This is a genomic window from Patescibacteria group bacterium (assembly GCA_028707065.1).
GTDB lineage: Bacteria > Patescibacteriota > Patescibacteriia > Patescibacteriales > WJLG01 > JAQTUZ01.
Genome location: JAQTUZ010000007.1, coordinates 27,626 through 69,943, shown reverse-complemented (window position 1 = coordinate 69,943; position 42,318 = coordinate 27,626). Strand labels below are relative to the sequence as shown.

Sequence of the window (42,318 nt, the reverse complement as noted above, 5' to 3'; positions counted from 1 at the left end):
CGCTTTGGATTCGCCGATCAGCACAACCCGCTGGCGGGGCTTTTCCGAATCTGATTGATTGATTGGTTCCATTCTTTTCTCTTTCTATCGCCTTGTTAACAGCCGCCTCGTTAACAGCGCGTTTTTCAATTCGGTAAAACGGGAAATGATTTCCTTTAAGGCCGTGTCCATGACCTCCAAATCTTCCAGCGGCCTCTTGAGGAGATTTTCCCTCAACGCCGATTCGGCAAACATGCCGAGCTGGTCGAAAGTTTTGCGCACGAACGATGAGAATAATCGGTAATCATCGTGCGGACCGCGGTGTTTGGCCGTTCCGGCCGATACGCCCTTTTTATGGGCCAGCTTGCGGGCGAATGATCGCGCCTGATTGAGCGTCATCTTTTTTTCCACCGCTTTCTTGGCGACCGCGAGCTGAAAACCGGGATCATTCTCGGAAATGAAGTCAGCCAGCGCCAGACTCAGCTGTTTTTCAGCGGGCAATCGGGGATCAAGCATCGCCCGGACTTCGGGATGCAGGCGGAGCAAGGCCAGACGTTTGTAGATTGTAACTGTCGTACAGCCGAAAATTTTGCTGAACATGACGACCTGTTGTCCGGCCGGCAGGTCCCTCATCCTTTTCATTTTCATCGCCCTTTCAATCGCCAGGGCTTCTTCGAACGGCGTCAGTCCGGCCCGGCAAGCATTGGCGGTCAAGGATTTGAAGAATTGTTCTTCCAGGTCTTTGACTTTTTTCACCACCGCCTGGATTTTTTTCTTTCCGGCTTTTTTGCAGGCGAGGTAGCGGCGCTCGCCATCGATCAGTTCGTATTTGTGCCGCGGGTCTTTTTTGTCTCTGAGCCGGCGGACCTTAACAACATCTTCCTGATCGAATTCCTCGATGCTCCCGGTGAGCGAGTTCATCTGGTCGGGATTGAAATATATTCTCGGCTGTCCTTTGAAAGGGCGGATCAGATCAATCAGGATCCAGATCGGCTTGCCCGTCTCTTCTTCACGTTCGGCCTTTGATTTTTTTTGTACCATTGGTACGCCTCCTCCGGTTAAGGGTATGTTTCGATAAAACGATTTTCAAATTTTCTAAAGAGCCGGCAAAAACCATTTTTGGTTTCATCAAAACTTACCAAGAAACATCGATAAAGTCAAATAAGCGGATTGATCCGCGGCTTGTTTGACAGTTAGTTAAATAAGTAGCAAGATTTAGCTATCGTTTTTGGTACCTTAACAAACAGGAGGCGGATATGAAATTATCCAAAGTTTTCAGCCTTTTACCGGTAATTTTTGTTCTGGCGGCGGCGACGAATGCCGCGGTTATCATTGATTATTCGGCCTTGGCTTGGTATTCGGCGGCAAGCAATGACAGCGGCCAAACCGGCGTGGTTTTTGTGGCAAAGGATGATACGGCTGGCGATACGCTTTGGCCCTTGCGTTTTCAGGCATATCAGGGAAGCGTCCTGATCGCCGATGATACGGTGGTAAAGAAGTGGGACAGAAATACTTCATTTGGCTATGGCCGATTTTCCTTGGCGCTGGATCGCAGCGGCTGGGCTCACTTGGTTTATGCCGGTGATAGCGGCAGCTGCGTTTACGCGTCAAATCGCGGCGACGGCAAATGGAAAACGCGGTATAAGGATGGACACGCGGCCGGGGTTTTAGGCAGGCTCAATTGCATCGACCTCTATGGTGATCAGTTGGATATTGTCTATACCTTTGACTATCGCGTCGGCGGCGGATACCCTTTTTCTAATCTACATCGGCTTAGTACGGTAATAACCAGCGATTCGATTGCCGCCACTTTTATCACCGCCAAAAGTCAGGCTATTTATGCTGAAGTTATCTGCGATATTGCGATTTCCAATCAATGCGGCCGCTTGGTAGTATTTTACGGGTTGCGCCAATCCGGCGGCTGGCAGGCGGATATGATAATCGTCTCCAAAGATTATCCCAAAATCACTGATTATTATTATCTCGAATTGAGAAGCGCCTGGTATCTTTCGGTGTCGCCGGTAAGCATCATTGACGATCAGCCCAAGCGAATCATCGTCGGCTTTGATGGAATTTATTATCCGGGAATTGATACGGTTTATGTTTCGGATAGCGGTTTGACAGGCATAAAAAATCCTTATCGCCTGCCGCGAGGCATTCCGGCTCGCGACCTTCGCCAAATGGGCCAAAAGGTTTTTGATCCGCTCGGCCGCGTTCTTCCCGGCGCTTCGATCGGAATGTCCAAGGCTGCGGGATTGTACCTTTCAAAAACAATCGATCACTCGCATTCACTCAAGCGTTTGCAGATCGGGCGATAAAAATTCTTAGCAGCTCTTTTTTCTTAAAGAGGAGACCATGACGGCCGCCTCTTTTTTATTTTGGGTCTTGACATCTTTTAATAATATCGTTTATATTCTAATATATGGGCAGTTCTTTTTTAACTAATAAAACAAGGAGCGAACAATGAAAATTCTCATGAAGATTCTCGTGATCTTTTCAGTATTCCTGAAAGTGAATTTCCGGGGCAAACTATCGTCCCGGCGGTCGGCTGGCAAGCCGGCGGTTAAGGTTAAGGTTTTGATGATCTATCCGCTCTTTCCGAAGGCGAATTTTTGGAGCGGACATTGGGCTTTGTGGTTCGTCGGCAAGAAGTCGGCGATTTTGTCGCTGGCTTTGCCGATGATCGCCGCTCTGCTGCCGGCAACTTGGCAAGTGACGTTCTGGGACATGAACGTCGAGCCTTGGTGGAAAAGATGGATGTTGAAAAGACAGATCAAAAAAGCCGATCTGGTCTTTCTTTCAGCGATGGAAGAACAGAAGGAGAGCGCGCTGGAAGTTATTGGACTCTGTAACGATACGAGAGTCGTGGCCGGCGGTCCGCTGTTTTTCCAAGCCGAGCCGAATGAATTTCCCGGGGTTGACCATATTTTTTCCGGCGAAGCCGAGCTGACACTGCCGGAATTTATCAGCGCCTGGGAAAAATACCAGGCCTTGCCGGAAAAGGATCGGAAAGAAGACGTGTTCAAATCCGTTTATTCTTCCGCGAAATTTTGCGATTTGGCGCTGTTGCCGCCGCCAAGATTGGAGCTGGCGAAAATTCATCGCTACACGATCGTCCCGATCGAATTGGGGCGCGGCTGTCCGCACCAATGCACGTTTTGCAGCATCCACGCCATTGCCGGCACGAAGCTGCGCTTCAAGCCTTGGGAAAAAGTCAAAGTCGAGCTGGATAATCTGCGCCGGGTTTTCAAACATGGAACCGTGTTTATCGTCAATGACAATTTGCTCGCGTCGCCGCGATATTTGGAAGAATTCCTCGATCATTTATTGCCGTGGCAGATTGAAAATCATTTTCCTTTCGACTTCATTTTCCAGTCCGATATCAGGATGGCAGATCATGAAAGGTTGATGAAAAAAATGGCCGCTTGCCGGTTTAAAAAAGTCTTTATCGGCATTGAATCGATCAATGACGCGAGCCTGGAATCCTGCCATAAAACGCAGAATGTCGGGCGCGATCTGGTGGCCGACGTCAAAAAAATAATGAAACACGGCCTGGAGGTGATGGCCGGGATCATTGTCGGACTTGACGGGGATACCCCGGCTATTTTCAAAGTGCTTTATGAGTTTTTGCAGAAATCGGGAATTATCGTCGCCATGGTTAATGTGGTCTTGATCCTGCGCCACACGGAGGATTGGATCAGGATGAAAGCGGAAGGAAGGCTGGTGGATAAACCCTTGGAAGGAATCCTAAACTATAAACCGATCTGCATGGATCCGAAAGAGCTGGTTGACGGGTTTCTCTGGTTGCAGAAGCAATTATTCTTACCCCGCAATTATTTTGCCCGGGTAAGGAACGCGATCAAAAACTTGGAGCCGACACCGGCGAGAAGACCTTCGTTAAGCGAGCTTAAAGCATTCGCGCATAGCTTGTGGCGCATCGGGATTTTCTCTCGGTATAATTGGCGGTATATCAGACTGTTGCTGACAACTTTTTTCGCCAAGTTCGGATTGTTTGCCTCGGGCGTGACGTGGACAATTATGCTGACTCACTATCGCAAGGTGGTTGCCTTGCAAAGAAAGGCGGTAACCATCGCCCGGCGGAGGTACGCTTAAAAAGCTCCTCGGCCAGATCGTTTTTTCACCCGGAGCTTCCTTCAGCCGAAGCTCCGTTTTTTATCCCCCCTCTTTTTTAAACCGCGTCCGCCTTCTTGTCCGCCTTGGGCGGAGGGCGGAGCGGACGGCTTGCCCCGCGAAGTTCTGCGGAGCAGAACGAAGTGGGGTGTGTAATAGGTGAATTTTGTGATGATGCATTTTTTTGTCATGCGGCAGTCTCCCGTCAGGGGACTGCCGCTTTTTAAAAGTCCCCTCTCGAGAGGGGTGGACCGCCGCCTCGGCGGGACGGGGTGTGTTACGTTTGGATTTTTCGACAACACCCTTTTGATTTACTGATAAAAAAGAGGTAAAATTATATTTCATTAATAAAATAATAAGGGGTCTGTCGCCGAATGCTCTTTGAGCATAGATTTTTCAGATTTTGAGGAAATTTTTTAAAAAATATTGAAGGTGATATGGTTATATCAGCTGAAATATTTTTTAAAAAATTTACCATACTTTATTCTAATTCGTATGGGCGCCATTCGTAGTGGCGCGGTCAAATCCTGAAGATTTAGGCCAAAATGGCATTCGGCGACAGGCCCTAAGGGGAGGGGTATGAAAAAAAGTCCCCTCTCGAGAGGGGTGGACCGCCGCCTCGGCGGGACGGGGTGTGTGATGGTTGAATTTTGTGATGATGCATTTTTTTGATTTGCTGGTAGAAAAGAGGTGAAATTATATTCTATTAATAAATAATAAAATAACCAGGAGGGTATGACAAAAATTAAAGATCTGCCGCGTCATGAACGGCCGCGGGAAAAATTGATCGCCAAAGGGGCGATGAATTTGAAAGACAAAGAATTACTGGCCATTTTGTTGGGCACGGGTCGCGTTGGAAAGAATGTTTTGGATATGGCCCAAGAAATTTTGGCCAAGCATCCGATGAAAAAATTGCTCGCTTCAGATTATGTCAAGTTATCATCAATTAAAGGCATCGGTCCGAGCAAGGCTTGCTCGTTACTCGCTGCTTTTGAATTAACCAAACGCGCTCTGGAAGTTGAAGATAATAATTTGCCCTTGATAAATTCCGCCAAGGATGCCGTCGCCCAATTGCAAGAACTGCGCATTGCCAAGAAAGAGCACTTTGTCGTTTTGTATCTCAACGCCCGCAATCAATTAATTCATCGTGAGACGATCTCGGTCGGTACGGTCAATGCCAGCCTAATTCATCCCCGGGAAATTTTCGAACCAGCCATCAAAAATCTGGCCAGCCAAATTATCGTCGCTCATAATCATCCTTCCGGAGATTTGTCAGCAAGCGAGGAAGATCTTAAAATTACCAAGCGCCTGGCCGCGGCCGGGGAGCTCTTGGGCATCGAAGTTTTGGACCATCTGATCATTGTGGCAAATAATTTTTCCTCGCTCAAAGAATCCGGTGTTTTATAAATAATAAGCTTGATTTTCAGCCATAAAAAAGGTAAGATTAAATCAATAAAGTCCCCTCTCGAGAGGGGTGGCCGCGCCGCGCGGACGGGGTGTGTAAAAAATTCCCCTCCTCGGGAGGGGTGGACGGTCCCTGACCGGACGGGGTGGGTATATTCCCGACATTAAATTAAATTAATCTCTTGACGCTATTCCTCAGTGTACGTTATAATGTACATTAGGAGGCAGTTAAATATATGGACATAAAAAAAGTGCTGCCTTTGACCGAAGCCCGGAAGAATATTTTTAAAATTGTCGCCGACGTGGAGAAAGAGGGCGCTTGCTACGGTTTGACCGAACGAGGCAGGATCAAAGCCGTGCTTATGCCGGCCGACGAATTCGAATCCTGGCGCGAAACCTTGGCCGTGATGAAAGAATTTCCCGATCTGGACAAAAGCATCGCCGACGCCAAAAAAGATTGGCAGAATAAAAATTATATCAGCTTGGATCATATTTTGGCTCGGGAGGGCTACGTGTTGGCCGACAAGCCAAAGGCTAAGTATGCACCAAATACTCTTAAGCCGAAAGGCGGAAAAGTTTCTGGGCGCGCTAAGCGCCGAAGATAAGGCGAAAGTCATCGCCGGAATTTTGGAGTTGAGCAAAAATCCTGTTTCCGGAAAAAGTTTGAGCGGCCGCTTTGACGGTTATCGCTCTTTTTTTATTTACCCCTTCAAAATAATTTTCGAACTCCAGAAATCCGGCGGTCCCGTCCTCTATATCATCGCCATCGCCCGCCCGGTTTCCCCTTCTTTTTAAAGAGGGGCCAGGGGTGTGTAAAATTCCCCTCTTGCCTGCCCCGCAAAGCGAAGCGATGCATGGGGGAGGCCCGTCTCGCCGAAGGCTTGCCTGCCTCGCCGCGGGCTCATCAAGGCAGGCCGAGGCGGAGGTGCCCAAAGGGCGGGGTGTGTAACCCCTTCTTCCAAGGAGGGGCCAGGGGTGGTTAAAATATTCCCCTCTCGAGAGGGGTGGCAGGACGCCTCGGCCTGACGGGGTGTGTTACAGCGCAATTATTATAAGCCGTATTCATTCAAATTTGCTTTTCAATCCCAAATTTTCTACAATATAATTAATAACCTAACAATTTAAAATCTATGGAGGGCAAAAATTCAACAACGGGGGGTGCGAATTTTCTATCTAAATCGCTTTTAATGTTCGGCATTGTTTTCGCCGACCTTTTTATTTTTTTAGGATTAATGCTCTTCCCGTTTTCCGTTGATTTTAAAAATATCCATACTACCAATGCCGCGACACAAATTAATTATGAAACAATAAACACCAACACGGTTTGGACATTGGCGGGCAGCCCTTACACGATTTCTGCCGATTATCTTTTAATAGCAAATAATGCCACACTGACTATCGAGCCTGGAGTAATAATTAAACTTCGGGGAAATAATATTATTGTATACGGGACGTTGATTGCTCAAGGAGAAACGGACAAGCCGATTATTTTCACTTCAACTAATGACGATAGCGCGGGAGGGAAAACAGTTCCTTGGTCGACTGGCAATCCTTTGGCTGGTGATTGGGGCTCAATCGAAGTTCGGGACGGAATTGCTCATTTGGATAATGTGAAAATGAGTTATGGCGGATCAGTTTGCGTATATCTTATTAAGGCAAGACCTATAAAATTGCAGGTCGCTTATGCCGATTTTTGCTATGACGCTGGGGCTATTTCTGGTTCTGGAGCGATAACCATGAGTAATTCCGAAATTTATAATAATAATATCGGGTTGGAATTGAGTGGCGAAGGAATTACAATCAGCAATTCAAAAATTTATAATAACAAAAATGGTGGATTAATTAGTTGGGGGACCAATCAAATTAGCGCGATTAATAATTGGTGGGGAGATGATAGCGGACCTTACCACAGTTCCCTGAATCCGCAAGGCAAGGGCGATAAAATAACTGGTAATGTTCTCTTTGATCCCTGGACCGGCAAGGCAGCCGCGCGCAATCCGGTGATCATCGTACCGGGGATAATGGGAAGTTATTTAGTAGAAGCTTCCACTGGCAATCAAGTTTGGTTGAATTTGGTTGGATACACCTTGTCAGGTGAAGATGGTGATTTGAGAAAGTTGGAGATGTTTCCGCTCGGAGGTTCAGTTGAAAGTTTAGTGGTTGATAATGCAATCGAGAAAGTGCTTACTGAAGATTTCTATAGCGGTTTAATACAAGAGCTAAAGAACAACGGATATAAAGAAGGAACGGATTTATTTGTTTTCCCGTATGATTGGCGCTACAGCATTGATTGTTTGGCCGGGGCCGCTGAATGCCCTGATCAGGGAGTTGGGAATTTAGATACAGCGATTGGCAGAGTTTTAACTTCTACCGGTTCTAAAAAAGTTGATATCATTGCTCACAGCATGGGTGGGTTGATTGCCAAAGCGTATATTAAAAAATTCGGTTCTAGCACAATAGATAAATTAATAACTATTGCAACGCCGAACTTGGGATCACCCAGAGCTTCCAAGGGGTTATTATATGGAGACAATATGGATATTGGTGCGTTTGGGGTATATATATTGAATGAGGCGACGATGAAGGAAATTTCCCAAAACATTCCATCCATCTATCAGCTTTTGCCAAGCCAGGAATATCTTAATCTGTCCGGAAGTTATATTGCTGATATTTATGACGCGGATAATAATGGTGTCAAGGGTAACTTAAATTATACTGATACCAGCAATTTTTTGATAAATACTGGAAGAAATGGGTATTTACTAGCTAATGCTACTGCTTTACACAATAAGATAGATAACCTGCAAGTAAAAGACTCTTTCAGCATTTCCGGATGCAGAAAACCGACAATTGATAAAATATTTATTTTAAATAAAGAAAGGAGCGGTGGTTATGAATATGCGTTAAGATATACTAGCGGCGACGGAACAGTACCGTTGATAAGCGCTGATAATTTTGGATCACAAAAATATTATGCCTATCAAGCCGATCATGGAAAAATTTCTAGTTCCAACGGAGTAAGACAGCTTGTCGGAGCTATTTTGGATAATAAGCAAGCTAACTTCAATTTTTCGCAATATCAGAATGTTAGCTCAAGTCCCGCAGATTGTGCTTTGTCAGGTACTCAAATAAGCTATCACAGCCCCGTAACGCTTTCGGCTTACGACCAATATGGCAATTATGTAGGCAAAAACGGTAACGGGGATACAGAAATAAATATCCCAGGGGCTCAATATGACGAAATAGACGGAAATAAATTCATTTTTCTTCCTTCGGGTGAAAATTATACAATTATAGGTCGGGCAACGGCCAGTGGCAGTTTCAATGCGAGAGTTGAAACAGTGGAAGACGGCCAATATACAAACGAATCATATTTTAATGAAGTGCCTTTGGCTGGAATTTCGACAAAAGTTGAAATGGCGATAAGCGACAATCAATCGTCGTATGCCATAAATATTGATCAAAATGGAGACGGTTCTGTTGTTGAAGAAAAAAATCCGGATTCAGTTTTGACAGACGAGCAGATAAACGATTTAACTGCGCCGCAAACAATAGTAAGCATTTCCGGCCAGGCGGGAAATAACGGCTATTATATTTCTGCTGTAAAAATTAATTTTACGGCCACTGATGATAATTCTGGAGTTTTGAAAACCGAATATAGCCTGGACAATGGGACCACTTGGATTAAGTGCGGCGGAGAATTTACGATTTCCCAAGACGGAACCGTCACGATTTTATATTCCTCCACCGATCGGGCTGGAAACCGGGAAGAAAATAAGCAGGCATCTTTTGCCATAGACCAAACCAAGCCAATCATCAGCATTCTATTGCCGCAGGAAGGCCAAGAAATATTGAACAATGATAAATTAGATGTTGAATATTTTGCTAATGATAATTTTTCCGACATTGCCCCGGACCCCGCCAAAATTTATTTAGACGGCCAGCTTATCAATTCAAATATAGTTGATTTGTTCGGAAAAAATCTCGGCCCGCATCAAATCAAGATAACAATTCAAGATTTGGCTGGTAACCAGGCCGAACAAATAATCAATTTTTTCATAGTTACTGACGTTGACGGCACAATCGCCGATATAAATCGCGCCTACGACGAGAAAATGATCACGAAAATTGAGGCCAAGAAAGATTTGATTAACGATTTGACTCAAATTAAAACATTCCAGAAGAAATATGGTCAAAGAATTGATAAAGAGAAAACAATGCGGGACAAAGTAATGATTCAGTGTTTGAAACATAAAAATCAGGCCTGGTGCGAAACCAAAATTGGCAAGATTCTTGATAAGATCGAATATCAGTTGAGCAAGATTAATCAAGCCATAATCAAACTGAAATACAATCTCGTCTTGGAAAAACTAGATAGATTTTTGAAGAAAAATTGGATTAATCAAGCCGGATATAATATAATAAAAGATGATATTAAATATTTAATTAGTAAATCATAGTATTATGAAAAAAGAAAATTTTAAATTGACTTTGTATTACGTACTGCTAGTGTTGGCTTTCTATATCTTTCCAATTTTTTTGCCATACATGGTTTCTCAGAACACCGTGATCAAAATCTCCCCCTGGTATATTCAGTACTTTATTTACGTTCTCCCAATCATCTTTTTGGCCAGTCTTTTTTTAGAAAAACTGATTTTGAATAAAAAAAAATCTTGGTCAGGCATGGTAATGAAATATATTTCTTTTTTTGTCGGTGCATATTTGATCTTGGTGGTGTACGGTTATTTTAGTTTTAGAATGGGGCCGGGATTATAAAAACTAAACTAAATGATAAAGAAATTTAACATCAAAAATTTTTTAGTCATCTCGATTTCTTGGTTAATTTTTTTTCTCGTTCCGATTTTAATATTTATGTCTCCCTCTGGACCAAGAGATATTGGTTGGTATGTGGTTTATTTTGTTTTTCTTCTTCCTGTAATTTGGACAATAATATTGTTGTTGGAAGTTTTTTGGTTTAACAAAAAAGTTTTAGGGAAGATCATATTATTAAAGTATTTGATTGTTTTTCTTTTGAGTTACGGAGCCATGATTACTTGGTTATATTTTAACATTAAGATTGACCCGTTTTTATTTGGTTAATTAGTAAATTATAATCCTGTGAAAAAGTATTTAAATTTTTCCAGCTTCTTTCTAGTAGGATTTATTTTGGCAGCTATTTTAATTTTTGTTTCTGAATCTTTCGGTTTTTCCCACCTTAACTTTATTCCTTTAGGCGGAGAATCTTGGGCTTTATGGGCTTATCCGACCGCTTTCTTTTTTGGACTCCTTATCTCGTCTTTTTTATTTGGAATAAAAGATAAGTTTAAAATTTTGTCGATATCATTAATCATTATTTTCTTGTTGTTCCTTTTTATATTTAGTGGGAGTTTGTTTGTAAATTCTGTTCCGTTTGGAAAATGAAGATACGAAATCGTATTAAAATTTAAGCTAAAAATACCGAAAATAAATATTTAAATTGCAAATATGATCGACGAAAAACAAATTGAGGTTTGGGTTAAAAACAGGACGATCACGAAAGAGCAGGCAGAAAAGATGTTGTCCGATGTTACGGGAAAAAGCCAGGAGGACAAGGCCAATAAGATTGTTACGGCCATTTTAACAATAGGTTCTTTATTTTTTGGTATCGGCGCCATTCTGTTTATTGCTTCAAATTGGGCAGTTTTGGGGAGCACTTTAAAGACGATCATTCTTTTGGGTTCTACTTTTGGGATATCTTATCTTGGCTTTTATCTCAAATATCAAAGTGAAAAGTTGCCGAGGGTCGGCGAGTCTTTGATTTTTTTAAGCTCTTTGCTTATTGGCGCTACGATTTTTTTAGAAGCCCAGATTTACAACATAGATATTTCGTCTCACCTCTTGGCTTTAATTTGGCTGGCGGCGATTTTGCCAGTAGCTTTTCTTTTTAGATCGGTTGCAGGCGCTTATCTGGCCAGCGCGGTTATTATCACTTGGTCTTTGTTGTATTGTTTTTTTACTAATAATCAAAACGAATTTTTTAGCGATGGCTGGGCTTGGTTACCGATAATTTTGGCCATCGACGGAATTTTTCTTTTTTCCGCCGGCGGTTTGAGCTATTTATTATCTAAACTTGAGGGAGCGGCGCGAGCTTTTCGACTATCTGGCTTAAGTGTTTTTTTGGTAGGTTTTTTTCTCCTGACGTTTAAAGCTTTTTTCGAGACAGTTCCGGAAAGCACTGTTCACGTTTTGGCTTTATTGGTGATTTTTTCTTCTTTGTCGATAATTTTCAGCGTAGTAGCGTTGATTAAAAAAGTGCCTAAGAGGGCAACTGCCGTTATTGAACATGGCCTTGCTTTGTTTTTTTCAGCTTTGATATCGGTGGCATCTTTCTTCCCCGTCGAAGGCGACCTTTACCCCATAATATTCAATTGCTTATTTGCGGCGCTGATATTGGCCATAATTTATATCGGCTATACTAATGAAGATATGAAAATAATCAATTCCAGTTTTTTCTGGCTGATAGTGTTTGTCGTCGCCAGATATTTTGATTTTTTTTGGGAACTGTTGCCCAGATCACTCTTCTTTATGGCTGGCGGCTTGGTTTTGGTCGGTGGGGGAGCGGCCTTGGAATATTACCGCCGTCAAATTAAAAAATCATTTAAACTAAAAATATGAAAAAAGAAACGAAGATATTTTTAGGCATTGCCATTTTTTGGCTTTTGCTGGTCGGGGGAATTATGCTGCCTAATCAAATAACAGTTTGGAGCGGGCAAGAGGTTTTGATTAAGGCCGTTCCCTATGATCCAGCGGATATTTTTCGCGGCAACTATATGGATTTGCGTTACGATATAAACAGAATAAAAACTGACAGGAAAATAAGTGACATTTACGATGCCTCTATGGCCGCTAAGGGGACGGTTTATGTTTCGTTGGAGAAAGGAGCCGACGGCAAGGTTTCGGCCGGCGCGATGTCGGACGAAAAACCGAACGGGTTATTCATTAAAGGCAAATTGACCCAAATATCGGTGGGTTATGATCAAGTTGAATACGGCATAGAAAGATATTATTTTGCTCAAGCCGATCGCGCCAAAATTTCCGCCTTATTAAGGAACGGTGCTTGCGCCCGAGTTTTTATTTCCTTTACCGGCAAGGCGGTATTAAAGGATTTAGTTCCTTGTCCGGTTAAGTAAAGAGCTATTTTAAATTAGAAAAAATAAGCTAAAAATATAAGAAATCAAGCTGGGGAGGCTTGATTTTTTTGTTGGTTGGGGGTATTTTATTTTGATAGGTTATTGTTTGTTATTTACAAGGAGGAAAAAATGGAAATTGAAAAAAAGATTGCGTATGAAAAACGGTGCAAAGTTGGTGATCCGCGAGGGCTCAAGTGCCATAATGCTTATATGATATCGCACATGGCACACAAGCTCACCGGCAAGATTGCCGAATTACACTTGTTTATCAGGCGCGCGGATAATAACCAATCGTCTAGCGCTTATGTCATATTGCAGACAATGTTGCTCCATGCCGACTACGGAACCGAACTTATCGTGTACACCGGCAATGAGAATTTTAAAAGCCAGGTCGATGAGCTGGCCGCGTTCATTGAAAGTGTAAGAGATAATACCCCGGAATTCGTCCCAAAACCTAAGTCCGCATGGTCATTCCTTGGGTCGCTCTTTCGAAAATTGTTCCATCGTAACCGGTTTCGCCACAAACGGTTCCGCCGATAATTCTTCAGCCCAATCTCCAAACCGCCCCGCGCTTTGGAGATTTTTTTATCTTTTGCCTGTTATATTTTTACTAAAATTTCGTTATAATAGTAATAAGGGATAATTTGAGGGTCTGCCGCTAAATGCCATTTTGGCCTAAATCTTCATCTTTTGGTAAATTTTTTTAAAAATTTTTCAGCTGATATAACCATATCACCCTCAATATTTTTAAAAAAATTTCCTACCTTATATCTAATTCGTATGGGCGCCATTCGTAGCGGCGCGGTCAAATCCGGAAAAATTTATGCTCAAAGAGCATTTAGCGGCAAACCCTTTGCATAAAAATCTATGAAAAAAATCGTTTTTGTCATGGTTTCAATCGCTTTTTTGGCCGCCGGGTGCGCTAATCCCGCGGTAAAGCCCGCCCCGCAAGACGAGGCGCAAAAAGAACAGCCGCTCTTGGGCGGCGATCGCGATGAGCACGGCTGTATCGGTTCAGCCGGCTATTCCTGGTGCGAAGTAAAACAAAAATGTTTGCGCCCCTGGGAAGAAGCTTGCGAAGCGCAGGCAACTTCAACTCCCGCCGGCAAACTTTCTGAAGCCGAGGCCAAAGTGATTGCCGAAAAAACCTGTATCAAGGGCGGCGAAGCCTTGAGCGCCGGAACGTACAACGATAATTCCAAAACCTGGTGGTTTGACGCCAACCTGAATGCGACGCGCCCGGGCTGCAATCCGGCCTGCGTCGTCAGCGAAGAAACGCTTCAGGCAGAGATCAATTGGCGCTGTACCGGGGCGATAATCCCGGAATAAATAAGCTGAAAATATAAAAAATCAAGTCAAGAACCGGCTTGATTTTTTAATTTCAGGGTTTTCGTGTTAAAATTAGTTTATCAATATGAAAAGAATAATTTATCTCATTTCCTGGGTCGTTTTGGGACTTTTGCTGAGTTTTCTCGCCCATGCGGCAATCGAGATCGTTTATATCAACTATGCCCTCGCGCATAGCCTGGCTTTAGTTAATCACGGAGCATTCGGCCATATTTTTTGCGTTCTGCCGTTCTGGCTGCAAGTGTCATTGCCGGTCCTCGGCATCGCCGGCGGGTTTTGCGCCGGCGTATTCTTTTGGCGGGTGATCTATATTGAAAAACGTTACAAAAAAACGCCGTTCAAAAGATGAGCGGCGTTGTTTGATAGGCTTTGAATGATCACTTCTTGCGCAATTCTTCCCCAAAACCGGATTCAATGAGTTCGGCTAAAGCGTCGACTGCTTTGCGCATGTTCTCTTTTTTTGTGAAGACGATTATCTTGGCTCCTACCGCAGCTGATATTTCCATGACGCCCATAATGCTTTTTGGGTCAATTTTCTGATCAGGATTTTTCGCGTCTCTGATAAAAACATCTTCCGCATTCAAAGCGTTGGCCAGACTGGCGATTTTGGATGAGGGACGAGCATGGATGCCGAGGACATTCACGACTTCAACTTCTTTTGAATAGGTGGCGGACATCTTTTTTCTCCTTGCGTTGGTGTTATTGATTTTGCGGAGGAACTCCAATCCGATAATATCGTTTAATCTTACATCTTAATTATTTTTAAAGTCAAGGCGTATTCGTCTTGAAGCCCCACGGATTCGGGCGTTCTCCGGGATATTCTTTTGGAGGATGATTTACATTGAAAAGCGTTACGGAAGGTTAAAAAAGTAAAATAATTTTGCTAAAAATACGAAAAATCAGGCTGAAACCCAGCTTGATTTTTTGAGTAAAAGGGAGTAAAATAAAATTCATTGGTAATAAAATTAAATAATTAGGAGGGCATGACAAAAATTAAAGATTTATTAAAAGTTGATCGGCCGCGTGAAAAGCTGGAAGCGTACGGACCCGAACGCCTTTCGAATTCAGAACTTTTAGCGATTCTCTTGCGTACGGGCGGTAACGGTATTAATGCCGTCGAGCTAGCTGAAAAAATTTTAAGAAAATTCAGCGGCGCGGGATTGACGAAAGCTACGTTCGAAGAACTTAAAAATACTTTCGGTCTCGGCAGTGCGAAGGCGTGCGAGATCGTGGCCTGCTTTGAGTTAGGCCGCCGACTTTTGCAAAATAAGCAATCGGCTTTATTACTCGCGCCGAATGATGTTTGGGATGAATTAAAGGATATTCGAGATAATAAAAAAGAACATTTTGTCATTTTTTTTCTGGACGCTCGTAATCAGGAAATCAAACGCGAAATTATTTCCGTCGGCTCGCTCGATGCCAATCTGGTTCACCCGCGCGAAGTTTTTGAGCCAGCAGTCCGGCATTTGGCTGCACAAATAATTATCGCCCATAATCATCCGTCCGGAGATCCGTCGCCGTCGCCGGAAGATGTTAATATCACTAAGCAGTTAGTCGATGCTGGAAAAATTCTCGGAATTGAAATAAGCGATCACGTGATTGTCTGCAAGACGATTTTTTTCAGTTTTAAAGAGCACAAATTGATTTAAAGACTATGGCTACTCAAGATACAGCGGGGAAAAAGTTTATGCGCGAAACCGACGCGAGGATTCTTATCGACCGCAAACTTCGCGAAGCCGATTGGAATATTGAAGATAAAAATCAGGTCTCTACAGAGGAAACTGCGGAAACCGGTCGTGCCGATTATATTCTTAAAGATTCAAGGGGCCGCGCTATAGCCGTGATTGAAGCAAAACGTTTTTCGGTTGATCCGGCCTCCGCTAAACAGCAGGCGCTTGCTTATGCGGAATCTATCAACGCTGGCTTTATTTTCTTATCCAACGGCGAAGAAATTTATTTTTGGGATTATAAATATCGGTCGGAACAAAAAGTCGCCACATTTTTTTCTCAGCGTGATCTGGAAAAAATCCAGACTCTTCGGCTCGAGCAAAAGCCTTTATCGGTTATTCCGATTCCAGGGAAGTATTTTAAGGGCGGCGAATGGCGTTCGCCGCGGCCATATCAAAAAGAGGCAATGCGAGTTATGGATAAGGCTCTGGAAGGCGGCAAACGCAAAATGCTTTTGGTTATGGCAACGGGAACCGGCAAAACCGACGCAATCGCCCTTTATCTCAAGCGACTTTTTGAAGCAGGTATTGCTACCCGAGTTTTATTTTTAGTTGATCGAGTTCAATTGGGAGTTCAGGCTCAAGAAGTATTCAATGAAATATTGCCAGATCATTCATCCACCCTGCTTTATGGCGGTAAACCAAAAGACGAATCAGAAATAGTTATTTCTACGCTGCAAACTTTGTATTCTCAGCTTCCATCACTGACTAGCGGTTATTTCGATATCGTAATTTCTGATGAAGCTCATCGGGCTATTTTTGGTATTTATAACAGCGTTCTCTCGCATTTTGATGCTATTCGCATCGGTATGACCGCGACTCCCAGCGGTTATGTTGATCGCAATACCTATAAACTTTTCGGCTGTTGGGATGAGACGGAACAAAAAGGCAAACCGACTTTTGTTTACAGCATACGCAGCGGGGTTAAAGACGGTTTTCTTGCCGGCTATGATATTGTTCAGATTGACACGAAAGTTTCGCTTGAAGGCGTTAATTTTGAAGGAGAAGATTATAGCGCCGAAGATTTGGAGCGAAAAATAAACGTGCCGGCCAGAAATGAACGGGTTGTCGAGGCCTATTTTGCCGAAGAAGAAAAGCGCGAGCCGAATAAAACGCGCAAGGCCATTGTCTATGCGGTTACCAAACGGCACGCCGCCCAGCTCGCCTATTATTTTAATCAAGCCAAGCCGGAACAAAAAGGCAGGTTTGCAGAAGTGATCACTTCCGACACCGAAGATCCGCGCGGCGCCATTCGTCGTTTTAAGTTAGAAGAGATGCCGATGATCGCAGTTTCCGTCGGGATGATGGATACCGGAATTGACGCGCCAATGGTGGAAAATTTGATAATGGTCCGGCCGACCCGTTCGCCGATTTTATATCAGCAAATGCGCGGTCGCGGCAGTCGTCTTGATTCCCGCATCAATAAAAAATCATTCAGGATTTATGATTTTGCCGGCGTTACCCAATATTTTAACGACGAAAGTTATAATCCTTATTCCGAAATCACCAAAGCCAAAGCCGGTATTCCCTGGGGAACCGAAGTCAAAGATTTTGTCGAAGAAAATTTGGAAGTGCCAGCCGGCTTTATTCAGGTTGCCGAAACCGCGCAGGAGAATGTTGATGTGGTTATCAAACGCGCCTATATCGAAGTCGGCGCGGCAGGAGAGAAAATAGATTCCGATGATTATCAAATTGCCTGGGAACGGCAGATACAGGAGCTTGCTCAAGCCGAACCTCTCGTAAAAAAAGTAAAAGACGGTCAGGAACTTTCCAGCGATGAGTCGCAAGTTTTGGCTGACCGCCTTAATTCACCCAAATATTATTTTAACGAAGCCAATTTACGCGAAGCCTATCATTATTCGCCGGGAACCTTGAATGACTTTGTAAAAACCGCTCTTGGTATTCAAAATCTTCCTACCGAAGAGCAATTGTATGAAGATCGGATTAATGAATTATTTGAAGCGTGGTTGATTGATAAGCAATTCGCGCCAGAGCAGACTAAAATTCTGCGGTTGGTTAAAAGCCAATATATCGCTCGCCGCGCGCCGATTGAAGTCTCAATTTTTAATGAGCCGATTTTTCAGCATCTTGGCGGACTTAATTACGTGCTCAAAGTTTTTGACTCTGATGCTTTAAAGAATACCATCGCCGAACTTAATCAAAATATTTTTATAAATGGTCATGCCAAATAATATTCAACAACTGCGGGAAGAATTCAAAAGCAAAGTCGCGCGGCTTAACGATTATCTTTGGGGCGCGGGATTGAAAGATCCGGTTACCCGGATTCAGCAGATTAGTTTTTTCTTTTTTCTTAAGATGCTCGAGGAGCAGGATATTGCCATGGAAAAAGAAGAAAAGCTTACCGGCCGCGAGCATGAATCGATTTTCGCGGGAAAAGCGGAAAAATTTCGCTGGTCGCGTTGGCGCGAAAAAACCGGTGAAAATTTATATAAATTCATTCGTGATGAAGTTTTTCCTTTTATCGACGAGCTTCACAATGGCCATACTAACATCCGCCAAATTTTTCACGGCGCCAAGCTGCTTATTCCCGATGAAGTAACTCTCAAAAGAACCGTAGAAATTATCGATACCATTGAATTTTCCAATTTAGACACGGATATTAAGGGCGATCTTTATGAGTCGTTGCTCTCTAGCATCGAATCGGCCGGCGAGCTGGGACAGTTTCTAACCCCCCGTCATATTGTCCGGGCGATTGTGGAAATGGTAAATCCTAAAATTGGCGAAACAATTTTTGATCCGGCGTGCGGTTCGGCCGGTTTTTTGATTACGGCTTACGAACGGCTTAAATTCAAAAACAGCGACGCAAAAAATTTGGAGGATCGCGACGGCCGGAAAATCGGTTATGGCGACAAATTAAATAAAGAGCAGTGGCAATTTTTAACCACTAAAACATTTCACGGCTATGACGTTGATCCGGAAATGGTGCGCCTCGCCTTGATGAATCTTATTCTGCACGGCATCGAAGGCGCGCATATTCGCCGTAAAGATACCGTCGCCGGTGCCGAAGAGGAAGAAGATTTGCGCCGGTTTGATGTTATACTCACCAATCCGCCGTTTGCCGGTAAGGTTGATCGGGAGCGGATTAAGCCGACTCTGCCAGTAAAATCCAACAAGACGCAGGTGCTTTTCTTAGGATATGTTATTAATTCTCTTAAGCCGGGCGGTCGGGCCGGCATAATTTTGCCCGAGGGTTCGCTTTTTGGAACCAACAAAGACGATAAAGATATTCGCCGCTATTTGCTGGAGAATACCAAACTGGAAGCGGTTGTCTCAATGCCAGCCGGTGCGTTTCAGCCGTATGCCGGAGTAAAAACTAGCTTCTTGATATTCAAAAAGCGCGTAAAGCCAATCACAACTGGTCAAGCGGTCCCTCGACAAGCTCGGGACAAATTTTCTCCTGCGGAAAAAATTTGGTTTTTTGATATGCAGGGCGACGGCTCATCGCTTACTGCTGCTAAAAAATCCGGCCCGCAATATAAAAATGATATTCCGAAACTGCTTGAGTTATGGCATGGCGGAGAACAAAAAACAGAAAAACCTTACTCCTGGTTAACGCCAGTTGCTGAAATTATTGAGAATGATTATATTCTTTCGGCTAATACTTATAATCCATACAATAGTGAGGAAGAAATAAATTATCGAGATCCAAAGGATATTTTAGGGGAGATTAACAATGTAACCGGCGCATTAAATAAATGTCTGGAAACTCTAAAAAAAGATTATTTATAAGTTTTTTTTCGTTAAAGGTATAAGAAGATTATTAAAAAAATACCTAAAATTAGGTATTTTTTAATTATTTTATTTTTAACCACTTGACACTGAAATTTTTTTGAGGTATATTTAAAGAAACAACATGGTATCCCCCCTTTATTAATAGGTTATTATTTATTTGACAAAATTTCCTTGTTGATTATAATATGATTAGGCATTAAATTATAAATTTTTATGAAAAAAACAATAATCCAAGAGCAGATTATTAGACAGATCGAAGCGCTTTTAATTCAATTAAAAGCTTCATTAAGCGTATCGGATAAAATTTCACCTCGCCCTTTTATAAATCAGGGGAAAGGACTTTCTGGTCTCACGGGTAAAATTCACGAACTTATTGATGAAGGATACTTTGGTGAGCCGAAAACAATTTCTGATTTGCAGAAAAAATTAAAAGATCGCGGTACAAATAAAGCAACAACGGATATTATGCCCTCATTGAAGCGTCTTATAGATAAAAAAATACTTGATAGGAATAAGCCTGGCAAGGGTTTATATAAATATTTTAAACGATAAAAATTATGAAAAAAGATCCAAAAGAATTAGCAGAAAATATTATTGCGCTAGTTATGGAATTGGCCGAGCTTGCAGCAGGAGGTAATGGTAAAGTAATAGCCATAAAAACTAAACATAGTTTAAAGGGTAACGGGAAGGAAACGTCCGGTGCAACTGGAGGCTTAAGAGTTTTAATTGACGAAGGATATTTTGATACTCCTAAACAGCTGCCAGAAATTATTGAGCGTCTCAAACAGGAAGGACGGCATTATTCAAATGCAACAATTTCAATGGGATTGTTAAATTTAGTTAGAGAAAGGGTTTTAACACGTTTCCGCGATAAAGGAGATAAAAAATGGAAATATGTAATTAGAAAATAACCAAAAATTTTATGAATCAAGAACAAATTAATGAACAAATTTTTAAAAGATTAGTAAAACTTGAAGAAGCTGTTTTTGGTCACGAAGAAACAAAGGAAAGACCAATTAAAGTTACGAAAAAGAAAAGTAAGGCCGAAGATTTAAAAGTTCCAATAAAAAAACTTTTTGATTTAGATTTTTTTAAAGAAGCAAAAATTGATATGGACGTATTTTCTGAATTGCAGAAGCGATTATTAACAAAGCAAAAGCCGTTGCGCTCAAGTATTGTAAACGTATTAAGAGATATGGTTAGAAAAGATTTACTTGAACGAGTAGACGTCAAACATGACAAAAAGAAACTGATAGGATATATAAATAAATCTTAACTTCGCGATTCATATGGAAAATGAACAAACTAAAAAAATATTAGAACAACTCGAGAACCACGAAAAAAGAATTCGCGAACTTGAGGATAATATTCGACTCACAAACCAAAAACCAGTTGATAAAAAGATGAGTGCAGAAAACGGGGAGGACTTAATTCTGTCTATTGTTAACAGGGTAGGAGATTGCGATGAAAGCGAAGAAGTACAAATCAAAGTTCTTGATCAGAAAGGCGTTGAAGCAAAAATTTTACTTTGTTTTTATGTCTCATATAAATATTTTAAAAACGTTTGGCTAACAACCGGAGATATAGAAAAGATTACATCTGGCCTGGGTACCAAAATAGACGTAGGCAATGTTTCGAATAAGATAAAAAAAGGAATTAGGCAGTACCTTGAAAGTGGAACTGTTATAAAGAAAGGCCAGCCAACTCCCTATAGGTTAAATCGTAAGGGCGTAAAGCGCTTCGAAGAAATTATTTATGAAAAAGAGAAATAAAAAGATTGCCGATTCTGCTCCCATGGCCTTAAAAATACTTTGGGAAGAGGGATATTTTAAAAATTGGATTGATCGAAGTAAGGTTGAAGTGTGTCTTAGTAAACGGGGAAATAATTTTCCAGAACACAATTTAAGGATGGCATTAGCACGTGCAAACTTTCTCACTCCTCGTAAAAACGGAAACATTGTTGAATATATTCAAAAAAAGCCTCTTGTAAGCAAGGATATTGATGATATTGAATCAGATTTATTTGATACTACATTGATTCAAAAACTCGGAAAGAGTTTCGAGCAAGAAATCGCTGATTTGCATCTTAATTTTGGGAGAAGCGGTAACTGTACCGCCTTTTTGCTTCGTAAAATTCTTGAAAAGTTGATTTATATTGCTTTCGCAAAGAACGGATTGGAATCAAAGCTAGAAGACGGGGTTGGATCGGGTAGATTAGTTGGTTTGGGTGCAATGGTTGATACCGCTGCTCGCGAGAAATTGGGAGGTATTCCATTCCTTTTACCTAAGACAGCGCGGGAGATTCGTGGCATCAAATTTCTTGGCGACACATCAGCGCACAATCTTTTAACTGATGTGGACATGAAGACTATTTTGCCTCAAATGCCATTTATTATTACGGCCTACAAAGAATTGGCACAACGAATATGACTTTGTCAATAAAATATAAATTTTTTTATGGATATTACTGAGGATATAATATTTACTTATATGACAATGGTTGGTTATCGTCCCAGTAACCTTATGATCGTAGTGACCGCGCATTTTTTAGTAGAGCATTTTATAAATAAAATAATTTTTGCTAAATGTAAAAATGCTAAAAAGATTATTGATTACTCATTTTCAACAAAATTAGAACTCGTAAATGCAATAAATTTGTTATCCGATGACTTGTATAAAAATATTAAAAATCTAAATCAAATCCGCAATAAAATTGTTCATACTCTTGAAATTAATATACAAAATAAAATTTTTTTTAAATCATCTGGGCAGAAGATTATCGTTAAAGTAGCAAAATCTAAAAATCCCGAGAGAGATTATTCAAAACTTTTATCGCTTGGGATTTTGAATAGTTTAAGAAATCATATGCTTCTAATATTGAAGGTTTCCCCGGAATATAAAAATTAATTATGGCCCGACTAACAAAAATCAGTTAAACTAACGTATCAATATTATGAGAGAAACTTGTCCAAAATCTGAGTATTTGGAAATAGATCCAGGGGTATCAAAATTAGCTGCCGATGTGTTGGCCGAGAAAGAGATTGCTGAAGCAGATAAATTATCCGAGGACATTACTTCGTCTAGAAAAAAGAAAAGGCTTGCTATAGAGGTTCTTCAGGAAAAAGTCGGAACCAAGCCAAAGCGACCCATGTTCTATCTTAACGATGAGTTGGGGTATCTCCCGTATCATACGAGAGATGCTATGAGAGATTTTGGAGATTATATTGATCACCTCATTAAATTTTGTTCTGCAGATAACTTGAGGAATAAAAAATACGAAGAAAAATCTTTAGGTTCCAATTTAATTAATCTCAAAGGTGCTATATCAGAAAAACTTAGATTGCGGCTTATCCAATTTAATAAGTTAGTTTATGTTCCCGCGAAACATGATTTTGATGTTAAAATCAGAAGACATCGGTTTACAAGCAAAGAAGTCGTTTTTGTATGTTTCATCACTATGGCTTTAGCCAAACAAATAGTTAAGATATCTGCACGCGCGAGAGATTATGCTGAGGATAGAATTTACGTGTAAGTTTGCCTTTATGAAAACTTGGCCAATAAAAAAATTAGTAGAAATAACCGAAAGATTAAATTTAGAAAAAGCTGTCGTTGGTTCATGGCCATATATTGAAATTGGTGATATTGACCTAGAAAACAAATCAATTAGCTTTAAGGATAAAAAATCTATAAAAGGTGCGGTTGTTGCACCAGAAAATACTGTATTAATATCACGCGTCCGTCCAACAAGGGGAGCGATTGTTTTAATTGATAAAAGTTATCCTGTCTCCTCTGCCTTTACGATTCTTAAAGCAAGGCAGTCGGAAACTTCATCAAGATTTTTATTTTATTGGCTTAGCAATTTCAAGAGTTTATCTATTTATTTACAAAGTAGACAAAAGGGAAGTAATTATCCGTCTGTTCGTGAAAAAGATATTTTAAATTTTGAAATTACTCTTCCGCCTCTCGAAATTCAGAAACAAATTGTTGAGCGGCTGGATAAAATCGCCGAGGCGAGGAAATTGAACGACGAGCTTATTCAAAAAACTGATGAGCTTTTTCAATCATTTTTGCATAAGGAATTAAATTCTTCTGGTAGGGAATGGGCGATAAAGAGACTTCCTGAAGTTTCAAAATTGGAAAGAGGAAAATTTACACCGAGACCAAGAAATGATCCTATATATTTTGGTGGCTCTATCCCATGGATTCAAACGGGTGAAATTGTTAATTCTGATGGGTTTATTAGAACATATCATCAAACTCTTAATGAAGAAGGACTGAAAGTTAGTAAAATTTTTTTCAAGGGCACAATAGTAATAACTATAGCAGCCAATATAGGTGATTTGGCTATTTTGGAAATTGATGCCGCATTTCCGGATAGCATTGTAGGCATACGTGCCGATAAGGATTTAATTGATAATAAATTTCTATATTTTCAACTTTTGTTATCAAAAAATTATTTAAATTCGGTAGCAACTCAAGCTGCGCAAAAAAATATAAATTTAGCTATATTGTCGAAAGTAAAGATTGTTTTGCCTACCCTTAAAATCCAAAAACAAATCGTTGCCAAACTTTCCGCGGTACAGGACTATAAAAAACAGCTACTCGAACAAAAATTAAAACTCAAAGAGCTTTTTGATTCAGTTTTGACCAAATCAATGAAGGGCTGAAATTTTTTAATAAAACAATGGCAGGGGGGGGATTAAAATTTTTTTGTTTTGGGCCCAGGTCTTCCTGTCTGCCGGCGGGCAGGAAATCGTTAATTTTTAAAACGCTAAACGTAAAGACCTGACACTCAATACAGTGCTTTGCTATAATTCAATGTTTAGCCAATATTAAATAAACTATAAGGGTGGGTTGACACGGCGTTTCTTATATGATACACTATTGTCATAATTATGAAAAGCAAAAAAAACCTTTTAGAACAGCTTAAATCATTGCCCCATTTCAGTAAAAGCACTATTTATCAGCTTGGCAAGCAGTTGGGGCTTGAAGATTCTACGGTTGATACTTATATCAGCCGGTTTTTGAAATATAAAGAAATTTACCGGCTAAAAAACGGATTATATATATCTGCCGATTTTTTTGATAAAAATAAAAACGATATTTCCTATTCTTTCTATCTCGCTAATATCATCCGCACCCCATCTTATGTAAGTTCTTGGGCTGCCTTGCAGTATTATAATCTCGCTACCGAGGCAATCCATTCTGTTACTTCAATCACGCCGAAGGTCACCAAGGATTATCAGACCAAAGCGGGAAATTTTTCCTATCAGTCGATTAAAAAAGAATTGTTTTCCGGCTTTTCCCTGGCTAAAGGGAAATTTGATTTTTATATCGCCTCGCCTTCCAAGGCTCTATTTGATCTGCTTTATTTCCGAACTCGCCAGTTTCGCGGTGTCAAGCTGGAAGAAATTAAAAGACTGATAGAAGAATTGCGGATAGATATGGATGAAATGGATAAAGCGGAACGGGATAAATTTTATTTAATGATTAAAAATATATGAGTGAGCAGATATTGAAAAATTTAAAAATAAAACTCGAAGAAGAATTGAGCGGTTATGGCGGCGCCGGTCCGGATGTAAAAGTGAATAAAGTTAAAGAAATATTGCAGTATTACGTTCTTAATTTTATCTATCATCATCCGGAGTACAATGAATGGATTATGTATGGCGGTTCCGCGCTTCGCATAATCCACGACCTTGACCGTATGTCGGTTGATTTGGATTTTGAAATCTCCCAGGCAGTTACGGAAAAATTATTGGAAGAATTAAAAAAGGAAGTTGAAGATTATTTTACCGATACTTATGGCGCCAGCGCTGATTTTTTAACGATAAAAATAACCTCCGGCCGAGGATTGATTTTGAAATTTAATGTCGGCAGAGAATTGAATCTTGGCCATCCCTCAAATTTTGCGCATGTAAAAATTGATCTTAATAATTTTGTCGCGCCGAAAACCGTCACCGAACGCCGGCCGATAAATCGCGGCCAGTTTTCTTTTGTTGTTTTGACATATAACATGGGAGCGCTTATGGCAAGCAAGCTGGCCGCTATTTTCTTGCGCGGCAGCCGCGGCGTAGGAGAAATTATTTATGAAGAAAAAGGCCGTGATATTTATGATCTTCTTTGGTATATGAATAAAAAAGTTGTGCCGGATTTTGATTATTTGATAGCCAAGGGTATTGATGTAAAAGATCCGAAAGCATTGTTTGATAAAATTACCATAAAAATATTGAATAACCCTAAAACTGATGAAAATCTTAAAAATGATTTATCTCCTCTTTTTGTCGACCAGGCGTTTATTGCGAATTGGCTTAGAAATTGGCGAGAAAGCTATTTACAGCTTCTGAAAGAATACAAGATTAATACAGTGACAGAATTGGAAAGCATTAAATTGCGTCAGGATTTTATGACCGACATTTTTTCTTTCGTCTTTTGGTATAGGACGGAAGATGGCGGCAAAGTCCGGATTAGTTATACTATTAGCGATAACTGGCTAAATTATGACGAAGGCAATTTGCCAACCAAGATAAACGACAAGGCGATTGAGTTTGTCTATGGCGAGGAAAAAAATCAGCTAAGCGATAAGTTTAAGCAGTACATAACTTTATTTTACGAGAAAATCGAAGCTTATTTTAAAAAAACTAATCGTATAATGCTTGGAGACGCCATTATTACTAAAACTATTCGGATGACGGCCGGCAATTTAAACCAGAAAGAGGAGATTTTGCTTAATAAATCGGCGCTGCTTTCTTGCGAGCTTGATGATCTGTTGAAATAATTTTATAGGATAAATTTATAATGGGGCTGGGTCTTCCTGTCTGCCGGCAGGCAGGTAATCGTGAATTTTAAAATCTTCAGCAGGTTGCGCCTTCGGGCGCGATTTTTTGTTTGTAGAAAACTTGTCAACAGTTAAATCTTGTCAAGTATTATTGACAAGATTTTTTAGTTGGTTATAATTAAAGTGCAATTGTTATGAATCTTCATTTAATTCAACAAAAACTGCTTGTTTTAGCTAGGGAACAAAACTTGGCCGGTTTGACTTTGCGCAAAATCGGGGAGCTGATCGGTGAGCCGAATAGTCCGCAGAAGATCAAACATCATTTGGAAAAATTGATTGAGAAGGGTTTGTTGCTGGTTGGCGCGGACGGCAAAACTTTAAAACCGGCCAGCGGCGGTATTGATGAAAAATCCAAATTGATTTCTTTGCCGATCATCGGTTCGGCTAATTGCGGCGAGGCGGCGGTTTGCGCCGAGCAAAAAGTCGAGGGGTATTTGAAAATTTCTTTAAAAATTTTGGGCGATGATTTGAAAACTAAATTGGCTGACTTGTTTGTTTTGCGCGCGGTTGGCAATTCCATGAATCACGCCAATGTTAAAGGCAAGAATATCGAGGAGGGGGATTTTGTTATTGTTGAAAAAAAACAAGACATTCCGGATAACGGCGATTATGTGGTTTCCACCATCGATGGCTTGGCCAATATAAAAAAATTTATTTTTGACAAGCAAAACAAACAGATTGCCCTGGTCTCGGAATCCAGCCTTGATTTGCCGCCGATCTATATCCATGAAGACGATTATTCCGCTTATCTTGTCTGCGGCAAGGTGGTCGATGTCATAAAAAAACCGGATGAGCTGGCGGCGCTTAGGAATTTGGCCGCCAAGGATGTTTTGCGAGAAATCGGGCCAATCTCCAAAGAGGATTATGATTATTACGAAAAAATATGATTAAAAAAAGCGGAATAGTTATCTATCGGTCTTCAAAGAACGAAGTGGAATTAAAAGTTAAACTTGAAAGAGATACTGTTTGGCTTACCCAAAATCAGATAGCTGATCTTTTTGGCACTCAAAGGCCGGCTATCACCAAGCATCTTGATAATATTTTTAAAGCCGGAGAGTTGCGTAAAAATTCAGTTAGTTCCATTTTGGAACATACTGCCAAGGACGGAAAAGTTTATAAAACTCAATTTTATAATTTAGACGCGATTATCTCTGTCGGTTACAGGGTCAATTCGCAAAGAGCGACAAGGTTTCGTGTTTGGGCAACTAAAGTTTTAAAACGATTTTTGATTTCCGGCTACGCAATCAACGAAAAACGGTTGCGGGAAGCTAAAAATAAATTTAAGGAATTGCAGGAGGCAGTTTTGTTTCTGCAAAAACAATCTAAAAAAGAATTGCTAGCCGGTCAGGAAGGTGAAATTCTAAGCTTGCTTTCTGATTATTCAAAAACACTTTCTTTGTTGGGCCAATATGATAAGGGTAAAATAGCGGAGAGAAAAGGAAAAAGATCGAAGTTTGTTTTGCAATATGAGGTTTGCGAGAAAATAATTACCGAGTTAAAAAAAGAATTATTTGCCAAGAGAGAAGCAGGGGATTTATTCGGGCAAGAAAGAGGTGGCAGCTTCGAAGGCATAATTAAAGGTCTTTATCAAACTTTTTCTCAAAAAGAGCTTTATCCGGCGATTGCAGATAAGGCGGCGCATCTATTATACTTAACCATAAAAGATCATCCGTTTTCCGACGGCAACAAGAGAACCGCTTCCTTCCTGTTTGTTTATTATTTAGACAAAACTGATTATCTTTTTAAAAAATCGGGCGAGCGAAAGATCAATGATAATGCCCTGGCCGCGTTAGCTTTGCTCGTTGCCGAAAGCGATCCGAAAGACAAAGAGATAATTATTAGAATTATAAAAAATTTAATTTCTGAATAATTATTTAGAAATAGTTTTATAAATGACGCAATCGGAATCTTTGGATATTTTGAAGTCGGGGGCGAATGTTTTTCTCACCGGGCCGGCCGGGTCGGGAAAAACTTTTGTTTTAAACAAGTTCGCCGAGTATTTGAAGGCGAATAAGATTCGGGCGGCGATCACGGCTTCGACCGGCATCGCGGCGACGCATTTGGGCGGGCTGACGATTCATTCCTGGGCGGGGATCGGCATCAAGGAAAATTTGATGCGCGATGATATTAAGGAAATAATGTGGAATGAAAAAGTCGCGGAGCGGATCAGCGCGGCCGAAGTTTTGATCATTGATGAAATCTCGATGCTGCCGCCGAATGTTTTGGAGATGGTCAATCATGTCTGCCAGGCGGTTAGGCAAAGCATCAAGCCGTTCGGCGGCTTGCAATTTGTCGCCTGCGGAGATTTTTTCCAATTGCCGCCGGTCGTCCGCGAGGGCGGCGAGAAAAAATTCGCTTTTGAGTCCGAGGCGTGGCAGAAAGCTGATCTGAAAATCTGCTATCTGGAAGAACAGCATCGCCAGGAAGATTCTGATTATTTAAAAATTTTAAACGAGATCCGCGGCGACAATGTTAGCGCCTGGGCCAGAGAAAAATTAAACAGCCGCTTGATGCAAAATATTTCCGGCTGGGACAAGCCGACCAAGCTATATACGCATAATATCGACGTCGACCGGATCAACAAGCAAGAATTGCATAAAATTATCGCCAAGCCCAAAACTTACGCGATGTCCGGTAAGGGCTCAAAAAAATTGGTGGAAAATTTGATGCGCGGCTGTCTGGCGCCGGAAGAATTGGTTTTGAAAGTCGGCGCGATCGTGATGTTCGTGCGCAATAAATTTTCCAACAATACGCCGATTTACGTCAACGGCACGATGGGCCGCGTTACCGGTTTCAGCGGCGCCAATATGCCAATCATTCAAACCAAGAACGGCAAAGTCGAGGCGGAAAAGGCGAGCTGGACCATTGAAGAAGGCGGACAAACTAAGGCGGAAATAATCCAGCTGCCGTTGAAGCTTGCCTGGGCGATCACGATCCACAAAAGCCAGGGCTTGAGCATGGACTGCGCGGAAATAGATTTGTCCGGCTGTTTCGAGCCGGGGATGGGCTATGTCGCCCTGTCCCGCGTCCGCACCTTGGACGGCTTGAAACTTCTCGGCCTGAACGAAATGTCTTTGCAAGTGAGCGAAAGAATTACCGCATTTGACAAAGAAATTAGAAAGAAATAGCATTAAAGCGATAACTAATTACATTATTTTTATGAACAAAAAAACAATCTCAAAATTTTTCGTCTTAGGGTTGGGGATTTTTGTGCTGGCGGGGTGCAGTGTTTATCCTTTTTCAACGCCGAATCTGCCGAGGGTGGCGCCGGTGCCGGTGCAACAGGCGCCGGAAGTGACGCCGAAGGCGACTTCAACGGGGGAGCAAGCTGTAACGTCGACGAAGATCGATACGAGCGGGTGGGAGGTTTTCAGCGATCCGGTTTTAAATTATCAATTCAAGTATCCGGCGAATTTTTTCCCGGGCGATGGCAAGCCGGTGATTAAGCTTTTTAGCTGTAACGCGGATCAGTTCGCTCAAACCTGCCCGCCGGTAGCGATCGACGGCGCAGCGAACATTGATGACCTGATTAAAAATGGCATGGTAAAAATCGGCCGGCAAGATATCGGTGGCGAGCGGTTTTGCACGCAAACCTGGTCCGAAGGCGCGGCCGGATCATCTTTTACCACTTACGCCTACACTAATGTTAATAATGGGAGTTGCGTCGCCGTGGAGATGACTATCCAATATGTCCGCTGTGAAAATTATGACGCCGGCCCGAACCGCGACGCGTGCCTTAACAAAAATAATGTTGTCGCGCCGGCAACGCTCGAGGCGATCTTGGCCAGCTTTAATTTCTATTACGCCGTGTCTTCTTCTTCGGTCAGCTCCGGCCAGGTTTTGCGCGAATTGCAGTTGGGCAAGGATTATCAGATAACAACGCCGGCCGGATATTTTGACGAAGGGCCGAGAGCTTTTGAGGTTACTTGTAATATGGCCAAAGAATGCCCTTGCATTTATAATCCGTCCGACAGTATTTATAATCATATCAGCCAGGACAAACGAACATTCTGCCAATTTGTCCCGCCCGCGCGTAAAGGAAATTTTTGCGTCCAAGAATTCAGCGGAGCCGCGGCCGGCACCATTTACGCGACTTATTTTTACACGACGGCGATTCCCGGTTCGGCCGATCGCTGCGCCTTGCTGCAATTTACCAAGCACTTTACCAGTGATTGCGGGGTTGTCAGCGGCAAGGGCGCCGAGGAATTCACCGCGCAATGCGAGAAGGAAGGGGCTGATTCGCCGGGGATCATCAATAAGGTTGTCGAGTCGTTTAAAATGGTTCAATAAAAAAGCGGTAACACACCCCGTCAGGCCGAGGCGGCCTGCCACCCCTCTCGAGAGGGGACTTTTCTACACACCCCGTCCTCGCGCGGTGCGAGTCCACCCCTCTTGATAGAGGGGAATAATTAGTAAGGTTGTCGAGTCATTTAAAATGGTTCAATAAAAAAGCGGTAACACACCCCGTCAGGCCGAGGCGGCCTGCCACCCCTCTCGAGAGGGGACTTTTCTACACACCCCGTCCTCGCATGGCGCGAGTCCACCCCTCTTAATAGAGGGGAATTATTTATATAATTTTTTAATATGCAAGATGATTTAAATCCAAATGAAGATGATCCCAGGGAAGAAGGGGGATCGGGCGAGGATGGCGGCGAAGAAGTCGATGAAGATGTGGCGGAAATTATGGAGAGCCAGGGCGTTGACGCGGAGACGGCGGAGAACGTGCGGGATGTTATGGATGAATATGGCGTTGACGAGGACGAGGCGGCCGAGCTGGAAGAGGCTTTGTGAATTTTTAAATTGATTTGATAACTTCGGCAAACCGCCCCGCTCCCATCACCTCAACCCCTCCTCGGGCAGGAGGGGAATTATAAGATAAAACCGCCAACTGAAGGCGGTTTTTTAGTGGAAAGAATGATCAAACTTTGGCGCGAGACTGGCTTTACAAGAAGAGAATGATTTGTTATTGTTTGGGGCTGCTCTTTTTTTACATAACCCAAACATTTTTCCCGGGAGGATCGCCATGGTTGACAAGGTGAAGAGCTCTTCAACAAAAAAGACCGTTTTGAAATGGGCGTTAATGTCGTTTGGCGCTTTGTGCGCCGTTGCAGTATCTTTTCTTGCCATTGATTTTTACGGCTATAGCCAGGATTATCATTTGGCCGCAACCACCTCTCTTTATACGAGAGAGCACGCGCAAAAAGAGCAAACCGAGAATGACGGCTGGTGGCTTAACTCGATCGATTCGTTCGGCGAAAAAAATGCCGATGGAATCGTGATTCCCGCGCAAGAGGGCGTGATTAAAATAGCCGAGACCATCGCGCAGAAGAAAGCCAAGGTTGTTGAGACCATCAATCGTTATCGCGGCGTTAATGCTTTAGCGGAAAAAATTGTTGCCGAATTTCCCGGTTATCGTACGACTGTTTTCAACCATGGCATTTCGTTCACAACCGAACTGGTTCCGCGTGGGGTGGATAAAGAAGAAAACATGAACCGGATACAAGAAGAAATGGAGCAATATCTGGAAGTTTGCTTTATTTCCCGAGATCAGATCGGTGATGATGACGCCTGGCTGTTCTATCGCGATGATTGGAGGGCTTTAATGATCGCGGCCATTGATCTGCCGGACAAATTGTTTGCCGGTTTGCTTTGGCATGAGATGGGCCATGCTTATCTGGATAAGGTTTGCCGCGGACAAGTAACGACCGCTGCTGATGAGATGATGCTTCATCGTTTTGAATTCACTATTATGAACGCGGCCACGGGCGGCAGCTTCCAGCATTATGTTGACAGTTTGGTTGATCGCTACGGCGGAAATTCGGGCGATTATCAAAGTTGTTTGAGGAAGATCAAGCTGAATAATTTTCGCGCCTTGGATAAAATTCTTGGCTGCGCGAATTCCGGCTTGGCAGCTTCCAATATCGCTTCAGCCTGCTATGTTCTGGCGATCGGCGCCGGGTATATTGATAAATTCGGCCCCCGCGACAAAGCGGCGGAAGATGCCAAACTTTATCGCTGGATGAATAAGCGGTTCGCGAAAAATCTGCTTCGCGCTTCCGAAGCTATAGCCAAAAGATAGCCTCAAAAAGTTGCCCGGACAATTCCCTTAAGAATTTTTTTGCTTAAGGGAATTTTTTTATCCTTCCGCCCTCCGCCCGAGGCGGGCAAGAAGGCGGAAACAAGTCTCTTTATAAAAGGGAATTGTTTAAAATAAAAAAGCCGCCGTGAGAGCGCGGTGGCTTTTTGTTTTTAGTTCGGCCACAGTTTCCCGTTAGAGGAATGTGGCTGTTTGATTTTATGCCGGTAGATTAAAGTTGATCTTCGTATGTTTGCCGTCGCAGTCCCGCCCTGTCCCGAGCTTGCCGAAGGAGACGGAGACTGCGACAGAACTAAATTAGGGGAATTTTGCGTAAATAAAAAACCCGCGGACAAACGCCCGCGGGTTTTATGATTACGACTGTCGAATCGATGATTTATTCCATCGGTTTGAGCGGGATCGTCCAGATCAAGAGGTTAGGGACGTTATCGTTGACGGCCGCGAATTTCGCCGTTGTGCCGATAACTTGGATGTCAAAGCCGAAGGCGCCGCCCGCTGTACCGCTGACCGATAATTGTTTGACGAATTTTCCGGCCGCGGAAAATTCGGTGTAATCGGAAGTATTAGCGTCGCTCGGATTGATCGCATCGCCGTCAGAGGTGATGTAATTGCCGTTCGGCGCTTTTTCCACCGAGAGCGGACCGTGCAGATTTACCTGATCCTGATAAAATACCACGCCCTTTCCCGCGTCAGACGACAAAGTCGAAGCATTGACGACTTTATAGATCGCATTGTCCGCCGTGGCCGCGACCAAAAGCGAATCATTGCCGGCGTCGTAGTAAAGGCCGGTCGGGCCGATTTCCAAAGCGGCCGGATCGCCGCGATGAGCGTAACCGGAAGCGATAATCGTGCCGGATTCGGAAAGCAGCGTGGTAAGATTGAATTTAAGATCAAAACGGACGACGTTGCCGGAGAGCACGTTGCTGACAAAGGCCTGGACGTTGACGCCATTGTCATTGACTGACATGTCCCACGGACCATTGATCAGCTCAGTGTCAGTGAGAGTTTTGATCAGCTTGCCATTTTTGTCGAGCACCAAAAGCGAGCCGGCTTTGGCCGTGGCGCTGGTGCCGTCGGTGGTCGGCATATTGCCGACGATGACAAATCCTTCTTTGAGCACGGCTAAAGCGGTGGTTAAGCCGAGAGTCGGCGCGCCTTGATAAAAGAGCGACATTTTTCCGTCCGGGGTGATGCGGACGATGGTCGAACCCGTGCCTTGGAGATTTTTGCTGTTGTTGAAGTTGGAGACCAGCACGTCTCCTGATTCGATCGTTCCGCCGCCCGGGAAATTCGCCGGGACAAAAGCGACGCCGTAAGGATTGCCGTCGCCATTGGCCGGGACGGTTGAGACCGCCAGCGCCGTCGAAGTCGCGTCAGGCAAGAACGGGGCGATCACGGTTTTTTTGATTTCCGGAATCGGTGCCACCGTTGGCTTGGGCTGCTGCCACACCATGATGGCGTAAACGCCGATCAGCACGATGATCACGGCGATAATTCCGGCAAAGAGGTAATTTTTTTTCATAAAATTGCCGCGACGGAGGCAAATTAATTTGCGGCCGTCTGGTTAATTATATAAATTTATCAAATTTACCCATTCGTTTTTTTCGTCCCTATTATATCACTATTTAAAACGCCCGACAATTAGGCAAAATTATTGCCGACAAAAGCAATATTTCTCGCGCTTTCCGGGTAAAAGAAAACCCGGAATAAACCGGGTTTCTCAATGGATTTATATTTTTGGCTTGGAGTCGGAAATTATTTTGACGAGTTGGGCCAGATCCATTTCTTTGGTATCTCTCGCGATTAACAGGTTTGTTCGAGATATTTTTGGGCCAGCATCCCGGCAAATATGGTATGGTTGACAAAATATTGTTTGTATGGTAAGTTGCAATGATTTTTGGACCTTGAAAATTAACCATATCAAAGAGGAGGATCTATGAAAAAGATAGTTTCTTTCGGGTTTTTTGCCCTGTTTTTGCTGGCTGGCGCGATGAGCTGCCAGAAAGTCCCGGAAATAGACAAGCTCGGATCAGTTCTGAGCGATTATGTCGGACACTCCGACAACGCCGTAGCGCAGAAAAAACTGCTGGGCAAGATCAGACAAAGGTTTATTGCCGATTTTTCTCGAAGCGATGATGATTTGCCGGAGCTGGGCCGATACGTTCAGCTGGCGAACGACAGATTATCGCCGAATGATTCGGTTTCCAAGGTCGGGCTGCGCCTGCTGGAAGAAAAGGTTAAGCGGATCGGATTGATCGATTCTCTTTCTCGCCTGGCCAATAATTTTTATAGTATTTCCTTAGTGCCTTCCAGCACTATTTTGGAAGACATTCTTGCCAAAAGGTTCGAAGCGATCGACGCGGATTCTTTAATCAGGCTTAAAAATGGCCAAGGATTTATCGGACCAAAGGTTTGGGGAGCCATTGAAGGAAAAATCGCCGCGGAGATCAAAAGAAAAATCGATCTTTTTCCGGTCGATTCGCTTGTGCCTTATCTGCGGGGCGTTGATCAAAACTCGCCGCGCTGGGAAGTTTCGATTCCGGCGATTAAAAAATCGCTTAGCGAGGAGCATGATGTTGGCCGAGCGCTTATCTGGACCGGCGGCTGGGCGTGCCAAGAGGTGAGCGAAGCGGCTGATCAGCGGCTGATGGAACTTTACCTTAATCATCATGACGCTCCTTTGAGCCGGGGGGAAATGTCTTCGGTGGCGAAGATGATCGGTCAGGCCGAAACAGGATCTGGCCAGGAAGAATATCTGGAAAGCCTGCTTGGGCAGATACTTTTAAAGACCGAGTATTTTGATAGTCTGGTCAATTATCTGCTTGAGTTCAAAGTCGGTTCGCATTCCTATCTGATGGTTGAGCGGCGGATGATGAATGTCATGCCGAAGTGGAACTATTCTCTGGAAGCCATGTTGTATTGGCATCGTTTTTTCGTCGCCGAGTCCAAGCCCAAGATGGAATTAGTTTGCCGAATCCGCCGCCAGCTTAATGAAGTCCGCGACTTTCGCAGGATAATCAGCCTTTACAAAGAATATTACGAAAACGACGCGGCTGTCGGGCAGATGATACTGGAACGCGGCGAACGGATTCTGGCCGGCATTAACGACCTGAGGGCCCTGGCAAATCTTCGCGAGCTGGCCTTTATTGAACACCAGTATTCTCGTAATTATCGTAACTGTATCCAAGACATCGTTGACCAGCGGGTAAGGGATTTTTTAAAAGGTTTTTCCAAAGAAGCTCTGGCAATTTACGACCAGCTGGGCGGAGAAAATCAATATGTCAAAGATATGGTCGGCAATCGCCTTCGGGATATCGAATCCGATGAGGACGATCGTCCGCGTATGGCAAGAAGAAATCGTCTTTAAGATCAAATCAAATAAAGAGCAGTTCATGCGGGCTGCTCTTTTAAAATATTAAAATTCGCTTCAGCCGCAAACGTTTAAGATCAAGGCTGCAGCATGGCACAATTTTAAAAACCCCGGAGTTTGATCCGGGGTTTTTAGTTTTATATTTTGGGTTTGGAGTCGGAAATTATTTTTACCAGTTCAGCCAGATCCATTTCTTTGGTGTCTCTTGAGCCGCGCTCTCCGCCTTCGTCCCGAGGCGGGACTACGGCGGACGATGACGGACGGCCGACTAAATTTTTGGCCTCGCCTGTTTTATTGTTTCAACTAATTCGTCAAAATTCATATTTTTTAAATCTTTTTGCCCTCGTTCGCGAATTGCCAGAGTGTTTGAAGCCATTTCTTTATCGCCGACGACCAGGATATAGGGGATTTTTTCGTTGACGGCTTTGCGGGTTTTATTGCCGACGGTTTCGTCGGAATCGTCGAGTTCGGCGCGCACTTCTTGAGCTTGGAATTTGGCGAGCAATTCGCGGCAATAATCAAGATGATGTTCACCGACTGATAAAATTTTCACCTGCACCGGCGAGAGCCAGACCGGGAAATTTCCGGCATAGTGCTCGATCAGAATTCCCATAAATCTTTCCGGCGAACCGACAATGGCGCGGTGGATCATTACCGGAGTTTTTTCTTTGCCGTCCGAATCAATAAAAGTCAGGCCGAATCTTCGCGGCATGATGAAATCCAGTTGAATGGTGGAAATTTGCCATTCGCGCCCGAGCGAATCCTTGGAGATCAAATCCATTTTTGGCCCATAGATCGCGGCCTCGCCGACAGCTTTATAATAATCAATCTTGCTTTCGATTAAAATTTCTTCCAGAATTTTTTGCGATTTTTCCCAAGTTGAAGGGTCGCCCAAAAATTTTTCTTTTTTAGTTTCATCCCAAAGCGATAAGCGCACATTGTATTTCATGCCATAAGTCTCCATGGCTTTTTTGATAATCCCCAGTACGGCGATGAATTCTTGTTTGATTTGGTCTTCGCGGCAGAAACAATGGCCATCGTCCTGGCAAAAGCAGCGCAAGCGGGTCAGGCCGGAAAGTTCGCCCGGTTTTTCGTCGCGATAAAGATTGGCGAAATCGGCGATGCGGATCGGCAAATCTTTGTAGCTTCTCATCGTCGAGGCGTAAATTTGCGTGTGATGCGGGCAGTTCATCGGCTTTAAATAATATTCTTCCTCGGTATAGTGGGAAACGACCCTGAACATATCGGCCTGATATTTTTCATAATGGCCGGAAACCTTGAATAATTCCGCCTTGGTGATATTAGGGGTGTGCACTTCGCGATAACCGATCGTTTTTTGCAGGGCGTTGGAGTAATTGATTATTTCCCTCCGGACGATCGCGCCTTTTTCCGTGTAGATCGGCAAGCCGGGGCCGACCAGATCGGAAAAAATGAATAAGCCCATTTCTTTGCCCAATTTGCGGTGGTCTCTTTTTTCCGCCTCGGCAAGGATTTTTAAATAGTTATCCAATTCTTCCTTGGAGGCAAATGCCAAGCCGTAAATCCGGGTGAGCATCTTATTTTTTTCATCGCCGCGCCAATAAGCGCCGGCCAGCTTGTTCAGTTTCCACGAGCCTTTGGGAATCTGATTGGTATTTTCGATGTGCGGGCCTTTGCATAGATCGGTGAATTTTCCGACCGTATAGTAGCTTACTTCTTTTTCTCCCTGCTTTTTCAAATCTTCGATCAATTCTTTTTTATACGGTTGGTTTTCTTTCTCGGCTTTTTTTATCGCTTCGTCAATTTGTAATTTGTCATTTGTAATTGGCAGATTCTGTTTGGCCAGATGCTCCATTTTCTTCTCAATTTCTTTTAATTCGGCATCGCCGATCTTTTGGTCGCCAAAATCAAAATCATAATAAAAGCCGGTGTCGATGGCCGGGCCGATGGCGAATTTAACGTCGGGATAAAGTTCCGCGACCGCGGACGCGAGGACATGGGATAACGAGTGGCGGATTGTTTCGAGAGAATTCATAAAATTAGAAATTACAAATTAATAATTACAAATTATTTTATTTATTATTACAAGTGATCTGTATTCTGCTTAATATTCGACAGATTTCTTCGCAATCTTTGGTAATAGATTCGGCAAACAAATTTTCTAAATATTGACCATCTTTAAGCAATCTTAACCAGTATCTGGTTTCTCTGGCTTCTTTGTAGGCGATGCCAATTTTGGCGGCAAAATCTTTATAACTTTGTCCACCGACCGCCTCTTCGGCATTGGCGCCAATCGACGTTCCGCTTCGTAGAACTTGTTTAGACAAAATATATTCCCTTTTTGCTTCGGTTAAATATTTGTAAAGTTTTATTATTCTTAGTGAAAAAGAATAGCTCTTTTCCAAAATTAAATTGCCCTCCTTCATTTGTAATTTGTAATTAATAATTTGTAATTTTTTATGCGCTTGGCGCATAAAAAAAATCTCGTCCGAACGCAAAATAATCATAAATGACTATTCTGCGCTGGGACGAGATTCAGAGCTTCGCTCTGTTCGTGGTTCCACCCGGCTTTACCCATCGGCTTTTCCGACAAGACTTGTTTAATGACGGCTTAGCCCGTAAAAAGGGAATCGGTCCCGCGGTTGGTGGCCGCGGCAATCGCCGTTCGATTACTTAGTATCTTAGGCCTTTTTATCCCGCTTGTCAATCCAAATAAAAAGCCCTTGGAGATCAAGGGCGCGGGGTGACATTTTGCCAAAAATGATCAGGGGACGGAAGACGCGAAGACCTGATCGGTTTCGTGCACTATCCGCGTCGCGGCTTGTTTTACCGGCGCCGAGAGGAGGACCGCCATTTTTGTCGCGACTGTAACGATTTCGCCCAGATAGTTGACCAAAATTCCTTCGAAGTAGAATTTGGTCCTTTTCTTGATGACTTCGGGCATTTCCTTCTCCCAAGCTTTAGCCAGCTTACTCTTCAAGACGATCTTGGCCAGCGTCTCGGTTTCCTGACAGTAAAGGACTATCCTGATCCTGTCTATTCCCCGATCATCCGAATAATTTCGCGCGTCAACGATTATCCCTTTCAAAAAAGAGCTCAATGGTTCAGCCATAACCGCCTCCTTTCAGTTGCCAGTATTCTATTAAGTAATCCGATTTTAGTCAAGTCGGGCGTTATGGTATAATTATTAAATAAAATAGTAAATTAAATTTTTTTGGATCAACAATTTTCCGAACAAATCGCGGCCGCCCCGGCTAAGAATAAGAGCGGAATGCCGCTCTCGATCATCGTCAGCGTGATCAATCTCGGCGGTGGTTTCTCTGATCGTCGCTTACGTTGTCATCGCGGCCGCGGCCGGTCCGCTGTCCAATCGGGTTGATGTTTTGGAGAAAGAAATGGCCAAACAAATGAGCGCTTATAAAGTCAAATAAAAAAAGAGCTCATATTTAGAGCCCTTTGAGAGAGTGCGATCGGGAAGATGCGGCTAAAAGTAACTGGTCTCGAGGATGATAGTGCTGGATTTGATCAGTTTGATTTCAGCGCTTGTTTTGCCGGTCGGATCATGAATATTCCCGACGTAGGTGCCAATCGCTTTAAACTCGCAGTGTTTGATTTTTTTCGGGATTTCAGCCTTTTTTCTTATAGAAGTAAGATCGATAGCGACGATTTCCCCGCCAATCGGTCGCAGGCAAATTAACCGGCCAAACTTCTTATTTTTTCTGTCGAAAACAACTCTGCCCAAGACAGAAACCGGATCGCCGATTTTCCTTGATTTCATATTCCCTCCTTGAAAATTTTGACGAAGTGAGGTGGCTATAAATTACCATCCAGCTGGCGCCTTGTCAACCCAGTCTTATTTTGATAAAGTGTTTGGCATTATTACGCCGTTATTTAATCTACAATCTGATTATCTCCTCACCGGTGATCCCCTCGACTCGCTGCCGCTCGCTCGGGGCAAGCAGCCGCCCGCCCTCCGCCCTAGGCGGACAAGGAGGCGGACAAGCCGGCAGACCATAACGAATAACATTTAATCAGCATGTCTTTATTCAACCTTGAATCAAATTACAATCCTACCGGTGATCAGCCGCAGGCGATCGAAAAGCTGGAGGCAGGATTGGCCAAAGGCTGGCGCGACCAGACGCTTTTAGGCGTGACCGGATCAGGCAAGACTTTTACCATGGCCAATATCATCGCCGCCGAGAGCCGGCCGACCTTGATCATTTCGCACAACAAAACTCTGGCCGCGCAATTATACAGCGAGTTCAAGCAATTTTTTCCCGAGGCGGCGGTGCATTATTTCGTTTCTTATTATGATTATTATCAGCCGGAAGCTTATATTCCTCAAACCGATACATATATAGAGAAGGAAACACAGATCAACGAAGAGATCGACCGCTTGCGCCATGCGGCCACGCAGTCTTTGATCAATCGGCGCGACGTGATCATTGTCGCGAGCGTTTCCTGCATTTACGGCTTGGGCGAACGCGAAGAATACGTGGCGATGAGCAAAAAATTTTCCGTCGGGCAGAAAATCAAGCGCAATGATATTCTGCGCGAGCTGGTTTCCATCCAATATGAAAGGAATGATTTGGAAATTTTGCGCGGCCAATTCCGGGTCCGCGGCGAAAATCTGGATATTCATCTGGCGACCGGCGAAGCGGTCGTCAGGATTATTCTGATGGCCGATACGATCGAGAAGATAAAAATTTATAATATCAATCCGGGCGAGAAAAAACCGGTTTGGACGCGCGACTTATCGAAAGCGCCAGGGACTGGACTTGAGGAAATCATCATTCTGCCGGCCAAGCATTTTATGACGCCGGCTGACAAGATGAAGGTAGCAATGGTGAAGATCCGCGAGGAATTGGAAGAACGGCTGAAAGAATTGAAAAAGCAGGGCAAGGAAGTCGAGGCTTATCGGCTTGATAAGAAAACCCGCTATGACTTGGAAATGATCGAGACCATCGGCTATTGCAATGGGATTGAGAATTATTCCCGCCATTTGTCCGGCCGCGCGGCTGGAATGCCGCCGGCGACGCTGATCGATTTTTTTCCGTCTGATTATCTGATGTTCGTTGATGAGTCGCATGTCACTTTGCCGCAAATCGGCGGAATGTATTTCGGCGACCGTTCGCGCAAAGACACTTTGATCGAATTCGGTTTCCGCTTGCCTTCTGCCCGCGACAACCGGCCGCTGACCTTTGCCGAATTTGAAAGCAAAGTCAATCAAGTGATCTATGTTTCGGCTACGCCCCGCGAATACGAATTTAAAAATTCTAAGCAAGTGGTGGAGCAGATCATCCGCCCGACCGGCTTATTGGATCCGGAAGTGGAAGTTCGGCCCAATCAAGGCTCGATTGAAAATTTGCTGGGCGAGATCCGCGCCAGAGCCGATCGCAATCAGCGCGTTTTGGTGACGACGCTGACCAAGCGGATGGCCGAAGAGCTGGCGGATTTTTTAGCCGAAGCCGGGATCAGAGTGAAATATCTGCATGGCGAAGTGGAAACTTTTGATCGCGTCGCGCTCTTGCGGGAATTGCGGGAAGGGGCCTACGATTGCCTGGTCGGCGTAAATCTTTTGCGCGAAGGATTGGATCTGCCCGAAGTTTCCCTAATCGCTATTTTGGACGCGGACATCTCCGGCTTTTTGCGCAACGAAACCGCATTGATACAGACGATGGGCCGCGCCGCCCGCCACGAAGAAGGCAAAGTGATAATGTATGCCGATAAGATCACTCCGGCGATGAAATTCGCCATCGATGAAACGCGCCGCCGCCGCCGCATCCAGGAAAAATACAACCGCGAGCATAACATCATTCCCCGCCGCGCCGAGGCGAAATTCCATGAACCGATCGGTTAAATCGCAGCAGTCCCCTGCGGGAGACTGCTGCATGGCACGGGGGGTGCATGGCACGGGGGTCTGCGGGAGACTGCTGCATGGCAGAGAGAACCGATCGGTTGACAGCTAAATTCGTTGGCGTTAATCTATAATTATCCGCGAATAAGATCGCTGGTATAAATTATTGCGCAATTCGGCGGAGCGATTCCGCCGCTTGAGCGTTTTGTCGGATCGAGATTGCAGGCCTTGCACCTTTGGGTGTCCGGCTTTTTCAATTTGTTCGGGGTATTTACAAATAATAATAATTGTGTTAGAGTTATTCTTTAGTGTACATTTGATATAAAGGGCATTTTTAATGCCTAGATAAATAGGTTTCTTTCACAACAACCATCCACCAGAGGAGGACGTGCTTATGGCTCAAGCCACAGCTACGAAAAGCCCCAAGTTTTACTACGGCCCGGTGCAGAGGAATCTCCGTAAGAGCAAAGGCAAGGGGTTTCAGCTTTGTTTGCTGGATCTTGAAGCCGGAGATTTCCGCTGGTTCGATCACCCTTCGGATCTTCGTTGGGCGATTGAAACGCTGATTTCGCCGGTAGGCAGCGAAAGAGAAGAATATCGCACTATTGAGCTGCCGGCCAAAAGGATCTCCGCGGAAATTCCGGCGGAGGATCTCGAAGACCTGTTC

At 43.4% G+C, this 42,318-nt stretch carries 42 protein-coding genes; 35 read left to right on the top strand and 7 right to left on the bottom strand.

Features of this window, described 5'->3' with window-relative positions; genetic code table 11:
* Positions 1-84 precede the first annotated feature (84 nt).
* Positions 85-1,020, bottom strand: a complete 936-nt coding sequence (locus PHE24_03435; protein MDD4902165.1) for a ParB/RepB/Spo0J family partition protein — start codon at positions 1,018-1,020, stop codon at positions 85-87.
* Between the two features lie 215 nt (positions 1,021-1,235).
* Between PHE24_03435 and PHE24_03430 the strand changes: the two genes are divergently transcribed.
* The 13 genes from PHE24_03430 to PHE24_03370 all read left to right on the top strand — a co-directional run bounded on the left by PHE24_03430 (position 1,236) and on the right by PHE24_03370 (position 14,379).
* Positions 1,236-2,297, top strand: a complete 1,062-nt coding sequence (locus tag PHE24_03430) for a hypothetical protein (protein ID MDD4902164.1) — start codon at positions 1,236-1,238, stop codon at positions 2,295-2,297.
* Between the two features lie 145 nt (positions 2,298-2,442).
* Positions 2,443-4,092, top strand: coding sequence for a B12-binding domain-containing radical SAM protein (locus tag PHE24_03425; GenBank protein ID MDD4902163.1), 1,650 nt, complete (start codon positions 2,443-2,445; stop codon positions 4,090-4,092).
* Positions 4,093-4,845: 753 nt separating this feature from the next.
* Entirely contained in the window at positions 4,846-5,517 is a 672-nt protein-coding gene (radC, locus tag PHE24_03420) for a DNA repair protein RadC (GenBank protein ID MDD4902162.1), read from the top strand.
* Positions 5,518-5,750: 233 nt separating this feature from the next.
* Positions 5,751-6,119 (top strand): type II toxin-antitoxin system Phd/YefM family antitoxin, encoded by a 369-nt coding sequence (locus tag PHE24_03415; GenBank protein ID MDD4902161.1) that lies wholly within the window; start codon positions 5,751-5,753, stop codon positions 6,117-6,119.
* Positions 6,055-6,309, top strand: coding sequence for a type II toxin-antitoxin system RelE/ParE family toxin (locus PHE24_03410; GenBank protein MDD4902160.1), 255 nt, complete (start codon positions 6,055-6,057; stop codon positions 6,307-6,309). Before PHE24_03415 ends, PHE24_03410 begins: the two co-directional genes overlap by 65 nt.
* Positions 6,310-6,644: 335 nt before the next feature.
* The gene (locus tag PHE24_03405) at positions 6,645-9,974 is read left to right on the top strand and encodes a hypothetical protein (protein ID MDD4902159.1); all 3,330 of its coding nucleotides are present in this window, start codon (positions 6,645-6,647) and stop codon (positions 9,972-9,974) included.
* A gap of 4 nt (positions 9,975-9,978) precedes the next feature.
* Positions 9,979-10,290 carry a hypothetical protein gene (locus tag PHE24_03400; GenBank protein ID MDD4902158.1) on the top strand — a complete coding sequence of 104 codons (312 nt, stop codon included), beginning with the start codon at positions 9,979-9,981 and terminating at the stop codon, positions 10,288-10,290.
* 342 nt (positions 10,291-10,632) lie between these two features.
* Entirely contained in the window at positions 10,633-10,935 is a 303-nt protein-coding gene (locus PHE24_03395) for a hypothetical protein (protein MDD4902157.1), read from the top strand.
* Between the two features lie 63 nt (positions 10,936-10,998).
* Complete coding sequence (locus tag PHE24_03390) at positions 10,999-12,168, top strand: DUF2157 domain-containing protein (GenBank protein ID MDD4902156.1); 1,170 nt, start codon at positions 10,999-11,001, stop codon at positions 12,166-12,168.
* Positions 12,165-12,683 (top strand): GDYXXLXY domain-containing protein, encoded by a 519-nt coding sequence (locus PHE24_03385; protein MDD4902155.1) that lies wholly within the window; start codon positions 12,165-12,167, stop codon positions 12,681-12,683. The genes PHE24_03390 and PHE24_03385 overlap by 4 nt, the downstream gene beginning before the upstream one ends.
* A 129-nt stretch (positions 12,684-12,812) precedes the next feature.
* Complete coding sequence (locus tag PHE24_03380; GenBank protein MDD4902154.1) at positions 12,813-13,223, top strand: HPr family phosphocarrier protein; 411 nt, start codon at positions 12,813-12,815, stop codon at positions 13,221-13,223.
* Positions 13,224-13,550: 327 nt separating this feature from the next.
* On the top strand, positions 13,551-14,012 hold the full coding sequence (locus PHE24_03375; GenBank protein MDD4902153.1) for a hypothetical protein: 462 nt from the start codon (positions 13,551-13,553) through the stop codon (positions 14,010-14,012).
* Positions 14,013-14,097: 85 nt separating this feature from the next.
* Positions 14,098-14,379: a hypothetical protein gene (locus tag PHE24_03370; protein MDD4902152.1), complete on the top strand. Its 282-nt coding sequence runs from the start codon at positions 14,098-14,100 to the stop codon at positions 14,377-14,379.
* A gap of 28 nt (positions 14,380-14,407) precedes the next feature.
* Here the strand turns inward: PHE24_03370 and PHE24_03365 are convergent, their stop codons facing one another.
* Positions 14,408-14,707 (bottom strand): HPr family phosphocarrier protein, encoded by a 300-nt coding sequence (locus PHE24_03365; GenBank protein MDD4902151.1) that lies wholly within the window; start codon positions 14,705-14,707, stop codon positions 14,408-14,410.
* A 306-nt stretch (positions 14,708-15,013) separates the two neighbouring features.
* Between PHE24_03365 and radC (PHE24_03360) the strand changes: the two genes are divergently transcribed.
* The 19 genes from radC (PHE24_03360) (at position 15,014) to PHE24_03270 (ending at position 32,427) form a co-directional block, all read left to right on the top strand.
* Positions 15,014-15,679: a DNA repair protein RadC gene (gene radC, locus PHE24_03360; GenBank protein ID MDD4902150.1), complete on the top strand. Its 666-nt coding sequence runs from the start codon at positions 15,014-15,016 to the stop codon at positions 15,677-15,679.
* 5 nt (positions 15,680-15,684) lie between these two features.
* Positions 15,685-17,949: a DEAD/DEAH box helicase family protein gene (locus tag PHE24_03355; protein MDD4902149.1), complete on the top strand. Its 2,265-nt coding sequence runs from the start codon at positions 15,685-15,687 to the stop codon at positions 17,947-17,949.
* The gene (locus PHE24_03350; GenBank protein MDD4902148.1) at positions 17,939-19,507 is read left to right on the top strand and encodes an N-6 DNA methylase; all 1,569 of its coding nucleotides are present in this window, start codon (positions 17,939-17,941) and stop codon (positions 19,505-19,507) included. Before PHE24_03355 ends, PHE24_03350 begins: the two co-directional genes overlap by 11 nt.
* 216 nt (positions 19,508-19,723) lie before the next feature.
* Positions 19,724-20,062, top strand: coding sequence for a hypothetical protein (locus PHE24_03345; protein ID MDD4902147.1), 339 nt, complete (start codon positions 19,724-19,726; stop codon positions 20,060-20,062).
* A 5-nt stretch (positions 20,063-20,067) separates the two neighbouring features.
* Positions 20,068-20,421, top strand: a complete 354-nt coding sequence (locus PHE24_03340; GenBank protein ID MDD4902146.1) for a hypothetical protein — start codon at positions 20,068-20,070, stop codon at positions 20,419-20,421.
* Positions 20,422-20,432: 11 nt separating this feature from the next.
* On the top strand, positions 20,433-20,786 hold the full coding sequence (locus tag PHE24_03335; GenBank protein MDD4902145.1) for a hypothetical protein: 354 nt from the start codon (positions 20,433-20,435) through the stop codon (positions 20,784-20,786).
* A gap of 13 nt (positions 20,787-20,799) precedes the next feature.
* Positions 20,800-21,282, top strand: a complete 483-nt coding sequence (locus PHE24_03330; GenBank protein ID MDD4902144.1) for a hypothetical protein — start codon at positions 20,800-20,802, stop codon at positions 21,280-21,282.
* Positions 21,266-21,940, top strand: a complete 675-nt coding sequence (locus PHE24_03325; protein MDD4902143.1) for a hypothetical protein — start codon at positions 21,266-21,268, stop codon at positions 21,938-21,940. Before PHE24_03330 ends, PHE24_03325 begins: the two co-directional genes overlap by 17 nt.
* Positions 21,941-21,967: 27 nt before the next feature.
* Positions 21,968-22,417 carry a hypothetical protein gene (locus PHE24_03320; protein ID MDD4902142.1) on the top strand — a complete coding sequence of 150 codons (450 nt, stop codon included), beginning with the start codon at positions 21,968-21,970 and terminating at the stop codon, positions 22,415-22,417.
* A gap of 46 nt (positions 22,418-22,463) precedes the next feature.
* Positions 22,464-23,042, top strand: a complete 579-nt coding sequence (locus tag PHE24_03315) for a hypothetical protein (protein ID MDD4902141.1) — start codon at positions 22,464-22,466, stop codon at positions 23,040-23,042.
* Complete coding sequence (locus PHE24_03310) at positions 23,017-24,177, top strand: restriction endonuclease subunit S (GenBank protein ID MDD4902140.1); 1,161 nt, start codon at positions 23,017-23,019, stop codon at positions 24,175-24,177. Before PHE24_03315 ends, PHE24_03310 begins: the two co-directional genes overlap by 26 nt.
* A gap of 228 nt (positions 24,178-24,405) precedes the next feature.
* Complete coding sequence (locus tag PHE24_03305) at positions 24,406-25,014, top strand: hypothetical protein (GenBank protein MDD4902139.1); 609 nt, start codon at positions 24,406-24,408, stop codon at positions 25,012-25,014.
* Complete coding sequence (locus tag PHE24_03300; protein MDD4902138.1) at positions 25,011-26,288, top strand: nucleotidyl transferase AbiEii/AbiGii toxin family protein; 1,278 nt, start codon at positions 25,011-25,013, stop codon at positions 26,286-26,288. Before PHE24_03305 ends, PHE24_03300 begins: the two co-directional genes overlap by 4 nt.
* Before the next feature lie 194 nt (positions 26,289-26,482).
* Complete coding sequence (locus PHE24_03295) at positions 26,483-27,235, top strand: S24 family peptidase (protein MDD4902137.1); 753 nt, start codon at positions 26,483-26,485, stop codon at positions 27,233-27,235.
* Positions 27,232-28,218 carry a RhuM family protein gene (gene rhuM, locus PHE24_03290; GenBank protein ID MDD4902136.1) on the top strand — a complete coding sequence of 329 codons (987 nt, stop codon included), beginning with the start codon at positions 27,232-27,234 and terminating at the stop codon, positions 28,216-28,218. Before PHE24_03295 ends, rhuM begins: the two co-directional genes overlap by 4 nt.
* Before the next feature lie 22 nt (positions 28,219-28,240).
* Complete coding sequence (locus PHE24_03285) at positions 28,241-29,476, top strand: PIF1 family DEAD/DEAH box helicase (GenBank protein MDD4902135.1); 1,236 nt, start codon at positions 28,241-28,243, stop codon at positions 29,474-29,476.
* Positions 29,477-29,507: 31 nt separating this feature from the next.
* Positions 29,508-30,638, top strand: a complete 1,131-nt coding sequence (locus PHE24_03280; protein ID MDD4902134.1) for a hypothetical protein — start codon at positions 29,508-29,510, stop codon at positions 30,636-30,638.
* A 294-nt stretch (positions 30,639-30,932) separates the two neighbouring features.
* Entirely contained in the window at positions 30,933-31,139 is a 207-nt protein-coding gene (locus PHE24_03275; protein ID MDD4902133.1) for a hypothetical protein, read from the top strand.
* A 232-nt stretch (positions 31,140-31,371) separates the two neighbouring features.
* Positions 31,372-32,427: a hypothetical protein gene (locus tag PHE24_03270; protein MDD4902132.1), complete on the top strand. Its 1,056-nt coding sequence runs from the start codon at positions 31,372-31,374 to the stop codon at positions 32,425-32,427.
* 394 nt (positions 32,428-32,821) lie between these two features.
* On the opposite strand, the gene PHE24_03265 is transcribed toward PHE24_03270, so the two are convergent.
* Positions 32,822-33,967 (bottom strand): hypothetical protein, encoded by a 1,146-nt coding sequence (locus PHE24_03265; GenBank protein MDD4902131.1) that lies wholly within the window; start codon positions 33,965-33,967, stop codon positions 32,822-32,824.
* Between the two features lie 414 nt (positions 33,968-34,381).
* On the opposite strand from PHE24_03265, the gene PHE24_03260 reads away from it, so the two are divergent.
* The gene (locus PHE24_03260; protein ID MDD4902130.1) at positions 34,382-35,812 is read left to right on the top strand and encodes a hypothetical protein; all 1,431 of its coding nucleotides are present in this window, start codon (positions 34,382-34,384) and stop codon (positions 35,810-35,812) included.
* A gap of 271 nt (positions 35,813-36,083) precedes the next feature.
* Here PHE24_03260 and thrS read toward each other — a convergent pair whose 3' ends face one another.
* From thrS to PHE24_03240, 4 genes are all read right to left on the bottom strand, one after another.
* Positions 36,084-37,829, bottom strand: a complete 1,746-nt coding sequence (thrS, locus tag PHE24_03255; GenBank protein ID MDD4902129.1) for a threonine--tRNA ligase — start codon at positions 37,827-37,829, stop codon at positions 36,084-36,086.
* Positions 37,830-37,866: 37 nt separating this feature from the next.
* On the bottom strand, positions 37,867-38,220 hold the full coding sequence (locus tag PHE24_03250; GenBank protein MDD4902128.1) for a four helix bundle protein: 354 nt from the start codon (positions 38,218-38,220) through the stop codon (positions 37,867-37,869).
* Between the two features lie 338 nt (positions 38,221-38,558).
* On the bottom strand, positions 38,559-38,906 hold the full coding sequence (locus PHE24_03245; GenBank protein ID MDD4902127.1) for a hypothetical protein: 348 nt from the start codon (positions 38,904-38,906) through the stop codon (positions 38,559-38,561).
* Positions 38,907-39,278: 372 nt separating this feature from the next.
* Complete coding sequence (locus PHE24_03240; GenBank protein ID MDD4902126.1) at positions 39,279-39,572, bottom strand: hypothetical protein; 294 nt, start codon at positions 39,570-39,572, stop codon at positions 39,279-39,281.
* A gap of 258 nt (positions 39,573-39,830) precedes the next feature.
* Between PHE24_03240 and uvrB the strand changes: the two genes are divergently transcribed.
* Together uvrB and PHE24_03230 are read left to right on the top strand one after the other, a co-directional pair.
* A complete protein-coding gene (uvrB, locus tag PHE24_03235; protein MDD4902125.1) occupies positions 39,831-41,654 on the top strand; it encodes an excinuclease ABC subunit UvrB in 1,824 nt (607 codons plus the stop codon).
* A 391-nt stretch (positions 41,655-42,045) separates the two neighbouring features.
* The coding region (locus tag PHE24_03230) for a hypothetical protein (protein MDD4902124.1) at positions 42,046-42,318 on the top strand (273 nt) is incomplete at its 3' end.

Bases quoted from the DNA above. Each gene is read 5' to 3' on its own strand.
- PHE24_03435 (MDD4902165.1), bottom strand. From the start codon at position 1,020: ATGGTACAAAAAAAATCAAAGGCCGAACGTGAAGAAGAGACGGGCAAG.
- PHE24_03430 (MDD4902164.1), top strand. From the start codon at position 1,236: ATGAAATTATCCAAAGTTTTCAGCCTTTTACCGGTAATTTTTGTTCTG.
- PHE24_03425 (MDD4902163.1), top strand. From the start codon at position 2,443: ATGAAAATTCTCATGAAGATTCTCGTGATCTTTTCAGTATTCCTGAAA.
- radC (MDD4902162.1), top strand. From the start codon at position 4,846: ATGACAAAAATTAAAGATCTGCCGCGTCATGAACGGCCGCGGGAAAAA.
- PHE24_03415 (MDD4902161.1), top strand. From the start codon at position 5,751: ATGGACATAAAAAAAGTGCTGCCTTTGACCGAAGCCCGGAAGAATATT.
- PHE24_03410 (MDD4902160.1), top strand. From the start codon at position 6,055: ATGCACCAAATACTCTTAAGCCGAAAGGCGGAAAAGTTTCTGGGCGCG.
- PHE24_03405 (MDD4902159.1), top strand. From the start codon at position 6,645: ATGGAGGGCAAAAATTCAACAACGGGGGGTGCGAATTTTCTATCTAAA.
- PHE24_03400 (MDD4902158.1), top strand. From the start codon at position 9,979: ATGAAAAAAGAAAATTTTAAATTGACTTTGTATTACGTACTGCTAGTG.
- PHE24_03390 (MDD4902156.1), top strand. From the start codon at position 10,999: ATGATCGACGAAAAACAAATTGAGGTTTGGGTTAAAAACAGGACGATC.
- PHE24_03385 (MDD4902155.1), top strand. From the start codon at position 12,165: ATGAAAAAAGAAACGAAGATATTTTTAGGCATTGCCATTTTTTGGCTT.
- PHE24_03380 (MDD4902154.1), top strand. From the start codon at position 12,813: ATGGAAATTGAAAAAAAGATTGCGTATGAAAAACGGTGCAAAGTTGGT.
- PHE24_03375 (MDD4902153.1), top strand. From the start codon at position 13,551: ATGAAAAAAATCGTTTTTGTCATGGTTTCAATCGCTTTTTTGGCCGCC.
- PHE24_03370 (MDD4902152.1), top strand. From the start codon at position 14,098: ATGAAAAGAATAATTTATCTCATTTCCTGGGTCGTTTTGGGACTTTTG.
- PHE24_03365 (MDD4902151.1), bottom strand. From the start codon at position 14,707: ATGTCCGCCACCTATTCAAAAGAAGTTGAAGTCGTGAATGTCCTCGGC.
- radC (MDD4902150.1), top strand. From the start codon at position 15,014: ATGACAAAAATTAAAGATTTATTAAAAGTTGATCGGCCGCGTGAAAAG.
- PHE24_03355 (MDD4902149.1), top strand. From the start codon at position 15,685: ATGGCTACTCAAGATACAGCGGGGAAAAAGTTTATGCGCGAAACCGAC.
- PHE24_03350 (MDD4902148.1), top strand. From the start codon at position 17,939: ATGCCAAATAATATTCAACAACTGCGGGAAGAATTCAAAAGCAAAGTC.
- PHE24_03345 (MDD4902147.1), top strand. From the start codon at position 19,724: ATGAAAAAAACAATAATCCAAGAGCAGATTATTAGACAGATCGAAGCG.
- PHE24_03340 (MDD4902146.1), top strand. From the start codon at position 20,068: ATGAAAAAAGATCCAAAAGAATTAGCAGAAAATATTATTGCGCTAGTT.
- PHE24_03335 (MDD4902145.1), top strand. From the start codon at position 20,433: ATGAATCAAGAACAAATTAATGAACAAATTTTTAAAAGATTAGTAAAA.
- PHE24_03330 (MDD4902144.1), top strand. From the start codon at position 20,800: ATGGAAAATGAACAAACTAAAAAAATATTAGAACAACTCGAGAACCAC.
- PHE24_03325 (MDD4902143.1), top strand. From the start codon at position 21,266: ATGAAAAAGAGAAATAAAAAGATTGCCGATTCTGCTCCCATGGCCTTA.
- PHE24_03320 (MDD4902142.1), top strand. From the start codon at position 21,968: ATGGATATTACTGAGGATATAATATTTACTTATATGACAATGGTTGGT.
- PHE24_03315 (MDD4902141.1), top strand. From the start codon at position 22,464: ATGAGAGAAACTTGTCCAAAATCTGAGTATTTGGAAATAGATCCAGGG.
- PHE24_03310 (MDD4902140.1), top strand. From the start codon at position 23,017: ATGCTGAGGATAGAATTTACGTGTAAGTTTGCCTTTATGAAAACTTGG.
- PHE24_03305 (MDD4902139.1), top strand. From the start codon at position 24,406: ATGAAAAGCAAAAAAAACCTTTTAGAACAGCTTAAATCATTGCCCCAT.
- PHE24_03300 (MDD4902138.1), top strand. From the start codon at position 25,011: ATGAGTGAGCAGATATTGAAAAATTTAAAAATAAAACTCGAAGAAGAA.
- PHE24_03295 (MDD4902137.1), top strand. From the start codon at position 26,483: ATGAATCTTCATTTAATTCAACAAAAACTGCTTGTTTTAGCTAGGGAA.
- rhuM (MDD4902136.1), top strand. From the start codon at position 27,232: ATGATTAAAAAAAGCGGAATAGTTATCTATCGGTCTTCAAAGAACGAA.
- PHE24_03285 (MDD4902135.1), top strand. From the start codon at position 28,241: ATGACGCAATCGGAATCTTTGGATATTTTGAAGTCGGGGGCGAATGTT.
- PHE24_03280 (MDD4902134.1), top strand. From the start codon at position 29,508: ATGAACAAAAAAACAATCTCAAAATTTTTCGTCTTAGGGTTGGGGATT.
- PHE24_03275 (MDD4902133.1), top strand. From the start codon at position 30,933: ATGCAAGATGATTTAAATCCAAATGAAGATGATCCCAGGGAAGAAGGG.
- PHE24_03270 (MDD4902132.1), top strand. From the start codon at position 31,372: ATGGTTGACAAGGTGAAGAGCTCTTCAACAAAAAAGACCGTTTTGAAA.
- PHE24_03265 (MDD4902131.1), bottom strand. From the start codon at position 33,967: ATGAAAAAAAATTACCTCTTTGCCGGAATTATCGCCGTGATCATCGTG.
- PHE24_03260 (MDD4902130.1), top strand. From the start codon at position 34,382: ATGAAAAAGATAGTTTCTTTCGGGTTTTTTGCCCTGTTTTTGCTGGCT.
- thrS (MDD4902129.1), bottom strand. From the start codon at position 37,829: ATGAATTCTCTCGAAACAATCCGCCACTCGTTATCCCATGTCCTCGCG.
- PHE24_03250 (MDD4902128.1), bottom strand. From the start codon at position 38,220: ATGAAGGAGGGCAATTTAATTTTGGAAAAGAGCTATTCTTTTTCACTA.
- PHE24_03245 (MDD4902127.1), bottom strand. From the start codon at position 38,906: ATGGCTGAACCATTGAGCTCTTTTTTGAAAGGGATAATCGTTGACGCG.
- PHE24_03240 (MDD4902126.1), bottom strand. From the start codon at position 39,572: ATGAAATCAAGGAAAATCGGCGATCCGGTTTCTGTCTTGGGCAGAGTT.
- uvrB (MDD4902125.1), top strand. From the start codon at position 39,831: ATGTCTTTATTCAACCTTGAATCAAATTACAATCCTACCGGTGATCAG.